At 42.9% G+C, this 57,671-nt stretch carries 50 protein-coding genes (2 of these 50 only partly in view); 45 read left to right on the forward strand and 5 right to left on the reverse strand.

Annotation, left to right across the window (positions count from 1 at the left end):
* From AC570I_RS16140 to AC570I_RS16280, 29 genes are all read left to right on the forward strand, one after another.
* A protein-coding gene (locus AC570I_RS16140; RefSeq protein ID WP_497406281.1) for a hydrolase crosses the window boundary here: on the forward strand, window positions 1-531 show its 3' portion. Its footprint begins 102 nt before the window's first position; only the last 531 of its 633 coding nucleotides appear in the window; its start codon lies off the left edge, out of view; its stop codon occupies window positions 529-531.
* A gap of 18 nt (window positions 532-549) precedes the next feature.
* The gene (locus tag AC570I_RS16145; RefSeq protein ID WP_497406282.1) at window positions 550-1,929 is read left to right on the forward strand and encodes an alginate export family protein; all 1,380 of its coding nucleotides are present in this window, start codon (window positions 550-552) and stop codon (window positions 1,927-1,929) included.
* Window positions 1,930-1,941: 12 nt separating this feature from the next.
* Complete coding sequence (locus AC570I_RS16150) at window positions 1,942-2,685, forward strand: M17 family peptidase N-terminal domain-containing protein (protein WP_497406283.1); 744 nt, start codon at window positions 1,942-1,944, stop codon at window positions 2,683-2,685.
* Window positions 2,686-2,705: 20 nt separating this feature from the next.
* A complete protein-coding gene (locus AC570I_RS16155) occupies window positions 2,706-4,595 on the forward strand; it encodes an amidohydrolase (protein WP_497406284.1) in 1,890 nt (629 codons plus the stop codon).
* Between the two features lie 3 nt (window positions 4,596-4,598).
* On the forward strand, window positions 4,599-5,033 hold the full coding sequence (locus AC570I_RS16160; RefSeq protein ID WP_497406285.1) for a DoxX family protein: 435 nt from the start codon (window positions 4,599-4,601) through the stop codon (window positions 5,031-5,033).
* A 26-nt stretch (window positions 5,034-5,059) separates the two neighbouring features.
* A complete protein-coding gene (locus AC570I_RS16165; protein WP_047800597.1) occupies window positions 5,060-5,533 on the forward strand; it encodes a Dps family protein in 474 nt (157 codons plus the stop codon).
* A 6-nt stretch (window positions 5,534-5,539) separates the two neighbouring features.
* Complete coding sequence (locus tag AC570I_RS16170) at window positions 5,540-6,232, forward strand: YoaK family protein (protein WP_497406286.1); 693 nt, start codon at window positions 5,540-5,542, stop codon at window positions 6,230-6,232.
* A gap of 1 nt (window position 6,233) precedes the next feature.
* The gene (locus AC570I_RS16175) at window positions 6,234-8,537 is read left to right on the forward strand and encodes a histidine kinase dimerization/phosphoacceptor domain -containing protein (protein WP_497406287.1); all 2,304 of its coding nucleotides are present in this window, start codon (window positions 6,234-6,236) and stop codon (window positions 8,535-8,537) included.
* Between the two features lie 32 nt (window positions 8,538-8,569).
* A complete protein-coding gene (locus AC570I_RS16180) occupies window positions 8,570-9,505 on the forward strand; it encodes a ring-cleaving dioxygenase (RefSeq protein ID WP_497406288.1) in 936 nt (311 codons plus the stop codon).
* A gap of 5 nt (window positions 9,506-9,510) precedes the next feature.
* On the forward strand, window positions 9,511-9,813 hold the full coding sequence (locus AC570I_RS16185; RefSeq protein WP_497406289.1) for a GNAT family N-acetyltransferase: 303 nt from the start codon (window positions 9,511-9,513) through the stop codon (window positions 9,811-9,813).
* A gap of 2 nt (window positions 9,814-9,815) precedes the next feature.
* Entirely contained in the window at window positions 9,816-10,430 is a 615-nt protein-coding gene (locus AC570I_RS16190; protein ID WP_497406290.1) for an alpha/beta hydrolase, read from the forward strand.
* Between the two features lie 7 nt (window positions 10,431-10,437).
* On the forward strand, window positions 10,438-11,067 hold the full coding sequence (locus tag AC570I_RS16195; RefSeq protein ID WP_497406291.1) for a TMEM175 family protein: 630 nt from the start codon (window positions 10,438-10,440) through the stop codon (window positions 11,065-11,067).
* Between the two features lie 183 nt (window positions 11,068-11,250).
* Window positions 11,251-12,933 carry a sigma-54 interaction domain-containing protein gene (locus AC570I_RS16200; RefSeq protein ID WP_497406292.1) on the forward strand — a complete coding sequence of 561 codons (1,683 nt, stop codon included), beginning with the start codon at window positions 11,251-11,253 and terminating at the stop codon, window positions 12,931-12,933.
* A 165-nt stretch (window positions 12,934-13,098) separates the two neighbouring features.
* Complete coding sequence (locus AC570I_RS16205; RefSeq protein WP_497406293.1) at window positions 13,099-13,815, forward strand: LytR/AlgR family response regulator transcription factor; 717 nt, start codon at window positions 13,099-13,101, stop codon at window positions 13,813-13,815.
* A gap of 4 nt (window positions 13,816-13,819) precedes the next feature.
* On the forward strand, window positions 13,820-16,015 hold the full coding sequence (locus AC570I_RS16210; protein ID WP_497406294.1) for a hybrid sensor histidine kinase/response regulator: 2,196 nt from the start codon (window positions 13,820-13,822) through the stop codon (window positions 16,013-16,015).
* A gap of 13 nt (window positions 16,016-16,028) precedes the next feature.
* Entirely contained in the window at window positions 16,029-17,273 is a 1,245-nt protein-coding gene (locus AC570I_RS16215) for an FAD-dependent oxidoreductase (protein ID WP_497406295.1), read from the forward strand.
* Window positions 17,274-17,275: 2 nt separating this feature from the next.
* Entirely contained in the window at window positions 17,276-17,548 is a 273-nt protein-coding gene (locus tag AC570I_RS16220) for a UBP-type zinc finger domain-containing protein (protein WP_082120718.1), read from the forward strand.
* A gap of 32 nt (window positions 17,549-17,580) precedes the next feature.
* Window positions 17,581-18,549, forward strand: coding sequence for an NAD(P)H-quinone oxidoreductase (locus tag AC570I_RS16225; RefSeq protein WP_497406296.1), 969 nt, complete (start codon window positions 17,581-17,583; stop codon window positions 18,547-18,549).
* A 60-nt stretch (window positions 18,550-18,609) separates the two neighbouring features.
* A complete protein-coding gene (locus AC570I_RS16230; RefSeq protein ID WP_047800587.1) occupies window positions 18,610-18,792 on the forward strand; it encodes a hypothetical protein in 183 nt (60 codons plus the stop codon).
* A 244-nt stretch (window positions 18,793-19,036) separates the two neighbouring features.
* Window positions 19,037-19,228 carry a cold-shock protein gene (locus AC570I_RS16235; RefSeq protein WP_047800586.1) on the forward strand — a complete coding sequence of 64 codons (192 nt, stop codon included), beginning with the start codon at window positions 19,037-19,039 and terminating at the stop codon, window positions 19,226-19,228.
* A 282-nt stretch (window positions 19,229-19,510) separates the two neighbouring features.
* Window positions 19,511-21,064, forward strand: coding sequence for an ArnT family glycosyltransferase (locus AC570I_RS16240; protein WP_497406297.1), 1,554 nt, complete (start codon window positions 19,511-19,513; stop codon window positions 21,062-21,064).
* A 52-nt stretch (window positions 21,065-21,116) separates the two neighbouring features.
* Complete coding sequence (locus tag AC570I_RS16245; protein ID WP_497406298.1) at window positions 21,117-22,250, forward strand: NAD(P)/FAD-dependent oxidoreductase; 1,134 nt, start codon at window positions 21,117-21,119, stop codon at window positions 22,248-22,250.
* A complete protein-coding gene (locus tag AC570I_RS16250; protein ID WP_497406299.1) occupies window positions 22,251-22,958 on the forward strand; it encodes a methyltransferase domain-containing protein in 708 nt (235 codons plus the stop codon).
* Window positions 22,955-24,007 carry a type III polyketide synthase gene (locus tag AC570I_RS16255; RefSeq protein ID WP_497406300.1) on the forward strand — a complete coding sequence of 351 codons (1,053 nt, stop codon included), beginning with the start codon at window positions 22,955-22,957 and terminating at the stop codon, window positions 24,005-24,007. The genes AC570I_RS16250 and AC570I_RS16255 overlap by 4 nt, the downstream gene beginning before the upstream one ends.
* 1 nt (window position 24,008) lies before the next feature.
* Window positions 24,009-24,455 (forward strand): 3-hydroxyacyl-ACP dehydratase FabZ family protein, encoded by a 447-nt coding sequence (locus tag AC570I_RS16260; RefSeq protein WP_497406301.1) that lies wholly within the window; start codon window positions 24,009-24,011, stop codon window positions 24,453-24,455.
* Window positions 24,448-25,728, forward strand: a complete 1,281-nt coding sequence (locus tag AC570I_RS16265; RefSeq protein ID WP_497406302.1) for a beta-ketoacyl-[acyl-carrier-protein] synthase family protein — start codon at window positions 24,448-24,450, stop codon at window positions 25,726-25,728. Before AC570I_RS16260 ends, AC570I_RS16265 begins: the two co-directional genes overlap by 8 nt.
* Window positions 25,721-25,984, forward strand: coding sequence for a phosphopantetheine-binding protein (locus tag AC570I_RS16270; RefSeq protein ID WP_497406303.1), 264 nt, complete (start codon window positions 25,721-25,723; stop codon window positions 25,982-25,984). The genes AC570I_RS16265 and AC570I_RS16270 overlap by 8 nt, the downstream gene beginning before the upstream one ends.
* Window positions 25,971-26,537 (forward strand): 4'-phosphopantetheinyl transferase family protein, encoded by a 567-nt coding sequence (locus tag AC570I_RS16275; RefSeq protein WP_497406304.1) that lies wholly within the window; start codon window positions 25,971-25,973, stop codon window positions 26,535-26,537. The genes AC570I_RS16270 and AC570I_RS16275 overlap by 14 nt, the downstream gene beginning before the upstream one ends.
* A 186-nt stretch (window positions 26,538-26,723) precedes the next feature.
* Window positions 26,724-27,629 (forward strand): PAS domain-containing protein, encoded by a 906-nt coding sequence (locus AC570I_RS16280; protein WP_497406305.1) that lies wholly within the window; start codon window positions 26,724-26,726, stop codon window positions 27,627-27,629.
* Between the two features lie 93 nt (window positions 27,630-27,722).
* Here AC570I_RS16280 and AC570I_RS16285 read toward each other — a convergent pair whose 3' ends face one another.
* Window positions 27,723-28,844 (reverse strand): alkene reductase, encoded by a 1,122-nt coding sequence (locus AC570I_RS16285; protein ID WP_497406306.1) that lies wholly within the window; start codon window positions 28,842-28,844, stop codon window positions 27,723-27,725.
* 133 nt (window positions 28,845-28,977) lie between these two features.
* Here AC570I_RS16285 and AC570I_RS16290 point away from each other — a divergent pair, with 133 nt between their 5' ends.
* From AC570I_RS16290 to AC570I_RS16300, 3 genes are all read left to right on the forward strand, one after another.
* Window positions 28,978-29,385 carry a winged helix-turn-helix transcriptional regulator gene (locus AC570I_RS16290; RefSeq protein ID WP_497406307.1) on the forward strand — a complete coding sequence of 136 codons (408 nt, stop codon included), beginning with the start codon at window positions 28,978-28,980 and terminating at the stop codon, window positions 29,383-29,385.
* A gap of 58 nt (window positions 29,386-29,443) precedes the next feature.
* Entirely contained in the window at window positions 29,444-30,013 is a 570-nt protein-coding gene (locus AC570I_RS16295; protein ID WP_497406308.1) for a Crp/Fnr family transcriptional regulator, read from the forward strand.
* Window positions 30,014-30,090: 77 nt separating this feature from the next.
* Complete coding sequence (locus AC570I_RS16300; protein ID WP_497406309.1) at window positions 30,091-30,954, forward strand: SDR family oxidoreductase; 864 nt, start codon at window positions 30,091-30,093, stop codon at window positions 30,952-30,954.
* A gap of 175 nt (window positions 30,955-31,129) precedes the next feature.
* On the opposite strand, the gene AC570I_RS16305 is transcribed toward AC570I_RS16300, so the two are convergent.
* The 4 genes from AC570I_RS16305 to AC570I_RS16320 form a co-directional block, all read right to left on the reverse strand.
* Window positions 31,130-31,315, reverse strand: a complete 186-nt coding sequence (locus tag AC570I_RS16305; protein ID WP_497406310.1) for a hypothetical protein — start codon at window positions 31,313-31,315, stop codon at window positions 31,130-31,132.
* A gap of 40 nt (window positions 31,316-31,355) precedes the next feature.
* Complete coding sequence (locus AC570I_RS16310) at window positions 31,356-31,604, reverse strand: hypothetical protein (protein WP_497406311.1); 249 nt, start codon at window positions 31,602-31,604, stop codon at window positions 31,356-31,358.
* A 225-nt stretch (window positions 31,605-31,829) separates the two neighbouring features.
* Window positions 31,830-32,480, reverse strand: coding sequence for a hypothetical protein (locus AC570I_RS16315; RefSeq protein ID WP_497406312.1), 651 nt, complete (start codon window positions 32,478-32,480; stop codon window positions 31,830-31,832).
* A gap of 690 nt (window positions 32,481-33,170) precedes the next feature.
* Complete coding sequence (locus AC570I_RS16320) at window positions 33,171-33,911, reverse strand: LytR/AlgR family response regulator transcription factor (RefSeq protein ID WP_497406313.1); 741 nt, start codon at window positions 33,909-33,911, stop codon at window positions 33,171-33,173.
* A 451-nt stretch (window positions 33,912-34,362) separates the two neighbouring features.
* Between AC570I_RS16320 and AC570I_RS16325 the strand changes: the two genes are divergently transcribed.
* From AC570I_RS16325 to AC570I_RS16385, 13 genes are all read left to right on the forward strand, one after another.
* Window positions 34,363-35,946, forward strand: coding sequence for a hypothetical protein (locus AC570I_RS16325; protein ID WP_497406314.1), 1,584 nt, complete (start codon window positions 34,363-34,365; stop codon window positions 35,944-35,946).
* Window positions 35,947-35,952: 6 nt separating this feature from the next.
* Entirely contained in the window at window positions 35,953-37,137 is a 1,185-nt protein-coding gene (locus AC570I_RS16330) for a hypothetical protein (protein WP_497406315.1), read from the forward strand.
* A 1-nt stretch (window position 37,138) separates the two neighbouring features.
* Window positions 37,139-38,431 carry a hypothetical protein gene (locus AC570I_RS16335; RefSeq protein ID WP_497406316.1) on the forward strand — a complete coding sequence of 431 codons (1,293 nt, stop codon included), beginning with the start codon at window positions 37,139-37,141 and terminating at the stop codon, window positions 38,429-38,431.
* Window positions 38,415-39,509, forward strand: coding sequence for a hypothetical protein (locus AC570I_RS16340; protein ID WP_497406317.1), 1,095 nt, complete (start codon window positions 38,415-38,417; stop codon window positions 39,507-39,509). The genes AC570I_RS16335 and AC570I_RS16340 overlap by 17 nt, the downstream gene beginning before the upstream one ends.
* A gap of 10 nt (window positions 39,510-39,519) precedes the next feature.
* Complete coding sequence (locus tag AC570I_RS16345; RefSeq protein ID WP_497406318.1) at window positions 39,520-40,398, forward strand: hypothetical protein; 879 nt, start codon at window positions 39,520-39,522, stop codon at window positions 40,396-40,398.
* Complete coding sequence (locus AC570I_RS16350; RefSeq protein WP_497406319.1) at window positions 40,388-41,227, forward strand: hypothetical protein; 840 nt, start codon at window positions 40,388-40,390, stop codon at window positions 41,225-41,227. Before AC570I_RS16345 ends, AC570I_RS16350 begins: the two co-directional genes overlap by 11 nt.
* A 233-nt stretch (window positions 41,228-41,460) precedes the next feature.
* Window positions 41,461-43,791, forward strand: a complete 2,331-nt coding sequence (locus AC570I_RS16355; protein WP_497406320.1) for a TonB-dependent receptor — start codon at window positions 41,461-41,463, stop codon at window positions 43,789-43,791.
* On the forward strand, window positions 43,788-44,885 hold the full coding sequence (locus AC570I_RS16360; RefSeq protein ID WP_497406321.1) for a DUF928 domain-containing protein: 1,098 nt from the start codon (window positions 43,788-43,790) through the stop codon (window positions 44,883-44,885). The genes AC570I_RS16355 and AC570I_RS16360 overlap by 4 nt, the downstream gene beginning before the upstream one ends.
* Complete coding sequence (locus AC570I_RS16365; protein WP_497406322.1) at window positions 44,885-45,277, forward strand: hypothetical protein; 393 nt, start codon at window positions 44,885-44,887, stop codon at window positions 45,275-45,277. Before AC570I_RS16360 ends, AC570I_RS16365 begins: the two co-directional genes overlap by 1 nt.
* A 1-nt stretch (window position 45,278) precedes the next feature.
* Window positions 45,279-51,839: a hypothetical protein gene (locus AC570I_RS16370; protein ID WP_497406323.1), complete on the forward strand. Its 6,561-nt coding sequence runs from the start codon at window positions 45,279-45,281 to the stop codon at window positions 51,837-51,839.
* 4 nt (window positions 51,840-51,843) lie between these two features.
* Window positions 51,844-52,638: a hypothetical protein gene (locus AC570I_RS16375; protein ID WP_497406324.1), complete on the forward strand. Its 795-nt coding sequence runs from the start codon at window positions 51,844-51,846 to the stop codon at window positions 52,636-52,638.
* Window positions 52,619-54,301: an autotransporter outer membrane beta-barrel domain-containing protein gene (locus AC570I_RS16380; RefSeq protein WP_497406325.1), complete on the forward strand. Its 1,683-nt coding sequence runs from the start codon at window positions 52,619-52,621 to the stop codon at window positions 54,299-54,301. The genes AC570I_RS16375 and AC570I_RS16380 overlap by 20 nt, the downstream gene beginning before the upstream one ends.
* A 39-nt stretch (window positions 54,302-54,340) precedes the next feature.
* On the forward strand, window positions 54,341-57,671 hold the beginning of the coding sequence (locus tag AC570I_RS16385; RefSeq protein ID WP_497406326.1) for an RHS repeat-associated core domain-containing protein. The gene runs 5,792 nt beyond the window's last position; 3,331 of the gene's 9,123 nt are visible here — the first part of the coding sequence; its start codon is at window positions 54,341-54,343; its stop codon lies off the right edge, out of view.

Consider the following 57,671-nt stretch of genomic DNA (forward strand, 5'->3'; position numbering starts at 1 on the left):
GAATTACGTACCAATGTGGCTATTATTTGTGGCGCATCTAAAATTTTCAATGTGCCAACTATTGTTACTACAGTAGCTGAAGAGTCGTTTGCGGGCCCTGTATTTCCTGAAATTGAAGAATTTTATCCTCAGGCTACTTCAGGTTACATCGATAGAACTTCTATGAATACCTGGGAAGATGAACCAGCTTATAAAGCCATTACAGGCACAGGAAAGAAAAAACTGGTTCTGGCGGGTTTGTGGACAGGCGTGTGTATCGTGGGTCCGGCTTTATCTGCAATGTCGGAAGGTTATGATGTATTTGTAATTACTGATGCCTGCGGTGATGTGAGTAATGAGGCCCACGAAAGAGCCATACAGCGAATGGTGCATGCGGGGGTAAAACCAGTTACTTCAGTTCAGTATATACTTGAGCTACAAAGAGACTGGGCAAGAACTGAAACTTATGTTCCTGTAACCAATCTGATGAAAAAATATGGTGCCGGTTATGGAATTGGAATCCAGTACGCACATCAAATGATCAAACACTAAATCTCAGACTGGATTAAGATGAGAATTACGTATCCCCATTTGGCAGTGACCATGGCTTTGTTTTGTTGCTTATTTACAGCAACGGCCTTTGGTCAGGGCATCAGGCTGATGCGCTATGATGAGGATTACAGCAATCTGAAAGATTCGGGCAGAAACTTATACAACACACTAAAGTTTCTGCCACTTTCAGCCAGTAAAAAAGTTTATTTCACGTTTGGGGGAGAAATACGGGAGGAGATTGGAGGCAGGATTAACGAAGACTGGATTAAGGATCAGGGTTTCAATTATTCTTTCTTACAACGCTACTCGTTTTATACGGATTTGAATATCGGAAAGAGGCTTCGGTTTTTCGCCCAGGTTAACAGTGCGCTGGAGAATGGGAGCAAGTATGGGCCATCGCCGGTAGATGAAGACCAGCTGGCGATACAAAACCTTTTTGGAGAGTTCAGAATAATCAGGGATTCTTTGAATAAGCTGGCAATCAGAATCGGCAGGCAGGAAATTAATTATGGTTCAGGCAGGTTAATCTCGGTTAGGGAAGGAACAACAGTAAGGCAATATTTTACCGGGGCAAAACTGATGTATGCCCGGCCGCGCTTTACACTAGATGCCTTTGTGCTGGAAGCTGATGAAGTTAGTTTTGGCGTATTTGATAACCGTCCCAGCCATCAGGCCAATCTCTGGGGTGCTTATTCAAACCTCAACATCCAGAAAGGCGGAAACTTCGACTTTTATTATCTGGGCATCCGGCGGGATGATGTGGAGTTTGAAGAAGGTATTGCAAAAGAGCTCAGGCATACCCTTGCCACGCGTTACTGGAAAAGCGGAGGTGGTTTCATTTATAATCTCGAAGCCGCTTATCAGTTTGGTAAATTCGGTAATGGCGCGATCAATGCCTGGACAATGGCCATTGAACTGGGCTACACTTTTGAGAAAAGCAGGTTTAAACCTACGCTTAATCTGAGGAACGATTATATTTCAGGTGACCGAAAAGCAGGGGATGGCATATTGCAGACTTTTAATCCATTGTATCCAAAAGGCGGTTATTTTGGCTTCAACCCCCTGATCGGGCCATCTAATCTGATCGATTTACATCCATATTTTACGCTCAATCCGACGGAACGGCTGACTGTTCAGGCTGACGTTGTTTTCAACTGGCGATATTCGTTAAACGATGGAATTTATCGTCCGGGAGGGAACTTTAATACTGGCGGGTCACTTTCTCCTCACCGCTTTATTGGAACCACCTATCTGCTCAGTGCAGATTATAAATATAACGATCACCTTTCCTTTAGTGTTGGAGGACAATATTTTAAGATTGGCGATTTTATCAAAGACATTGTTCCGGTTTGGGACAATTCAAAATTCTTTAACGCACAGGTATCATACAAATTTTAACCATTAAAAAATATGAAAAACAAGACCACTTTACCATCAAGCCCCCTTATCCAACAGCTCAGGATAGCGGTAGTTATATTTTTTGTTTCAGTTACAACAACACCGGCATTTGCACAGGCAACAACCGCCATTGGTACTGCCAAAGTTTGGGGAATGGTTGACGGGATTGCCATCGAAGGCGTAGTTCAGGGCCCATCGGCACAGGTAAGCGACTTACAGGTGGCCTGTGTTTTCGAGTATACTGAGGGAGATATTTTCAAATCTCCACCGGCACTTCCACCGGCATTAAATGGTCTGGTTCACCTGGATCAGGATATGAAAGGTTTGCTAACCGAAATCCGCAAGGGCGGCAAATTTCAGGGGCATGCCAATGAAACCTTATTGCTTACGCCGCCAAAAGGTACCATAGGCGGTAAACGACTGCTGTTAATTGGCCTGGGCGACAGAAATAAATTCACACCTGAGCTGATGACGGGCATCGGGAGTGTGGCCATGCGGGAAGCTTTGAAACTGGGCGTTACCAGTTTTTCTTTCGCAAGCGACCTTAAAGATGCGGGAATTGACTCGCCAACCGCCCTGGTTGCCGGAAACGTGGTAAAGGGGATTTTCGAGGCTTACCGTGCACAGCTTTGGCTGAAAGAAAAACAGATGGTACAGGTTAAACCCATATCAAAAGTAATCCTGCTGGCGGGACCTGCATTTTTCACCACAGCGGGCGAAGGCATACAGGAAGCTATTTCAGCTATCAAAAATTAATCAATAAAAACCGATATATAATGGGTGCAGATATGATTTTGTTCAATGGTAAAATACATACCATTGCCAGGCAAAAAGAAGAAATAACCGCCGTTGCCATAAAGGATGGAAAATTTGTTGCCATTGGTAATGATGCGGATGTAATGGCTTTTTCAGGCTCCAATACGAAACTTGTAGACCTGAAGAAAAAAAGGGTAGTTCCGGGAATTAATGATTCGCATATCCACCTGATTCGCGGGGGATTGAATTTTAACCTGGAGTTGCGCTGGGACGGCGTGCCTTCACTGGCTGATGCTTTGCGTATGTTAAAAGAGCAGGTTGATGTTACACCATCGCCCCAATGGGTACGTGTGGTAGGGGGCTGGTCGGAATTCCAGTTCGCTGAAAGACGAATGCCTACTCTGGAAGAAATTAATGCGATTGCACCAGATACACCGGTGTTCATCTTACACCTGTACGACCGGGCTTTTATGAACCGTGCTGCCCTGAAAGCGGTTGGTTATACCAAAGACACGCCGGCGCCTCCGGGCGGGGAGATCCAGCGAGACGCTAACGGAGAACCTACGGGGCTGATTATTGCGAGTCCGAATGCCATGATATTATATTCTACCCTGGCCAAAGGACCGAAGCTTTCCCACGAGCATCAGGTTAACTCTACCCGTCATTTCATGACTGAATTGAACCGTTTTGGTATTACAAGCGTAATCGATGCCGGTGGAGGATTTCAAAACTTTCCTGATGACTATAAAGTTGTTGATGAGTTAAATGCACAGCAGCAACTTACAGTTCGCATTGCGTACAATTTATTTACCCAAAGGCCAAAACAGGAATTTGAAGATTTTGATCACTGGACCGATACGGTGCAGCTTTATCAGGGTGATGATATGTACCGGCACAATGGGGCAGGAGAAATGCTGGTTTTTTCGGCGGCGGATTTCGAAGATTTCCTTCAGCCCCGGCCGGATCTTGCCGATAATATGGAACCGGAGCTGGAGCGCGTAGTGCGTTTGCTGGTTGAAAAAAGATGGCCCTTCAGGTTACATGCCACTTACAATGAAAGCATCGGCCGGTTTCTGAATGTTTTTGAGAAAATTAACCGCGATATCCCTTTTGCAGGCCTGCCCTGGATTTTCGATCATGCGGAAACCATTGACGAGCGCAACATTGAACGCGTAAAAGCACTGGGGGGCGGAATTGCCATTCAAAGCAGGATGGCCTATCAGGGTGAATATTTTACCGAGCGTTATGGAGCCAAAGCTGCACTGCAAACCCCACCCATTAAAAAAATGCTGGAAATGGAAGTGCCTGTGGGCGGCGGTTCTGATGCCACCAGGGTAAGCAGCTATAATCCATGGGTTTCCATGTTCTGGTTAACGGCAGGTAAAACTGTTGGCGGATTGAAAATCTACAATGAGGAAACCGTTTTGAGCAGAGCCACAGCTTTAGAACTTTACACCAGAGGCAGTGCCTGGTTTTCCAATGAACAACAAAAGAAGGGCGATATTGAGGTGGGGATGCTTGCTGACTTAGCGGTTTTAAGCCAGGATTATTTTGAGGTTTCTGATGAGCAGATTAAAAGCATTGAGTCAGATATGACAGTCGTTGATGGCAAAATTGTGTACGCGAAAGGCGACTTTTCTTCATTTTCGCCACCCAAAATTCCGATTCTTCCAGACTGGTCGCCTACAAACAGCTATAACGGTTATTATTCTCCGGCAACACACACAGGCAGTGCGCAAGGAAAAGCTGCAGGCGCGAACGGGGCATCGGTTTTAGCGATGGTACATTCGTGTGCGGGCAGCTGCAATGTTCATCAGCATCGGCACGATGCGGTGAGAACCAGTAACCTGCCTGTAAATAATTACACCGCATTCTGGGGTGCATTGGGGTGCTCATGCTTTGCTTTTTAACATATGGAAACTATCATCAAATACCTGCTTTATTCTGATTTAGGATCAGACCTGAATAACTGGGCGGTACTTTCATTCAGGGTATTGCTGATGCTTGAGCTCTTCAGGGTACACGGAATGAAAAAGTTCCGCGTTCAAAACGGAGAGAAAGAGCATGTTCCAAATCCTTTAGGTTTGCCTGATAAGCTGAACGGCCTGGTGGCAACCTTTTCTGATACGGTGGTGCCGTTTCTGGTTGCCTTTGGCCTGGGAACCCGGCTTTTTTTGCTCCCCTCGATTGGTGTAACCGCAATAGGTTATTTTGTGGTGCACCGGAAAGATTCAGTTGAGGTAAGGGATGTGCCCTATATGTACACCCTTGCTATGCTTTTTTTGTGGGCTACAGGTCCCGGTACCTACTCCTTAGATCATTATTTATTCAACACTTTTTTTAATTAACACATCAATATTAAATCACAAAAATTATGGAAGCTAAAATTGGCATCAGTGCAGATCACCTTGCTGAGGTTGCACATTCACTAAGCAAAATTCTTGCTGATGAATACGTTTTATACACTAAAACACGAAAGGCACACTGGAATGTGGAAGGACCAGACTTTTACAACAAACACAAATTTTTTGAAGCGCAATACACGCAACTGGAAGACATTGTGGATGAGGTAGCAGAACGTATCCGTAAGCTGGGTCATTATGCCCCGGCGTCGCTTAAGCAATTCCTTGAATTGACACATTTAACTGAAGATGACCGCGGTAAAAATGATTCCACAACCTACATCAAAATCTTGCTTGCCGATCACGAGAGTATTCTCATTCACCTGAGGGAAAACATCGATAACTATGCCGGCGCATTGAAAGACGCGGGGACAAGCGATTACATCACAGGCTTAATGGAAACACACGAAACGATGGCCTGGATGCTCAGGGCACATTTATCATAGATTGAAATGGAAGAAAAAGCGCAAAATATCTGGTTTGTAACCTTTATATTAACCATTATTGCAGGCTATTGTGATGCGATTACCTTTGTTGCAGCAGATAAAATCTTTTCGGCGCATGTTACCGGAAACTTTATTGTGTTCGCCTATCAGATGATCAAAAGTGTTGATGGTGACAGCTGGATTAAGCTGCTGACTTTTCCCATCTTTATGCTCGCGGTAATGACTGGTGGCTGGATCTCGGCGAGGTTTTCGAACAGGCATTTTTTGCTTTTATGTGAGGGGATTATTTTGCTGGTTGCCGGTGTGATGGCTTATTCACTTGGCTATATAGAGAACGGGGAAATCACCTGGCCGATGTATCTGGTTACGATCATTGTTGTTTTTGCCATGGGCCTGCAAAATGCATTCGGGAAGTTGTTTGCGAAAGAGACTTTTGGTCCGACCACCATGATGACCGGGAATGTAACACAGTTTGCGCTCGATATCAGATCGTTCTGGAATTCGGGTTTTAAAGATGCCGGCTTCTATTCCGGGATCAATAAATGCTTAATTACTCTGGGAGGGTTTTTACTGGGTTGTTTACTTGGGGCATGGATGGGGCAGCTTTTTGGCCTGGTTGGGATTGTGCTGCCTGGTGTAGCGATGATTATTTGCTACTACAGTACCAAAGCTTCTTCATCTCCAGAGATCAAATCCTAATATGCGAAACATCCATAACACGAAGCTTATTTTGATGGTCAACCTCAGGTTTCTGATCGTTATTTTTACACTAATCAGCCCTGTTCTTGCAAAAGGACAGGGCATTAGAACAAAAGCAGAAGCTGAGGCTGCAGGAATCAAATTCCGGCAACTGGGGCAGACTGAAAAAAAGGCTGATTTATCAATTGACCTTGGCGCTTATTATCTTAATCTTCCCGGGGAGATCAAAGCCGATTTACAAAAGGCTATGGGGTTGCAGCAACAGTCCATTCAGCTGGCCAGGAAAATTGAGTATCCAAAAGGGGTGGCGAAATCCATGATTCTGAAGGGCAATATTCTAAGGGAAATGGGGAGTAAAGCTTTAAGTAAAAAGGAGTTTGAACAAGCGATTGTTTTTGCTCAAACGGAAGGCCTGAAAGACCGACTGGCGGAAGCCTATGTGGCTATGGGTGATTTGTTTAGCAATGAGGGTATAGAACTGGAAACGAAAATCGGCTACAACGAAAAAGCCCGTTCGCTGTATCGCCAAACGGGTAACAGACTGGAGGAAGGAAACTCACTCAAAAACCTCGGCGATTATTATAATATTAAAGGGCAGCCCGATTATGCCATTAAGCTCATGGATTCGGCATTGGCGGTGTATAAATCTTTTGGCTATGCCGAATTGCAGGGCGTTTACAACAATATGTGCATCATTAACGTAGGTTTAGGGAATTACTCCAGCGCTTTGAAATACGGGCTGCTTGCAGACAAAACTGCTGAGCGACTTGCCGATACAAGTTTACAAAGAAGCTCGATCGCCAACCATCTGGGCTTAACTTACTACTATCTCCGCAATGATGAGAAAACGCTTGAATACTGGACTAAAGCCAGGGCAATTGCGGCGCGCTATCAGGATGCCGGATACCTGCAAACGGTGATTGCAAATCTGGCGAGCCTGCTGGTGAGGATGAAGCGGTTTGAAGAAGGGATCAGCGCATTGAAGGAAATGGAGCTGAAATATCCACCTACAGATATACAGATGAAGGTAAGAATTCCTTACCTCTTATTTAATAGTTACTATGATATTGAGAAATATCAGGAGGCCGCACCGTATTTCAATACCCTGCTTCAGTTTCATCATGATTTACCTAAAGATGATCCTAACCAGATTTATCTGTATCGCAGTATCATCCGAAAACTGATTCATGATCAGAATTTTACAGCCGCCGAAAATTATTTAAAAGCGCACGAACAGCAAAGCCTGCAACAGAAAAATTTACTTGCACTGGCGCAGTTACACCGGCTATGGTTCAATGTTGATTCTGCTTTAAACAAACCCTGGTCGGCTATTGCGCATTACAAAACCTACAAACGGCTTACAGATTCGATCTGGAACAATGAAAAGAACAAACAAATTTCAGGCCTGGAAATCGAATATGAGACTGAGCAAAAAAATAAAGACATTGCGTTGCTGCATCAGAAAAACCAATTGCAGCTGGTGAGAATAGGAAATGAAGAACGGGTGCGCTATATTTTTGTTGCCGGTATTTTAGTTGCATTTTTGTTTGCCGGTTTAATATACAACCGTTACCGCCTGAAGAAACGTAGCAATACAATTTTAGAACAAAAACAAACCGAAATCAATGCACAAAATGAGTTGCTCAGGAAAATTGTCGGAGAAAAAGAGTGGCTTCTCCGGGAAATTCATCACCGGGTAAAGAATAACCTGCAGATCGTGATTAGTCTGCTGAATACGCAGTCGGCCTATTTAGACAATGAAGATGCCTTAGTGGCAATCAGAAACAGCCAGAACCGCATGCATGCCATGTCGCTCATCCACCAGAAGCTGTACCAGTCTGATAACCTGGCGGAAATTGATATGAAATGGTATATCAAAGAATTGGTGGAATACATGATTGAATGTTTTGGAACAGAAAAGAAAATCAGGTTTGAACTGGTTACTGATGAACTGAAACTGGATGTTGCTCAGGCCGTTCCACTGGGTTTAATTTTAAATGAAGCCATTAGCAATGCCATTAAATATGCTTTTCCGGGTTTAAGAACGGGAATAGTAAAGATTCAGTTTGTGGCAATGGAAAACAATGGCTGCAGGCTCAGTATTGCGGACGACGGCATAGGTTTGCCCATTGATTTTGATCCGGATGATACAGAGTCGCTGGGGATGAGTTTGATGAACGGACTTACCGATCAGCTCAACGGGAAATTTGAAATGAAGCGTGATGACGGACTGACGCTGGAGATCTCTTTTACCAGGCAAAATGAAATGGCGGTAGAAGCCGTAAGTTACAATTCGGAAGCATAGTTAAATAATAATCAACAATAAATTTAGAAGAAATGAACAATAATATTTTAGGATTGCACCACATTACTGCGATAGCAGGAAATGCACAGCAGAATTTCGATTTTTACACTAAAACAATGGGCTTAAGGCTGGTTAAAAAAACTGTCAATTTTGATGATCCGGGAACTTATCACCTGTACTATGGCGACGAGACCGGCTCGGCAGGGACCATACTTACTTTTTTCCCCTGGGATGGTATTGGACCCGGAACAGAAGGTGTTGGTATGGCTACGGAGATTGGTTATTCGGTACCCGCAGGAAGCCATGAGTTCTGGTTAGGGCGCTTTGGAGCCGCGAAAATTAAAACCAAAGAAATTACAGAGCGGTTTGGCGAACAGGTCCTTGCATTTAAAGATCCGGACGGATTATCATTGAGTTTGATAGTACCAGCAAACGCAGACAGCAGATCTCCATGGGAAACCAATGATATCAAAAAAGATACAGCTACCAGAGGATTTCACAGTACCACCCTTACTTTACAAAGTATTGATGAAACGGCAAAAGTGCTGACAGACCTGTTTGGCTACAGGCTGCTTGCGCAGGAAGGGAACCGTTACCGTTTTATAACCGATACTGTGGAAAACGCTGCTGTTGTGGATTTACTGGAAGTTCCTTCAGGCATCCGCGGCAGAAATGCTGCGGGTACCAATCACCATGTTGCTTTCCGTGTTAAAAATGAGGATATTCAAATGGAACTGAGGGAGCAGATTTTGAGTAAGAACCTGCAGATTACACCGAAGATAGACCGTGATTATTTCTACTCACTATACTTTCGTGAGCCAGGAGGTGTATTATTTGAGATTGCCACCGAAAATCCTGGTTTTACTGTGGATGAACCTTTGAGTGAATTGGGTAGCCACCTGAAACTTCCGCATCAGCATGAGCATTTACGCGAAGATTTAGATAAATTACTTCCAAAATTAATCTAGAAGAAATGGCAGAGATCAAATTAAATATTCAGGCAGGTGAACCGAGTTCATTTGATGTTTACGATGAGGATGGAAAAGTTGGTGAGATGATTTTCGATATCAATGGAGCTAACTTAACGGTTTATCATACCGAGGTAGATCCTTCGAAAGAAGGAAAGGGCTATGCAAAATTGTTGCTTGATGCAATGGTTGCGTATGTGCGTGAAAATAAATTGATGGTAATCCCAATGTGTCCTTATGTGCATATTCAATTTAAGCGACATGAGGATTTATACCGGGATATCTGGAACAAAATAAATGAAGAATAATCATGAAAAATATCATAGAATCAGGAAAAAGCTTAGATCAGGCTGAAAAGGTATTGATTATGATCCATGGGCGTGGAGGAACGGCTGAAGATATCTTGTCGATGGCAGCACATTTGAATGTTTCGGGGTATGCACTAGTTGCGCCCCAGGCTGATGGGAACAGCTGGTATCCGTATTCATTTTTAGCGCCAAGGGAAGAGAATGAACCGGCACTCTCGAATGCATTAAGGACAATAAACGATACCGTGTTGTATCTTGAAAGTAAGGGTTTTGCTAAAGCGCAAATTTATTTCCTAGGCTTTTCACAAGGTGCCTGCTTAACCCTTGATTATGTTGCAGCGAACGCCGCCGGATACGGGGGCATTGTTGCATTTACGGGAGGTGTGATCGGTGCACAGCTGGATCATCGTAATTACCACGGCGAATTTGACGGGACACCGGTTTTTATCGGAAGCAGTGATCCTGATGTACATGTTCCTGTTTCACGGGTTAAGGAGTCGACCGTTTTACTTGAAGGTATGGGTGCAAATGTAACGGAGATCATCTACGAAAACATGGGCCATACGATTAGCCACGCAGAAATTGCGCAGGTAAATAAATTGATTTTCAAAGATTAATGTGGTGATGGAAAAGGAAACAGGAAGGATAGAAGCGTTTAGTGACGGTGTTTTTTCGATCGCCGTTACACTCCTGGTGCTGGATTTACATATTCCTGAATCGATGGACGGAGAACATCCCGTAAAACTGCTTGAAGCATTGAAACTTCAGTGGCCAGGCTATATCGCCTTCATCATTTCCTTTTTCAGTATCTTCATTATTTGGGTAAACCACCACAAAATTTTTAAACAAATTTACAAGCGAAATACAGGGCTTATGTTTGCCAACGGCCTTATATTGTTCCTGGTTTCGCTTGTATCTTATCCCAGTGCTTTGCTGGCCAAGTTTTATTTAACCGAATCCAGGCAGCTCTCGGTAACCATTTACACGGGTTTGTTTGTGGCTATTAATATTGCTTTTAACTTATTATGGCAGCAGGCCAGCAGCGACAGGAAACTTCTGCGTCCGGGTATCAGCAATGCTGCAATTGCCAGGCTCCGCAACAATTACCTTTATGGTTTTCCAACCTATCTGTCTGCTTTTATTATTTCATTCTTTTATCCTGATCTTGCTTTAGCCATCTGTGTTTTACTGTGGATCTTCTGGGCTGCGTCTTCAAAAAAAATCAACTTTACTGAATCAGCGGTTACAAAATGATAGCTTATCTCCAGCTTAAAACAGTTGAGCTTGTAGTTACATGATTATATTTCGTTTTAAAAATCGTTTTTTAGCGAAATATCGTGACTAGTTTTTAGGCGATTTTTGCTCGCTGATGCCTACAGCTATGATTATCGCGTCTGGCATGTTGTTTGAATTCCTGCGTTTGCACAAACAAACCAGATGAAAAATAAAGAAACAGATTTTAATTCCGCGCAGTTGAAGAAAAACGAGGTTGAGCATAGTTCTTCAGCCTGTTTTAAGGAGCTGGCAGGCGCGGTACCGGAGCAGGAAAAACATTTCAGTTTAAAGGATTTGTTTTTTGGTATCTTTTCAAAATTGCATCCTTTATTTTCCATTGATTGCGGAGCTCTCGTGCTGTACAATGATGATAAAAATCACATCACCCACGCATATCTTACAGAAGCGGTTGCAGGCAAAGTAACTTGTATAGAAACCATTACCGACCCAGTACGTCTTTCATTGATTAGCCAGGAAATTGCAGGTTTTGATTTTCCGGTACTTAAATCCCGTCAGGACTGGATAGATGATTTTGGAGAGAACCATTGTTTAATTAATCATCCTACAGAATATCACTTTCACTGTTACATTCCCTTGGAAAATGCAGGGAAAATACTCGGGACTTTCGAACTGCATAACCATAACTGTGAACTGAGCAGGGAAGGGTTGACATTTTGCTGCAATATTGCCGATTTCGTTGCGGGATTGCTTTCTGTAATTGCCAGGCCAGACCAGCAGGAGGGAGATAACGTTTCGGGATCTTCAAAGGGCCATGATGTAAGCGGCTTATTGCTGCAGTATGAAGAAAAAATCAGGAATTTAGAGCGGGAGACTGAAAGCCTGAGCGAAGCACTTGCCGAATTTATCCCATCAATGCCCAGTGAAGAAAATATAATTTATCAACACCCAAAAATTGTGGGTGTGAGTGCTGAAATGCAGGTGGTTTATCGGTTGCTCAACCGCATATCCGGATCAGAAACCACCGTTTTGATTTTAGGTGAAACAGGTACAGGCAAAGAACTGTTCGCCAAAGCGATACATGAGGAATCTGGCAGGAGCCAAAAACCTCTGATTAAGGTAAATTGTGCTGCCATTCCGCCAAATTTAATTGAATCGGAACTTTTCGGGCATGAAAAGGGCAGTTTTACCGGCGCTACGGAACGGCGTATCGGGAAATTTGAACAGGCAAATAAAGGCACTATTTTTTTGGATGAGGTGGGTGAGCTGCCACTCGATTTACAAGTGAAGCTGCTCCGTGTTTTACAGGAAAAAGAAATAGAGCGTGTTGGAGGCAAAAGCACCATCCCGGTTGATGTGCGGATCATTTCTGCTACCAACCGGAATCTGCTGGAGGAGGTAGAAGCGGGTAATTTCAGAAGGGATTTATATTACAGGCTAAATGTTTTTCCACTTTTACTGCCACCACTAAGAAGCAGAAAATCGGATATTCAATTGCTCGCGTGCTTCTTTCTGGAACGGTTTAGTCAAAAATCAAAAATGGCTTATCAGGGTTTCTCAAAAAAAGCCATCTCCACATTAACGGCTTACAGCTGGCCAGGCAATGTACGTGAACTGGAACACGTGATTGAAAGGGAAGCCGTGATGGCACAGGGTGCGATGATTCGGAAAGTGAATATCCCGGGTGTTACGGACAAATCTATGCCGGCAATTGCGGGAGTTAAAACAATCTTTGAAAATGAACGGGATCATATTTTCGCTGTTCTGGAGTTATGCGGTGGAAAAATATCGGGGCAGAATGGTGCTGCAAAGCTATTGGGCGTACCCGCCACAACACTTAATTCAAAAATGAAACGGTTGGGTTTGTTGAAGAAACATGTGCTGTAGTGGCAACGATATATGGCTTCCTCTAGACGTAAATTAACGAAATAACGTCACTAGTATTTGTGTAATCTTAATTTAAGTTCCTGATTGTTAGGTTTTTGTTTACGGGTATTGTTCTTGCTTTAATCTTTGTTCAGATCGTAACCAATCAAATTTACCGCAACCTCAATGATATCAAACGGCCAGAAAATTACATGCATTATTGTTGATGACAATCCAATTGCACGGGAAAACCTGATCATGCTCGCCAGTCAGGTGGACGATTTAGCAGTTCTCAACGACTGTGAAGATGCATTCCTGGCTTATAATTACCTGCAAAGCAATCCCGTCGACCTGATTCTGCTTGATATTGAGATGCCTGGAATGACTGGTATTGAACTTACCAGAAACCTCAGCAACAAAAAAAACCTGATTATTTTTACCACTTCAAATAAAGATTATGCCCTTGAGGCTTTTGATCTTAACGTTGCCGATTACCTGATTAAGCCATTTTCTTCCCTACGCTTTTTAAAGGCAATCGATAAAGTCAGGGACATACTAAACAGCAGATCAGAGCATGTTGAGCTGGCTAATGATGAATTTATATTTGTCCGCGACAGTAATATTGTGCGCCGCCTGGGCGTGGATGATATTTTATATGCAGAGGCCATGGGTGACTACGTTAAGTTTCATACCACCAATAAGCTCTATGCCATTCATACCCGTTTAAAGTCGGTTGAGGACAGGCTCTCCAAGAACAAGTTCATCCGCATTCACCGTTCGTATATCGTGTCGCTACAGCACATTGATACCTTACAGGAAGGAGGAATGGTTGTCAAGGGGAACTTTTTGCCTATTGCCGAGCGCTATAGAAAAGACCTGAACCGAATGATGAATATTATTTAGCACTATGGAAAAGAATAAGTCACTGATGCCCGACAGCAGTTTCAACTATCTGATTATTTCTGCTTTTCTGGTTGCAATGGGTTTACTGATTCTGGTGCAGTACAGTTCATCGCGAAATATGAATACGCTGATTGAGGGGAACAAAGAACTTTTAGATGAGTTGCGGACTAGTAATCACTTGCGGGAGATTGACAGGGATATTTTAGGTGTGGAAAGCAGGATCAGGGCGGCAATTGCCACCGATGATACGACGCACCTTGAAGGCGTTGAAAGTAAAATCCAGGCTGTAAGCATGTACCTGGATTCTCTGGATGATGGAAGTGAGGAACCTGCGATTAAAAGGTACCTGGAGCGTTTGGCTTTTCTCGCCCAGGAGAAGGTGAATACCAAACATCATTTAATGGAGCTTTACCACAAAACCGGCAGGATGAATGATACGACCTCCATCGGGAACCCGCAGGCACGCATTACTTCCGACGAAATTACGGGAACCACACACAAGATTTACAACAGCAGGCAGCAGCGGATGCAGGCGCTGACGAGGAAAATAAATGAAAGCGGACAAAAGGCAAAGGCCTACGGTATTGCTTTAATTGCATTGCTGCTGCTTAGTGGAGCAGCCTTATGCTGGTTTATTACCCGCCAGTTCAGAAACAGAACGCTCCTCATCAATCAACTTAACGATTCGGAAAGAACATCCCGGCAGGCATTAGGCATTAAAGAAAACTTTCTGGCCAACATGAGCCATGAAATCAGAACGCCTCTCAATTCCATACTTGGTTTTACTACACTCCTGCAAAGGCAAGATGTGACGTCCCAGTCGCAGCATTATATTACTTCGATACAACAGGCGGGAGAAAACCTGCTGGCCATCATTAACGATATCCTTGATATTTCGAAGATTGAAGCCGGAATGATGCGAATTGTAAACAAGCCCTTCAGCATTCGTGGTTTGCTGCATTCCGTTGAAGTACTTTTTTCTGAGCGGATAAAATCCAAAGGCCTCGGCTACCTGACTCAAATAGATGACAATGTACCGGATACATTAACCGGAGATGCCACCCGGTTAACGCAGATTATGGTTAATTTGTTAGGGAATGCATTAAAATTCAGTGAAAAAGGTCTGTTAAAAACGGCTGTTTCGATTTCATCGGCGGGTAATAATTCCATCACCCTGAAATTCCGTGTCTCAGATGAGGGCATTGGAATCAAAGCGGAGAAACTTGAGCGGATATTTGAACGTTTCAATCAGGCCGATGATTCTATTACGCGTAATTACGGCGGAACAGGCTTGGGCTTATCTATTGTGAAAGATTTACTGGAAATTCAAAAGGGTACAATTGAAGTGGAAAGCAGCCCCGGAAAAGGAACAACTTTTACTTTTGAAATTCCATATCTCATTTCTGATAATACCAATGAAGGTGAAGTGGTTCGCTACAAAGTGCTTGAACCCGAATGGATTGGACGGTCTATCCATATTCTGATCGTTGACGATAACATGATGAATCAGGATTTAATGGCCAACATCCTGGGTTACCGGGGCTTTTCTTTTGCCATTGCTTCAAACGGTTTAGAAGCGATAGAGCAGGTAAAGGACGGTCATTTCGACCTGATACTGATGGACATTCAAATGCCTGAAATGGATGGATATTCGGCCACCATTTACCTGCGTACGGAACTCAAATCCGATATACCTATTATTGCCATGACCGCACATGCCATGTCGGGGGAGCGCGAAAAGTGCATCACTTTAGGGATGAATGACTACATTTCCAAACCCGTTAATGAGCAGGAACTTCTGGCGCTTATTGAAAAAGTAACGTTGCCACATACCGGGGATGAATTGTTTAATGAACAGTTCATTTACCTGGATTTAACGTACATGAAAGACATGGGTAAAGGGAACGTATCTTATGAAAGGAAAGTTACCGGGCATTTCGTGAACAGGGTTCCGCAAGACATGATCAGTTTGCAGCAGGCGCTCAGGGCAGAAGATTATGGAAAAATCAAACAAATTGCCCATAGTTTGCGTACTACACTTGCGATCATGGGACTTTTGGAACGAACCGTTCAGGTTTTAGATCAGCTGGAATTTCCGGAAAATGATAAAAGGCATTTTGAACAATTGATTTCAGCACTTGAAATGATTTGCAGGGGGGCGGTTAAAGAGGCAGAAGGATATCTTAAAAGTTTAAAATAAGTAATTAACTGGTATGAATAAATTAAAGCTTTACGGTACACCAGAGTCTCCTGAAATCTATCCGATCAGGGATTTTTTGAAAAGGAGCGTTGTTGATTTCGAATGGATTGACATTAGCCACGATGATTTGGGATGGGGGCAGGGCATTACCTCTTTTAATAATTCCGATAAACATCCGGTTATAGAATTTCCGGATGGTAAAGTCATTGTAAACCCCAGCCTTGAAGAAATTGCCTGTAATCTGGGCTGGATCACCGAACCTAAATATACAGAATACGATTTGTCGATTTATGGTGCTGGTCCGGCGGGGTTAAGCGCTGCGGTTTACGCTGCATCCGAAGGATTAAAAACCATACTTATTGAGCGTGAGGCCATAGGCGGACAGGCGGGTACCAGTTCCCTGATCGAAAATTATTTAGGTTTTCCTGAAGGCATTTCTGGCGCTAACTTAGCCGAAAGGGCAAGGCAGCAGGCCCTCAAGTTTGGCGTTGAAATTTTGCTTTTGAAGGAAGGTATCAAAGGTACTTTCTACAACAATAGGATACACGTTGATTTTGCGACGGGTGAGCAGCTGGTGGCCAAAGCCAATATTTGTGCAACCGGAGTAGAGTATGCGCGATTGAACCTTCCGGATGAGGAAAGGTTTTTCCATAAGGGTGTTTATTACGGGGCTGGTGCCAGCGAAGCTTTTTTTTGTCAGGATAAAGACTTGTATATCGTTGGCGGCGGAAACTCTGCCGGTCAGGCCGCTACTTATTTTTCGGGCTTTGCGAAACGTGTTTTTATGGTGATCAGAAAGGGGAATCTGGCAGAAACCCTTTCCGAATATTTAATTCAACGGATTGCAGCCATCAGTAATATCTTTGTGTTGTACCATGCAGAAGTAGCTGAACTGGAAGGGGATGATTATTTACAGCGTATTAAAATTGTAAACAAGAAGGAGGGAACAGAAACCTGGCACGACACTTCAAAGCTCTTTATTTGCATCGGTGGAAAGCCGAATACAGAATGGGCTTCGGAAACGGCAATTTGCAGGGATAAGAATGGCTATCTTTATACCGGAAATGATCTGGTTAATCTGGATCAGTATAAAATGTGCTGGGCCGCAGACCGGCCTCCTTATCATCTGGAGACCAGCGTACCGGGCTCGTTCGCTGCAGGAGATGTACGGTTCAATTCTGTAAAAAGGGTCGCCTCTGCTGTTGGAGAAGGTGCGATGGCGGTTACCCAGGTTCACCAATATTTATCAAAATTATAAAGATGGAACATCACCAGGTATGCAGCCACATTGTGGCTATCAAAGAATTAAAAACTGCAAAGGAAACGGTTTGTGAGCAATGTGTGAAAGATGGAAGCGATTGGGTGCATCTGCGAACCTGCCAAACCTGTGGCATTACGTTATGTTGTGACTCGTCGCCCATGCAACACATGTCGCACCATTGTAGCAATACCAAACATCCTGTGGTTATTTCATCTGAACCCGGGGAAAGGTGGTTGTATTGCTATATCGACGATGAAATGGCAGAATATTAAGGTGTTGAAACACTTCAATTAAATAAACAGCAATGAAAGCAATAGTGATTACAGCATATGGCGGGCCTGAAGTGCTGCAGGAACGTGAGGAGCCCACACCATCAATTGAGGGAGATCAGGTATTAATTGCAGTTAAAGCTGCCGGTTTAAACCGTTCCGATGTGGCTCAGCGCGAGGGGAATTATCCCCCTCCATCAGGAGTTTCTGCTGAAATTCCTGGTCTGGAAGTTTCGGGTATTGTAACAGCATGCGGGCCTGACGTGAAAGGCTTTCAGGTAGGCGATGAGGTATGTGCGCTTCTGGCCGGTGGCGGATATGCAGAATATGTAGCCGTAGGTGAGGGACAATGTTTGCCAATACCGGCAGGTCTGAGCTTTGCAGAAGCTGCAAGTTTGCCGGAAACTATATACACAGTATGGTCGAACGTATTTCAAAGAGCTGCACTTCAACCTGGTGAACGTTTGTTGGTTCATGGCGGGAGTAGTGGCATTGGCATTACAGCTATTCAGCTGGCTAAAGCACTTGGTTCGCCGGTGGTGGTTACGGTGGGATCGGATGAAAAAGGTGTGAACTGTGTTGAGCTTGGCGCTGATTCATATATCAACTACAAAACACAGGATTTTGAAACTGAACTTAAAGACACGGGTGTTGACGTAGTCCTGGACATGGTTGGCGGAGATTATCTGAGTAAAAACATCAATATCCTGAAACCGGAAGGCAGGTTGGTGCACATCAACGCTGTGAATGGCCGGCACGTTGAACTCGATATCTGGAAAGTAATGATGAAGCGTTTAACCATTACGGGAAGTACACTCAGGAGCAGGGAATATGCATTCAAACAAAAACTTACCGCACAGATTAAACGAAATATCTGGCCACTAATTGAAGCCGGGAAGTTTAAGCCTGTCATCTTTGAGACCTTTTTGTTTAACGATGCTGCTGAAGCACATCGGGCGCTTGAACGCAGCATGCATACCGGGAAGATCGTGCTGGTGCGTTAAAAATATACAATTACTAAAACATTCGCGGATAAGAGGGGTTACATTAGAAAACATAAAGCTATGGGATTTATTAGAAACGCCATTATCGGCATCGCAATATTTGAAGGTATTAAGTACCTGACCAAAAAGGATGTATTAGGAACTTCAAATTTTGAGAAAATCAAGGAGCAGGTTCCGGAATATATTGAGAAAGCCAAGGCAGTAACCGAAGATCTCCGCGCCGGGAAATTACCGCAGGTATAGTCGCTGCGAAATGCGTCTAGAATTTCACAAAGCACATGCATGCCTTATTGGTGTATGCATGTGCCTTGTTATGAACTTTAATAACGCAACCTGTAAGTCACTCTATCCATATACCCTAAGTCGGTTTAAGGAATAGCCTTTTTCGAAGACGTTGATGTATGGATAATTATTTCTAACTACTTTCTGTTTTCGCCGCAATTAACTACGCTAATTTCTGTATCTTAGGCCTTTATAATTAAATGAAATGAAAACAGGAACAGTAAAATTTTTTAATGAAACCAAAGGATTTGGTTTTATAATCGATGATAGTACCGGTGAGCAAATTTTTGTGCACGTGAGCGGATTAAAAGATCAGATCAGGGAAAATGATAAGGTAACTTTTGATACTCAGGATGGCAAAAAAGGCATCAATGCAGTGAACGTAAAAGTAGCCTAACATTCTCTACCCAAACTATTACTTATTGGTTTGAAGCCGCATCAGGATTAGTTCCTGCTGAAAAAGAAATGGGGACCATCAAAGATGTTCCCCATTTAAACCAACCAAACTAATGAATGCCCGGAAACCACCCCGGGATCAGATTATAAACGCAGCGCGATTCATTTTGTTTGGTAAAATTTAAATTTAGCAATGAAAATAAGATATTGTGCCCCAGGCAACTTTAATCGCTCATTTAAAAATACCCAAATCTATTTCGCTTTAAGCCTGTTACCATAGTTAATGTTATTAATTAGCAAGCAAATAAAAGCAGACAATATTTTTTTTCTCATTCTATTTTTTGGTCTTCTAAAATTATTTATCCATTCTATAGGTCTCGGTGAATATGGATTCCATGCTGATGAATTATACTACATCGAATTAGGTAAACATTTTGAGTGGGGTTACCTTGATATCTCCCCATTTGTTGTGTGGGTAGCGCGACTCTCTGAATTTTGTTTTGGATCATGCACGATTGGCTTTCGTATTTTGCCTTGTTTGATTTCGGCGCTTACCGTTATGTTGACGGGCTACATTACCCGATATTTAGGTGGTGGTAAGTTAGCCATTGTTATTGCCTGTTCGGCTATGATCTGTTCACCGGCCTATCTGGCTACGTCATATTTACTTCAACCCGCAGTCTTTGATGTTTTCTTCTGGACCCTGTTAACCTTTAGCATTGTCGCCTACGAAAAAACAAAGCTTCAAAAATATCTGTACCTGGCCGGGGTTGCACTTGGTTTGGGTGTACTCAATAAATACAGTATTCTGCTGTATTTTGGTTTGCTCACTTTTACTTTTTTAATCATTTCCTTCAAACAATTTGGAAGAATGTTTCCAAAACTGATCCGGCCATCGCTCTTGTTTATTCTGCTCATTACGCCAAACCTTATCTGGCAGCTGATCCACGGTTTTCCAGCTTTCCACTATGTTTATTCCGTGGGTTCATCCATGCTTTCATTTGATATACCAGATTATCTGTTTCAGCTTTTCTTTTTCCATGGGGCAGGCGTTGCGGTGTGGTCGGCGGGTTTCCTCTTATTGATGATTAACAAAAGAACCGATGAGCGGCGAAGGATATGGTGCATGACCTTTTTACTGCTCATTTTTATACTGGCCTTGCTTAAAGGCAAGCTATACTATGGATTGGGCATATTTCCAATTTTCTTTGCAGCGGGAGGGCAGTGCTGGGAGATTCTGCTCAATCGTTTAAAGTTACCTTCACGTATTGTTTTTGTTGGAATGCTATACCTTTTTGCACTTTTAAGTTTGCCTGTTGTTATTCCGGTGCTTCCGGTTACCGTTTGCAAAATCTACATCCGGCACATGGTTCGATATACCAGTTTTTCGCGACCTCTGCGCTATGAAGATGGAAGAGCTGGCGATATCCCCCAGTTTTTTGCAGACATGACTGGCTGGAAGCAATTCGCCGGAGAGGTGCTGAAGATATCCAACAGCTTTCCGTATCCAAAGGGCGGACTAAGCATCCTTACCGAAGACTACGCCATCGCTGGTGCACTGAAATATTATGGTAATGCAGCTATGCCCCCGGTGATTTCTGCACACAATAGCTTTTTGCTTTATTCGCCCGAGAACCTCAGAGCGGAAACGGTGCTTTACCTGAGCAGGATCGGGCTGGAAAAAGTTAAAGATTTTGGCAACCAGGTCGTTTGTATTGACCGGATGAAGACGGAAAATTCGCATCTTGATGGGCTTTACATTTACAGAATCACCAGCCCTAACCTAACCTTTCGAAATAAATATTTGGGTGATATACAAAAGTTTTATCCGCATTGATTTTAAGTTTATATATTGAACAATACGCCGGGGAAATTGTTAACTTCAGCATATGCAGATTGAAACAGAAATCCTTATCATCGGTGGCGGGCTGGCGGGCTTAACCGCTGCGCTTCATCTGCAAAAAAACGGGTTTCAAGTTACCCTGATTGAAAAGAATAGCTATCCGCATCATAAAGTATGCGGAGAATATGTTTCCAATGAGGTACTGCCATACTTAGCCTCGCTGGGTATTTCATTAGAAAGTCTGCAGCCAACTTCAATCACTAATTTGCAGGTGAGTTCGGTTGCAGGCAACTGTATTAACACAACGCTGCCACTGGGTGGATTCGGTTTAAGCCGTTATGTAATGGACGATTTTTTCTGCCAGAAACTCATAGAGCGAGGTGTTTCGGTACTGGCAGATACGGTAACCCGGGTCGTTTTTCATGAAACCCATTTTGATGTGGAAACCAGCCAGGGGAAGCATATTACCGCAAAACAAGTTCTTGGCGCTTTTGGCAAACGATCTTCGCTTGACAAAACATTAGGCAGGGATTTTATTCGTGATAAGTCCCCTTATCTGGCCGTAAAGGCACATTATGAAGGGGCATTTCCATCCAGTCTGGTCGCTCTGCACAATTTCAAAGGGGGCTACTGTGGCGTGTCAAAGGTGGAGGAGCATAAACTGAATATTTGTTATCTGGCCAGCTATCAAACTTTTAAGCGATTTAAGCATATCGATCACTACCAGGAGGAGGTGCTGTATCAGAATAAGCTGCTGAAAAACATCCTGGAAAATTCAAAGATGATTTTTGATGCACCACTTACCATCAGTCAGATTTGCTTTGATGAAAAGGAGCCTGTGTTCGACCACGTGATCATGATTGGCGATAGCGCGGCATTAATCCATCCTTTATGCGGTAACGGCATGGCAATGGCCATGCATGGTGCAAAAATTGCAGCTGAGCTAATCACGACATTTTTAAAAGATAAAACCATGTCCCGCGCGGGTTTTGAAAAAGAATATACGCAGCAATGGACAAAACTTTTTCGCGGGAGACTCCTGACGGGTAAAATTTTGTCTGCTGTTTTTAACAACACCACGATGCAAAGGCTGGCAATAGGCGCTTTGACTAAAATGCCTGCTTTGCTCCCCGGCACCATCAGAATGACCCATGGAAAACCAATATCAATAGCGAACTAAATGCCAATAGATACAAAATACAGGAGTACTGCACCAGAGATTATGGATGATTTTGCCATGGAAGGTGAAATCCTGACGGATGCACTTGATAAAATCGCCGCCATCAACAAATTACTTGGTGGCAATAAAGTGACTTTGGAGGGCATCAGGATGTTAATGAAAAAAAATAAATCAGGCACACTACGCATTACGGATGTGGGCTGCGGCAATGGGGCGATGCTTAGGATGCTGGCTGATTATGCAACTAAACATCGCCTTAACTTCGAATTAAAAGGCATTGATGCAAACAGATGTACCATTGAACATGCCATCAGCTGTTCAGTGAATTATCCGGATATCCGCTACCAGTGCAGTGATATTTTTGATGAAACGGCAGCGGGCGAAGATTGCGATATCCTGCTTTTCACACTTACCCTGCATCATTTTTCTGATCGCGAGATTATATCGCTGTTGAAAAACCTGAGCAAGGGCGTATCCGTAGGTATTGTTGTAAATGACCTGGAGCGGAGTGGTATTGCCTACCGGCTTTTTACCGCACTGAGCTTTGTATTCAGGCTTAACCACATGTCGAGGGAAGATGGACTGGTTTCCATTCTCCGCGGGTTTAAACGGAAAGATTTACAGCGTTATACAGCGGCTTTGAACCTCAGTTCAAGTATTGTCTGGCGATGGGCATTCAGGTATTTATGGGTTATACAAACACGATGAGCGTAAAAATAAAAACAGTAAGCAAAGCCTTACCTGAATTTTCGAGAACAACCGCCGAAATCCTTCCTTTTCTGGATGTATGGTTAGCGGGACAAGATGAGCGTTTCGTGAGAAAGGTCAAAAAGATATTTGAAGGAGCTGCCGTTGATAAACGCTACTCCATCATGGCACCCGAAGAAGTGTTCTCTGATTTAAGTTTTGAGAAGCGAAATGATATTTACATCAGGGAATCCATCAAGCTTGGCAAAAAATGTCTTTCCGATGCACTGGAGGCGGCAAGGTGGAAACCTAGCGATCTGGATTATATCATTACTGTAAGCTGTACCGGAATCATGATCCCGTCGCTGGATGCTTATCTGATTAACGCCCTTGGTTTAAAACAGGATATTGTTCGTCTTCCGGTAACCGAAATGGGCTGCGCCGCAGGTGTTTCGGGAATGATTTATGCTAAAAACTTTTTAAAGGCCAACCCCGGAAAAAGAGCGGCTGTAGTTGCCGTAGAATCACCAACGGCGACATTTCAGCTCAATGATTTCTCTATGGCGAATATTGTGAGTGCCGCAATTTTTGGAGATGGGGCGGCATGCGTGTTATTAAGTTCAGATGAATCAGACCAGGGGCCAGAGCTGGTGGCAGAGGAAATGTATCATTTTTACGAGTCTGAAGATATGATGGGCTTTAAGCTTACGGATACCGGACTTCAAATGGTGCTCAATGTGGAAGTGCCGGAGACCATTGCCAGCCATTTTCCTGAGATTATTCATCCCTTTCTGGCGAAAAACGGATTAGATATTTCGGATATTGATCACCTGATTTTTCACCCGGGGGGAAAGAAGATTATTCAGGTGGTAGAAGAACTTTTTGGCCAGCTGGGTAAAAATATCGACCAGACCAAAGCCGTATTGAGGCAATACGGCAACATGAGCAGTGCCACTGTGCTTTACGTACTGCAGCAATATATGGAAAGCAATCCTGCTCGGGGCGACAGGGGCTTAATGTTGAGTTTCGGCCCGGGTTTTTCGGCACAGAGAATTCTATTAAAATGGTAATATGACCAGATCCGAAATTGTAAGTAAACTCCCTTATGGCCGCGACTTTTTATTTGTTGGCGAGCTTTTGCACGTTGATGAAAACGGCGCTAAAGGAACCTATACTTTTGATCGGGCGCTTCCGTTTTACCCCTCTCATTTTAAGGATTTTCCAGTAACCCCTGCTGTGATACTGACTGAGACCATGGCCCAGATCGGATTAGTTTGTCTGGGGATATTTCTGGTTGGGGAAACACCTCCCGGTAAAGGCCCGGGACTGGCGATGACCTCGAGCAGCATTGATTTTATAAAACCTGTTTACCCCGGAGAGCAGGTTACAGTAATGAGCGAGAAAGTTTATTTCAGGTTCAACAAATTATCCTGTAAAGTGACAATGGCAAATTCGGCAGGAGACACGGTGTGTAAAGGAATAATATCAGGCATGTTAACGACAAATCCAAATGAATGAAAACAGGGTAGTGATTACGGGCCTTGGCGTTTGCGCACCCAATGGTACCACGGTCGGCGAATTTCAATACGCCATAGAAAATGGCATATCCGGTATCAGGCATCAGCCCGAACTGGAGAGGCTTGGCTTTTCCTGTCAGATTGCTGGTCAGCCTCAGCTAACTCCGGAGCGTATTGCACAATATTTCAGTCCACTGGAAATCAGGAACATGGACAGCACAGGCATCGTTTACGGCGTAATTGCCGGGCTGGATGCCTGGCAGGATGCAGGCCTTGAAAGTGCAGATTCTAATGAACCGGATTGGGACAGCGGCACTTTTTTTGGTGCCGGAACTTCCGGAATAGATAAGTTCAGGTGGGCCATAAACAAAATTGATGTATTTGAAATCAGAAAGCTTGGCAGCAGCGTAGTGGCACAAACCATGGCCAGCGGCGTTAGTGCTTTTATTAGTGGTAAGCTGGGTTTGGGTAACCGTGTGAGCAGCAATTCGGCGGCCTGCGCTACCGGCACGGAAAGTATCCTGATGGCCTATGAGCACATTAAGTATGGAAAAGCAAAAAGGATGCTTGCAGGAAGCACCAGCGATAGTGGCCCCTATATCTGGGGCGGTTTTGATGCCATGAAAGTTTGTACATTTAAACATAATGATGCTCCGGAATCCGGGAGCCGGCCCATGAGTGCAACGGCGAGCGGCTTTGTTCCGGGGAGCGGGGCAGGTGCACTGGTACTGGAATCCCTTGAAAGTGCCCTGGCGCGGAATGCCCGGATTTATGGAGAAATTATTGGTGGTCATGTTAATTCAGGGGGGCAGCGTGGGGGTGGTACCATGACGGCGCCAAACGCCGGGGCTGTGCAGCGTTGTATTGGAAAAGCAATTGAGGATGCCAATATTAACGCCGGGGATATCGATGTAATCAATGGTCACCTGACCGCTACCAGCAAAGATGCTTTTGAAATTGAAAACTGGAAAGCTGCGCTGGAGTGCACTCATGCTGATTTTCCTTACATCAATTCGCTTAAAGGGATGATTGGTCACTGCATCAGCGCTTCAGGAAGTATAGAATGTGTGGCCGCTGTTCTCCAGTTGAATCAGGGTTTTATTTTTCCTAATGTAAATTGCGATGATTTGCATCCAGAAATTGCCTTATTAGTTGATGAAGATAGGATTCCCCGTAAACGGTTGGAAAAAAGCTTTAATATTTTAGCGAAGGCGAGTTTTGGCTTTGGCGATGTAAATGCCTGTTTAATTTTTAAAAAATACCAAAATGGATAAACAAGAAATACTTAGCGGTTTGAGGGATATTGTTTCGCTTTACAGTGAAGAACAGGGTGCGTTGGAAAGCATTAGCGAACAGACAGATTTTATTGCCGATTTAAAAATCAATTCAGCAAATCTTGTCGACATCGTTTTAGATATTGAGGAGAAGTTTAAGATTACCATTGATAATGATTCAATGGCTAAAATGCTGAATGTGAAAGCCACTGTCGATGTGATTGAAAACAAACTCGCTGAAAATGCTGGGAAATGATGTGGTTGATTTGCAGCTCGCCGGAATGGAGAATTGCTGGAGAAGACCAAACTATCTGTCGAAGATATTTACGCCGGATGAGCAGCAGCTGGTTCAGGGTTCGGATTGCCCCGACCTGATGGTTTGGCTGATCTGGAGCATGAAAGAAGCAGCCTATAAAATTGTAAACCGGAATACCGGAATCCGGTTTTACGATCCAAAGGGTTTCCACTGCACTTTTCAGATACAGGATTCAAAGTGTACAGGTTCGGTTGATTACCGGAGTGAAAAATTCATCACTCATAGCGAAATCACTAAGCATTATGTGCATACGCTAAGTTTTAAAACCAATTCTGATATGGAGCAGTGCTGCGTGTTGCAGCGCCAGAATTCCAGTGATTATATATCACGTTTTAACGGGAGGCATAAGGGCTTACAATTGCAAAGAAATAACAAAGGACTCCCTGAAATATTTATCGGGCATACCCACAGTCATCACCTCGCCTCTGTTAGCCATCATGGTCAGTTTCTGTTTATTGCTTATCTCAAAAATTCTCTTCAGCACCCGTGGTAAATACGTGATTTTGCTGTTTTAACCCACGTAGTCCTTCCCATTTTTTGATTTTATAGAAATAGCTGGGTATTTTTAGGTACTTTCAAAGCGTGTAATGTTTTGATGATCAGTCAACTGGTCATGAATGTTGTCGTCGGAAACAGTGGTTCAAGCGTCTATCTTTTAAGTATTAAATACAGTACCTATATGTCATTATCCAGCGAAACCTTAGATGTTAAACGTTTCCGCATCAGACTTACTCAGGCCAGGGAAGCCATTCTCGAAGAGGCCAGCCTGTTAATCAAGAAGCTATTTTCGACTGACGAGGTGGAAATCAGGCTTGGCACCATGTATGATGGTATTTCAGATCAAAAAGCAAGGAGTATTTATAGTGAAATCCCCGGGGATCAGCAGGATGTTCTTGGTGTGATTATTATTCAGTATGGCGGCCACAGTGTAAACCAGGATCAGCTTATGCTTGATGGCATTGCCAGAATGCTTGGTGTTCAGTTAAATGCAATGGCGCTTTCTTCCTCAATGGCTGATGATTATGATCTGATTAAAGGGGAGTTTGACCTTTTTCAGGCAGAGCTCGATGTGGCTTATGATGATCTGAATGTTGCGCAGCAAGAGCTTAGTGAGTCGTATAATCTTGGTATGCTTCTCAACCGAAATCTTTCCCGGTTACGGGTTGAAGTTAAAGCATTCCTGGATCAGGCTCCGATTGCCTTTGGGATTGTCCGCCACCGGCAGCTCAAAATTGAAACGGCTAACAAACTGATTCTTAGCCTTTGGGGAAAAGACAAATCCATCGTCGGCAAACCCATGTCGATCGCATTGCCCGAGTTAATCGGTCAGCCTTACCTTGACATACTGGATCAGGTTTATACATCAGGTACCCGATATGTAGGGAAGGAGGCCAGTGTAATGCTTGAGCTTAAAAACGGAATGGAAGAAGTGTTTTTCAATTTTATTTATGAACCGCTGATCAATGCGCGTGGCAATACTTCGGCCATTATGATCATTGCTACAGATGTTACCCAGCAAACAAAGAACCGGATGAAAATGAAACTGGAGCTGGATAATTATTCTAACAAAAGTGATCAGGCCTAAAATAGTTTAAACGAACGAAGGTTAACGAAAACACATTTCCGTTAACCTTGATTTAGAATGCTTAAATCACCCATGCATGAAGCAGCTGAATGATTAAAGTGCCGGTGGGTAATCTGCATAGCCGCTTTCGCCTCCGCTGTAATACGTGCCGGTATCGGCTGTTGCAAGTGGCAGGTTGTATCTGAAGCGTTCAACCAGATCAGGGTTGGCAATAAAAGGTGCACCATAAGATATCAGGTCTGCTTTTCCTTGTTCCAATATTGCGTTACCACTTTCCCTGGTAAAACCGAGATTCGCCATTAACCTGCCGCTGTAATTGTTGCGGAAATGACTGAAATAATCGTCTTGTAATTCGGCTACAGGGGTTCCCGTTAAATCCTCAGCCGGTGCTACAATGTGCAGATAAGCCAGATCGTAGTCGCTCAATTTGTTTACTATATATTTATACGTTGGGATGGTTTCCTCATCAGGGACCATAATCCCTACATTGCTGATGGCAACAGGGGTAAATTTGATCGCCACACGTGTGCTGTCCCAGATCTCTATTACGGCGTCGAGAATATCAAATACCAAACGCGCACGGTTTTCGATACTGCCACCGTATTCGTCGGTTCGCTGATTAGTAGCCTTGCTGAGAAATTGTGGAATCAGCATACCGGCTTGTGCATGAATTTCGACCCCATCAAAGCCTGCTTCTTTTGCATTTTTTGCTGCCTGCCTGTAATCCCTGATGGTTTGTTTTATCTCAGCAAGCGTAAATGCTCTTGGTGTGAGCGAATCTTTAAAGCCCTGGGGGGTGAAAGACCTGGTTTGCGGATTGATGGCTGATGGTCCTGCAGGCAATTCGCCGTTGAAAAAATCCGGGTGGGAAGCAGCACCGATATGGCCCAGCTGGGAGAAAATCAGTCCGCCTTTTTCATGTACCGCCTGGGTCACCAGCTTCCAGCCATCAATCTGTTCGCGGGTATAAATGCCTGGTACATTGATGAAACCAATTGACCTGGAGTTAACCCAGGTGCCCTCACTGAGGATCAGGCCTGCCGAGGCGCGCTGCGCATAATAATCGGCCATCAGGGGTGTAGGTACCATCCCTTCGTTGGTGGCGCGGCCCCGGGTAAGGGAAGCCATTACAACTCTGTTTTTTAATGTTAAACCGCCTATCTGGTAGGTTCCCAGTAATGGTTGTGTATGCTGTGCCAGTTGGGTATTTTTCATTGCTTTTTTTTGATGTCAAAGTTCGTGCACTGGTGTCAGCAGTGCAATATGGGTCAAACTAATGTTATAGGGATAATTTTATCCCTATAACCAGTTCCGTTACAATGTGTATTTTTGTAGCATACGAAACGGTATGTACGAAAGAAAGATTCCCCTCACAATCGACTGCGGTCTGCACCTCACCAGGGAAGTGCTGAACGGCAAATGGAAGCCTGCGTTGCTTCATGCAATTTCTATGGATGTGAAGCGTCCGAGCGAGATGTTGAGGCTCTTGCCAGGTGCAACACGCCGGGTGCTGAATGTTCAGCTTAAAGAGCTGGAAACCCATGGTATGGTGGAGAAGAAAATTTACCCGCAGTTACCACCCAAAGTTGAGTATTCATTAACCCCGGTTGGCTGGTCGCTAATGCCTGTTATAGATGCTTTAAATGAATGGGGGGATGCCAACAGGGACTTTTTAGAAAATGTTATTGCACAGGATCCAAAAATTGTGAAAACATCGAAATCTGCCTGCCAGGTTTTTCGTTTAAAGGAAGGCTAAGCCTGAATTTTTACCATTTGGTAAATGAAATCAAGATGGTTAATCCTATATTTCGGCCATGAAAGTACTTACTGACTTCATTCTTCAATTTGGCGATCTCAATCAACAACAGCTCGACCTTATTTTAAGCAAAGGCAAAATTATTGAGCTTAAAAAGGATGAATATTTTTCTGAAGCAGGAAAAGTGCCCCGGCATGTAGGATTTGTTCTGGAAGGGGTATTCCGCTTTTGTTATTATAACAATAAGGGCGAAGAAATCACCAATTATTTTGTTGATGAAGGGAACTTTGTAGTAGATAATCAGAAATTTGAACTGCAGGTAGAGGCTTCCGAATACGTTCAGGCCGTTACCGATGCCAGGCTGTTTGCGTTTACAAAGAAAGCCTGGGATGATTTATCTAATACCATCATTGGTTTTGAAATGATCAAAGCCAATGTGGTTAAAAAATGCTTAATGGTGGCTATGGAACGGAGAAGTCCGCTGGTTTCTGAAGATGCTAAAACCCGCTATTTATCTTTCATTGAGGCGTTTCCTGCACTGCTAAACCGAATCCCGTTATCACATGTGGCTTCATATCTGGGAATCACGCAGCAATCGTTGAGCAGAATCCGGAGAAACATTCGCTAGTATACTTTTTACCAAATGGTAAATTTTTTTCGCCCGCTGTTCACAACATTTGTTTCATTCATTTAAACAAAAAAAAGATGAGCAGAAAAACAGTATTGATTACAGGAACAAATAGCGGTTTTGGCTGGCTGAGTGCAAAAAGCATTGCCGCTTTGGGGCATCAGGTTTATGCTACCATGCGAGATACCACCGGAAGAAATGCTGAGAAAGCACAATTGCTTTCGTCAGTGGAGAATATTACCGTAATAGATGTTAATATTGGCGATGATGCGGATGTTAAACGAGCCATTGATCAGATTATTGATCAGGAAGGATCGATTGATGTACTGGTGAATAATGCCGGTTATTCAATGAACGGAGTAGCGGAAAGTTTTACCTCAGATGATGTACAAGGGCTGTTCGATATCAACGTCTTTTCGCCCTGGAGGTTAATTAAACAGGTACTGCCTGCCATGCGCCAGAAAGGCGAAGGCCTTATTATCAATGTTACCAGCGGATTTGGGCGGGTTTCCTTTCCTTTTGCCACGATGTACAGCGCTTCGAAGTTTGCGCTTGAAGGACTAAGTGAAGGCCTTCATTACGAATTAAGGCCTTTAGGTGTTGATGTTGCGATTGTTCAGCCGGGTGCTTTCCCTACGGAGATGTCGCAAAAGTATCACCCTGGGTCAGATGATTCGGTTACAGCAGGGTATAGTGCCATTGCAGATGTGCCGGGCAAAATGATGGCAGCCATAGGCGGACTGTTTCAGGCGCGCAATCCCAATCCCCAGGATGTGGCTGATGCCATTGTGAAGCTGATCAATCAGGAAAAAGGCAACAGGCCGTTAAGAACTGTTGTTGATCCCATCACCGGTGAATTTATTGAAGCCGCCAATCAGGCTGTTGCAAGCGAATATGGGAAAGGTTTAACGTTATTCGGGATGGGAGAGTTGTTAACCTGATATGCCTGTATTAGCAAAGTTTTGTATGCATTTTCTTGAAAATGCCTAGTTACATTAATGATATATCGCTGGCGCACAAGGCAGGGGTGCGCCGGCTGATTTAAAATCTTTAGGCCATTTGCAGTAAATGAGATTTGGCTGGCTCAGTACAAAATGTGCAGACACCAAACCCGGTTTACAAGCCAGTAATTATTGCTGATAATCCGGAAATGGTAAATGCAATTTCAAATATAACGTTGTCATTCAGTTTAAGGTTATGGCCTTTAGGATTAGCATGAAATGGAATTTCCTGTTCATTCTCGTCTATAATTATTCCCGTTTGGTCTATGTTGTCAATGGAAATTATTCTTCCTTTTCTCATTATTAATTGTTTTTAAATGTCATTGTCATTTTTGGAAAAACTATTTCTCCAGTGTTGAAGTGTGTAGTTCTGACGGTATCACAATACTATTATTAATTACCCTCACTACATCCCAACTGAGATTGTTAGCTTCATCCGGCCTTCCACATATCCGCACCTGAATTTGGGCGCCATTGTGGTGAGTCGAAATCTCCAGGAAATCACTGTTGACATCGAGTGTACTCAAGAGTTTGTTAAAACGTTTTAACAGATTCTTGTATAAATCTTTATTTTCAGTTAATATTTTCATAGGGATAGTTATATCTAGTATGCAAAACGTATGCCTAATCATACAAATATCGGTTTTATTGTTAAATTTTAACAATAAAATGTTAAAAACGCAGGAATATCAGCCTTTGCAGCATTTGGAGGCAGATTGCATTTGACATTCGTCAACAGATAATTGGTAGCTAACTAACTTTTCATTATAAGAAAATGGTCCAGTTTTATCAGGTTTTTAGAATACCTGGTGTTTTCAAACTTTTGGGCAACTCACATAAGGCTTTAGCTGCTTCACTAGATCCTTTACTTTTTGTTGTTCTTCGAGAAAACTTTCCATGGCTTCCAATACCATCACCACATCCTGGTTATCTAAATTAAGGTATTTGAAACTGCCGGTGAAAGAATAATCCAACCGTGTTCGCATAAAATTCGGAATTTTATAACTGCCTACCGATAGTGCGCAGGCATAGTAATAAAGGCTTAGTAAAACAGAATCGTAAAAGTTGATGTAATAAAAAAGTACCCTTGCATAACTTTTGGTAATCAGGTCGTCGTGCATGATGGGCTGATAGCGGGTGGCTTCGCGCTGAACTTCCCGGTCGGCATAGCAATCCATAACTGTTAATCCGTGCCTTAGTTCTATATCATCTGCTATCGGAAAGGAAATGCCCATGGTTTCATAGGAGCGTACCACGAAGGGGTCATCAACAGTTTCGAAAAAATCTGCATCTCCAATCAGGTTATCTTCATCCAGGTTGGTTAAGTCGTAGCCGTAATTTTTTAAGCTTTTCTTAAAAGTGAGGTATAGACAGAAATTGTAAAACTGTGTTTGTATATCATTGGCCGTGACCAGGAGTGCCGCAATGCAAAGCTTGTAATCGAAAGGAGCGTTCTTATTCATCATTCATTTTCTCTGTACACGGCATGGTGCGCAAGGTAAAAAAGATAATTTCGGAAAACAAAGGGTATAACTATGTCCTGAACACTTTTTTAAATTTGTAAAGTCGGTGTTAATAGGTAATTTTCCGAAAATTATTTCATAAGCGGCACCATGTTCTGTGTTAATTATTCGCGCCGGATGAATTGTGTTTTATAGCACAATACAAAATATCTTTGTGGAATGGAACAGCATTTCAAAATGTGCCATCCGTAAATAAGTCTCGACATCAAACAGGTGAATTGTTTACCATTAAAGGCACATCACCGTAATACAGGTAGTGGTATGCTAGTGGTCTGATAGTGGTTTGCTAGTGGTTTGGTAGCCATAAATGCATAGAAAACCGCTTGCACATAGCTATTAAGGTCCTTTTTGGGTGGTAAATGCCTGCAGCATAACCAAAAAGGCAAGAATTTGACCATCGCCTTACAAATTTGGATTAACCATTTTTGTTTCAAGCTCGTTCAAATAGCTCATTATTTTTTGTGATTTGGAAAAAGCTAATCAAAGGGGGTGCGATTATGCTAGGGTTGGCGGTGTAGTGAAAAATTTTGTTTATTGGGCGGTGATAAACCGCCCGATATTTTGGTTTCAATAGCCTTCGCTTATGTTTAGGGTATTATTTTTATTATCGCTATACGCTATTATTATGAAAGCTTAACTTCTCCCGGTTTTTACAGTCTTTTCCTTAACAAAATCTGTCAGTTCATCACGATAGCTGTCACCCACCGAAATCCGAAGATCGTTGGCCATTTTAATAATGTTGTTTTCTATCTCTTCCAGATAGTTCTTGGAAATAACAAATGAACGGTGGATCTGTATAAAATAATTTTTCTGCGCTAAAATCTCTTTTATTTTAATTAACGTGATGTGGGCTACAATCGTTTTATTTGTGGTGTAGATAGAAACATAATTTTGTATACTTTCAATAGCTACAATATCTGCGAAGCGAATTCGCACCAATCTCGACTTATCATTCTTACTTTTAATAAAGAAAAATGCGTCATCTTCAGCCTTTGCCGGCGATTCTACAGGGGCTGAAGTGCTGGCTAGTTTATTTAGAACGCCAGCAAACTTGCCTAATGAAAAGGGTTTCAGGAGAAAATCATCAGCATCAACCTCAAACGCATCTAATGCATATTTAGGGTGTGCAGTAGTAAGGATCAAGTGTTTTGTTTTCGATCTGATGATTCTTGAAAGCTCTATGCCTGACATTTTTGGCATTTCAATATCCATAAATACGATATCCAGATTATCCATTTTTTTGATGTAATGCATTGCTGAAATGGGGTCTGTAAAGCTTTCAAGCAGGGTGTAATTACCTAATGTCTCGATGTAATCAGATAATATTTCGAGGTTCGCTGCATCATCATCGACAGCAATACAATTTAACTTCATTTTTAGAGAGGGTTAACAACTATGTTACAAAGATATATTTTGTAACAATATTGTCAAAAAAAATAGCACTTAAAAAGTGACTTGGGGCTAAAAGTGCGGACTTTTGTGGAAAAGTTTTTTCCATCTGCGCAAATTACCTGTTTCGTCAAGCAATTTTTAGGTTTCGTCAACCTGGAAGGATGTTCTGTGGATTTCAGATTTTGCAGGGCCCTGAACCAGATTTATTTTAATGAACTTCGGACTGAAGTTCTTTTCTACTAAACAAGCTGAACCTCGTGTTTTATAATTTTATTAAATCTGGTCGCAACCGCGTGCATGTGGCGTGCTAAGCAAAATCCGTTTTGTATAAAACGGGTTGTTTTTATGATTTTAAACTACGGCGATGATGGAAGGTATTGATTAGGTTATAAGTAAAAAGAATCATCAAACAAACTGATTAACATTCTTTAATATGGCAACATACAAGACATCTGGCTTCACCTCAACCCGGCTCAAGTGGCTTTCCGCAGTTGTATTTTTATTTAGTGTTTTGCAAGCGCAAGCGCAGGTAGAAACATTGCAAACGGTTACTGAACGAGGAAACAGCACGAACATAGGGCTTCGAAGTACATCTATCGATGTAGGGGATTCGTATGATGGAAATCGCTATGGTTATCTCCAGGTAGTCCGGCCTCCGCAGCAAGGTAATCAGTTTCACTTGTCGTTCATTCGAAGCGGACAAATGGTGTATGGTTTAGGTTTTCTAAACAATTCGAGCACTTTCGGTTTACAGCCAGGTGGGAGTAATGATACCGCTGAAGGATTATTTATGTCGCCGTCCGGATCGGTTGGTATTGGAAATCCGAATCCAGTCTTCAAACTTGACCTGAATGGCGGGATGCGGGCAACAGGAAATTTGTACGTCTCAATGAGTAATGCAACCGGAGGTGGTATTACATTATCTGATGATGGCGATATTATAGACATGAACGACGGCTGGGCGACCCACAGATTCAGTTATGGCCTTCATTTGACCAATGGCAATGCAAGTGGTTCTACTACCATTCAGCTATCCAATGGCGGCCATCACCCCACTTTTTTTGGTTCCAATGGCTTTGGTGTTGGTACCCAAACACCACAGGGTAATTTTGAAGTTTTAGGGACGGCACTATTTGGTGGCGCTAATCTTGATCCGGCAGGAGGCCCGGGTCAACTCGGCTATATGGCAAATACAGGTAAATTGCTGATTGGCCTCAACCGCTCGGCGGGAAAAGGGGAGACGAGTTTTATTACCAATCAGGGCGCAGGGGTTATTGGAGGTTTTGGTTTCCATAATTTTAGTAATGCAGGAACTGATACGCAGCTGATGTTTATGCGTGGAGACGGAAACATTGGCATCGGTACAGATAATCCGACCACGCGGCTGGATGTACGGGGCACCATCAGCGTACCAGAAATTGCTTTCAGAAATGCCGATGGCGGAGATGACAGTGATCCATACCGGTTGCGGAAGGTACAATCCAGCTCCAACGAAAACTGGCTTGAACTTCAGTTGAACGATGATGCAAATGAGTCTTTCCGGATTTATGGAAATTCCTGTCAGGGAGGTTATGGTTGCGGCACCTACAGTGGCAACTTATATCATTCTTTTGATGCATCAGGCAATGTGTACCATGCAGGTATGGTAGGCATCGGAACCAATAACCCCAGCGAAAAACTCACCGTTAATGGTAAAATTAAGGCACTGGAAATAAGAGTGAACGGATCCGGATTAGGTGATTACGTTTTTGACAACGGCTACAAAAATATGCCTTTGAAAGATCTTGAGAAGTTTATACAAGACAACAAGCACCTTCCGGAAATACCAAGCGCTGCAGAAGCTGAAAAGAACGGCCTTGAGCTGGGTGAAATGAATAAGTTGCTCTTGAAGAAAATTGAAGAGCTAACCTTACACCTGATCAGCGAGCATAAACGCAACGACGATCGTGATAAGGTAATACAGGAGCAGACTCAAAAAATTGAAGCACTTGCGAGAAAATTAGCAAACAAAGGTTAAAAAAATATGAACATGGTATTTAACAGCTTCATAGGCCTTTTAGTAGTTAGCCTCTTAGGTTCGCTATCATCAAAGGCGCAGCAGGTAATTGGTACATTCAATAGTAATGATCAGATGGAGTGGCCAAACGTAGTTTGGTACCGCAACACTAGCTTGGGATGGGATGAAGGTTTGATCAAAACAGGATCTGGCACTAATGGTATTGCACGCCCGGGTTTTGGAATACACATGAATGAAGATAAGCAATTTTCATTCTGGTCGTCAGGCTTTGTTCCGCTTCTTTCGGTGGATGGAGGTACAGGAAATAGCTTTATTAAAGGCAAGTTGGGATTGGGCATACTCAATCCAAAAACGCAATTGCAGCTTCCGGAGGCGAGTTTTATTACGATAGGAAATTATGAGGCAAACGGCGCGCCGAAAGGAATTCAGTTCACTGGCTTCCGTGATATTATTCCTAATTATTTTGGAGCGTCTATCGAATCTTATCCCGATTGGTATTGTTGTAACGGTTATCCTGATGCCGGATACCCAGGTATTATGCAAATGGGCATGCGTTTTATGCTTCACGGACCTAACGGCGACCTGGCCAATGATAAAAAGACAGCCATGATTATCCGCTCCAACGGCCACGTGGGAGTAGGTACCGAGAACCCTGCCTACGATCTGGATGTGACCAATTATATCTCAGTCGGTGCACAGGGAGGGGTAGACCGTACGGTGCTTACCGGAGGCACAGGACTCGGATCAAGTGTAAAGCTGTTTTATGCCAATGGTGCTACCAATTCGAACCTTACAGGAAGCAGTGATAGTTACCTGAATGCAGTTGTTGGGAATGTAGGTATCGGCCTTACTAATCCAACCGAACGGCTCACGGTGAACGGTAAAGTTAAAGCGCGCGAAATCCGAGTTGATATACAGGGTATGCCAGATTACGTTTTTAAACCTGGTTATCAGAATATGTCGCTCTCAGAGACTGAAGCCTATATCAAAAAGCATCAACATCTTCCTGAAGTCCCGAGTGCTAAAGATGCCGAACAAAATGGCCTTGAGCTCGGAGAAATGAATAAGCTACTCCTGAAAAAGATTGAGGAGCTAACGTTGCATTTGATTGAACAGTCCAAAAAATTGGATGTGCAATCCGATCGCCTGGATCAGCAAGCTAGAGAAATACAAAAACTAAAAAAGAATTAATATGGACGTAAGCGATATGCGATTTATTCAAACAACATTTCTACTTCGGTTAGCGGTTATTTTTAGTTCCTGTAAGCATCCTTTTAAATTCACAAAAGTAACAGGTCTACTTTTAAACGCACTGTTATTATTGTTCTTGATTCTTTCCATTACCAATTTGGCAAGTGCTCAGCATTTTAACAAGACGCCTTTCATTGAGGCGAGTGGCGTTATGGAAGTAGGAAGATTCTTTGACTTTCATGATACGAATGATGGTACCTCAGATTATTCATTAAGAATGGAGGTTTTTGATGGCAAATTATATAGCTCCGGTTTAGGTGTATTTCCAGGTTTAGGAATAAATACGACTTCCGTCAACGGTAACCAAATGCACATTTTTGGTGGTTATCCATCCTCTACTAATCTAATATTATCTGCAAACTATGAGAATGCTTACCGTTGGAAGTTCAGAACCACGGATCGGGGTAATGCCATTGATCTTGACATCATAGGCACTGATAATGCTGATCGGGAAGAACAAGTGTTGAAATTATCTCCCTCGTTTTCCGGCAGACCAGAAATATCGGTGATGAATGACTGGCTTACAGTAAACAATGCTAATATTGGCATCGGTACATCTTCCCCGGATGTGAAGCTGCATTTAAAAGGCGGATCGATGATGGTTGGAACAAACAGCGTCAATAATGGCAATAGCGACGGTTATATGAGTATCGGTAACATATTAGAAAATTCATCACCTCATGCTCAGAATTGGCATTCATCCAGTACACTTTTATTGAATGCTCAAGACTTTTCGACCATCGGATTCCACGATTCGGGTTTACGCGTCGATTTTATCCGTGTTGGCAATGGCATTATGGAGCTTGGCTACGATGGCGGCTGGGGAAGGCCTCACATTAAACTTCCAAATGGTATCTGGGATGCTTCAGGGAACGTGGGCATTGGTTTAGAAAATCCAACCGAACGGCTCACGGTGAACGGTAAAATTAAAGCACGCGAAATCAGAGTTGATATACATGGCATGCCAGATTATGTTTTTAAGGCTGGTTATCAAAATATGTCGCTTCCAGAGACTGAAGCCTATATCAAAAAACATCAACATCTTCCTGAAGTCCCGAGTGCTAAAGACGCCGAACAAAATGGCCTGGAGCTTGGAGAAATGAATAAGCTACTCCTGAAAAAAATTGAGGAGCTCACTTTACACCTTATTGAAAAAGATAAGCAGTTGAACCGATTCGAAGAAAGGCTGAATGAATTAGAGGGATACCAAAAGAAAAATGATATCAAGAATTAGACTTACGTTACTATTAATGCCTTTTAGCATCACGCTATTAGCACAAACACATCTTACCAGCGCCAATGCTGCTGCAGTTGCGATTAATCCAGCTGACCACTTTGTATATAGCGGAAAAGATGTTGCCTATTATGGGTTAGGTTGGTATAACGAAGATATTAATTGGCCACCTTACGCATATTTATCTTCATTTTCTGGTATAAATTTTTTTACTCAAGGTTCATCACGGGTATTTATTGGGGGACAAGGCAACCTTGGAATTAATACAATAAATCCCCGTAACAAATTGGACCTATGGGGAGGGAAATTATCTGTGACAGGCGACGATTATAATGGAACAGCTGTTTTAGGCGCATCAGGAGGTATAAGTTATTTCGGCAGCGAGTACCTGAATAATGGCATAGCTATTTCCCCAGCAGGAAATGTTGGAGTTGCGACCAGCAATCCCCGTGCTCCATTTGATAACGCTAAGTTTGTCAGCGCCGGCGGTTTAGCAACCGTTATGTCTCGTTTACAGGAAGGTGATTATGCAGGTGAAGGAACCTTTCTGGGTGTAAGGGGGTTCGAAACACAAAACCAGGCTTTTCAGAATAAGAGTTTTGCATTGGAACATAACTTTTATGGAGTAACCAATAGTGCGATTAATTTCTATCGTGGTGGGAGTGTAACGGGTGGATATTTGACATTCAGTACTTACCACAACATCGAACGAATGCGTATTGATCCGGATGGTAATGTTGGGATTGGCCTTACCAACCCAAGCGAACGCCTTACAGTGAACGGCAAAGTTAAAGCCCGTGAAATCAGGGTGGATGCCAGCAATATGCCGGATTATGTTTTCGAACAAAAATATCAGAACATGCCACTTCCCAAACTTGAAAAATACCTGCAAGTTAATAAACACCTTCCCGGAATACCATCTGCTCAGGAGTTTCAGCAAAATGGACTAGAATTGGGCGAGATGAGTAAACTGCTCCTTAAGAAGATTGAGGAACTAACCCTACACGTTATCGAACAAGACAAACAGATCAGGCTGCAGGGAAAGGAAATTAATCGGTTGAAGAAGAACAAACGCTAAATATATTTTTATGAAGAAACTTTGGATTGGCTTATTTCTATGCATCGTTGGTTTTACGGTTACTGCCCAGCAGGAATATTTACCAATGTATGCGAGTAGAAGCATATCTGTCCGAACCCGGGACACCGTGATCAAGGGCCTTACGAAAAACCTTCATCATATAAATAAGTCAGTAGCCAGGGTGAATGGTAACGGAATAGTGTATGATGTGGATGTGCAAAGTCCGCGAACGTTTTTAGGAATTCAAGATCAGGGTGAAACGCTCGCCAGCGTCACTAATAGGGATAACCACACCCATGCCAATATTTCCCTTAGCAATGTCAGCACGCCTAATCCCAATAACAGTGGTGCAGATGCAGACTACGGTCGTCTGGGTTTTTTCAATTCAGATTTTGGGATCGAGAATGTGAGGCTGGAGGGTTTTTATGGTAGCGGGCAGTTTGTAGATCGTGGAGGCCTAAAAATTTATACGCGCGATCATGATGGCTTACAGCCACGAATGGTGGTCGGATCTGGCGGACATGTTGGAATCGGAACATTCAGTTCGGAGAACAGGCTCACTGTAGCTGGTAGGATTGGTGCACAGGAAATTAAAGTAAGCGGACAGAATATGCCTGATTATGTATTCAAAGCAGGATATAAAAATTTGTCGCTGCGGGAAATTGAGCAATACATCAACCTCAACAAGCATTTGCCTGAAGTACCAAGTGCAGTAGAGGCTGATCAGAACGGTATCGAACTTGGTGAAATGAACAGGTTGCTTTTAAAAAAGATTGAAGAACTGACGTTACATCTGATCAATCATGAGCATCAGCTGGAATTGCAGCAAATACAACTGACCAAGGCGCTCAATGAGCTTAAAGATTTAAAGAAAGAAAATGAAAAATAAATTGCTATTCCTGATTTTGCTACTACCTGTTGTCAAAGTCGCTGCCCAGGACTTTAGTTTGCCGGCAGACGGAAAATGGTATCTGGTGGCCAGAATTGGTGGCCGGCACAGCGAGATAGACTACACCTATTTCCATACTACTGCACATACGCCCTCCTTGATTTCAGGGAAGATACAGTTTATCAATGCACAAAATTTTGCCATTCAGGAGCATCATAGCATGGGGTATGCCCAATGGCTCCAACCAACTTTTGCTCTTCTGAATTTTGGAGCCGAATCTCAAATCTGGGTAAAAGCTGCTACGGGTGCAGATTTCGGTACGTTCAGGGTGAATAAAATATTGACCGGAACCCTGGAGCTGGGCTCGCAAAATGATAGCAACTTGGCCGATAATGGTGCCCTTGTGACGACCTATAACCAAATCAGAGATAATGGTCACACTTATGTTGGTAACCTCCATGTGCTGGATGGGAATGTTGGCATTGGTACTGAGGCTACTGCCGAGAGATTGACGGTAGATGGGAAGATCCATGCCAAAGAAATCAAAGTGGATGGGAGTGGACTGCCGGATTATGTTTTTGAGCCGGATTATCCGCTTCGTTCACTTCATGATACAGAACACTATATTAAAATACACAAACATTTACCTGAGGTGCCTTCTGCAAAAACGGCAAGTGAAAAGGGAATTGAACTTGGGGAAATGAACCGAATACTGCTCAGAAAGATCGAAGAGCTCACCTTGCAACTTATTGAAATGGGAAAGAAAGTGGATAAGTTGGAGCATAAAGGACAGAATAAAAAAAAACTTATGCAGTTTCGTCGCCAATAGCCCTTGCAAAATTTTGGGTTTCATCAAGCATTTCCCGCCATTCGTCTGCATCCACGAGTGTTCCGTCCAAACAACCCCTTCAGCCCTTTTACGCCACTACTTTTTTAATGATCTTCGAAGTGGAGTTAACTGCTTCGGAAAACCAAACAAACACTATTAACTACCCCTTTTCACGTCCATTACCGACCGCTTGAAGAGTTGAGCAATAGTGTGCTATGCTAAAAATGAATTGTATGAACAATGTCTTAAAAATAGTGATTGTACTATTTTTCTGCTGTCTGTGCCCGGCCAGGCTTTTTGCACAGCTACCTGTAAGTAAGCAGGCTGTTACAGATAGTCTCCATTCCGCCAAAAAGAAATTTGCCGGGGTCGATTCGATAGCCGCCCACAAATTTCAGTCAGCTAAAAAAAATATTGCCACTCAGGTAAATGAGCGTGTGAAACAGTCAGACATTGCTAAGCTGTTCAAAAAAGATTCTGTTAAAAAAGGCGCTAAGATTCAGCTTAGTGATTTTTCGGTAGAAAACGCTACGCAATACATTCCGGTAAAGACACCGAATAATAGCAAGAACCTGTTTAATAGCCTGAGTTTTAATGGGGAGCTTAAGGTGAAACAAATCCCGGTTGATTTAACCCTTGTAAACAATTTTACGGGTATACGGGATTTCAGGCTGGATCAAGGCAATTTATTCAAGTTCGATATTCCGCGACCAAGCTTTGGAGATTTCTTCAGTGCCGATATCAATAAGTATAAGCAGTTAAAGAAAAATGTACTTAGCGGACAGGCTGTTGAATCTGTATTGCGAAAAAAAATTCAGGACCGCCTGGCGAGGAGTATTGACCTGAGCAAGGTACCAAAATTACAAACCTACCTCAATAGCCCTGAGCGCATGCGCAGTTTGTTACAGATGAATGAACTGGAGCTTAAAACCAAAATTAACGAATTTACAGATGAGGCCAAACAACAGGTTTTAAGCCAGGGCAAAGCGCTAAGTGAAAAGGAAAAAGATTCGTTGACTAACCTCTACATGGAAAAGAAAGATGTTTTATATAAAGAAATCCGTGAACTACAAACTGCTGTGAATGAAAGTGGACTTGATGCCGAAAAACTGGCATTGATGGAGAAAGTGGCTAATGGTAAAATTTCCCAAAAAGAACTGGAAGATTTTTTTGTGGCAGAACTTTCCAAGTCTAAACAAGGTAGTTTTCTACAGAAGAGCTATTCGCAACTGCGGGAAATGCAGGCCGGTAACTTTGGTGCACAGCTTCCGGGTAGTTTCCTGAACCGGGATCTTTTTCTGAATGGATTTAACCTCTCGCTACGCACCGCCAGGGGACCAGTTAAAGTGGGTATTAGTACCACCAAAGACCTAAACAGTGCAAAAGATGCGGGCTTTGATGCTTCCAGCTTTTCTATCCCAAAGCTTTACAGCTACCTGAGTGTACCCACAACTAATTTTTCCTTCGGATCGGGAAAACTCTCGTGGGTGGGCACTTATGACAGGCAGTTTTCTGGTGGCTTTGCTCCTGTACAAAACACTCTTCCCAGAAATAACATGGTATTTACCCTGAGCCAGGCTTTTAAATTTAAATCTGCAGGGACCGTTACGCTTGATGTGTCTAAATCTTCTACTCAATATAAAGAACTGGCCAGTTTTGGCCCTGATCAGCTCATGCTTGACCGTTACACCAATGGTAACTACTTCCGTGACGATCTGTTACAAACCATGTCTTTGGGTGCTAACCATGCAATTGATGCGAAAAAAATCGGACTCAAAAGTTCGGTATTTGTAAGCTATTCAGGATCAGGTTTCCAAAATCCCGGTCAGCAGGGAATCGGTAACCTCAATCTTCGTTTTGGAGGTAACATCCGTAAAACGCTTTTCCACAATAAACTTACCCTCGCCTTGCGAAGCGACTTCAAAAATATGCCAATCAGTGCATCCGACAATGCCCATTGGAGTAACCGGAATATTCAATTCGATTCGAGAATGAAAATTTCCAGGAGTTCTACACTTGGTGTAAAATATATCAGTAATGGTGTGGATAAGGTAACACAGGGCAACACACCAGTATATGGCGCCCGGAAACTGCAGTTCGACCTCAACAGCAGCTATAAATTGTTGGGGCAGCGCAGCTTCACCCATCTAAGTTTCGGTCAGCAGGAAATTGCAAATCCTTTATCACTGGGTAATTCCAGCCTTATGCAGGTTAATATGGTACAAAGTGTAAACTTCAACAACTTTTCGCTTTCAGGCAACCTCTTTTACAACCGTGAACTGAATACCAATACCATCCTGGGCAATATGCTTAATTCAGATGCATCTGTACAGTATCAGCTATTCCGCTCGGTATCGATGTCTACCGGTCTAAGTTATCTGGATAACCAGAATCTTGCCCGCCAGGCCGGGGTTAAGCAAAGCATCCAGCTGATGTTGCTCAAACATTTCGACGTGTCTGCTTACGTGGATTTGAGAAAGAATCTAATTAGTCCGACCTACCCAGACCTTTTTGCTACCAACAGGGGCGAGTTATCTATTCACTATTACCTGGACAGAAAATGATCAAGCTTAAACACATATTTTTAACGTGCCTTTCTTTCTACGCAAATTTTGCATGGGGACAGGCCACAATTGTTTTCGTACCAGAAGTACAGGGCACTACTTTAAACGGGTTGTTCAGGGCAGCCATTTATAATTCCACGGGGATAAAATCGGTGAGGATGAATATTGTAGTAAGTGAAAGCCGCGCAGGCCGGATTGCTACAATCCAGACAGTACCGTTTCAAATCGTACCAGGGAGCAATATAATTCCATCTGGTGTAGCCCGTTTGGCCAGTATTGCAATCGCACAGAACGCCACGGCCAATTTCATCAGGAGGAATCAATATTTTCCGCAGGGTGATTATGAGTATGCTTTCAACATCATCTCGGCTTCCTCCAGTGAGGAAGTTATCGTCGATCAGACCTTTAACCATGAAGTAACCCCACCAGCGCCGCTTGATTTGATTGAACCGTATGATCAGGATGAGATTTGTGAGAAACGTCCGCTGCTTACCTGGCAGCCCTCATTGCCGAGTGTAGACGGGCAGCTTTATCAACTTATGCTGGTGGAAATCAAAGATAAACAGAATGCGGTAGAGGCCCTCAACTATAACCTGCCAATTGTGAATCAGAAGGGGATTCCGGCAAACCTGCTGGTTTACCCACCTAATGCAAAAGAGCTGATTGCCGGAAAAAAATATGCCTGGCAGGTAAGTGCCTATAAAGATCAAACGATTATTAACCGATCGGATGTGTGGTCGTTTGAGGTGAACTGCCCGGATACGACGGTAACCAAAGCGCCAGTTGATCTGGGATATCGGGACATTGCCGATCTAACAAAAGGTAACTTTTATGTATCGAATGGTTTAATCAACTTTTCTATAATAAATTCCTATGCCGAACAGAAGCTACGCTACACAATTATTTGCGTGAATGATCCAGGTAAAAAGGTCAGAAGACTACCAACAATAACTTTGAAGCGGGGGGAGAACAAAATCAGTATAGATGTTTCCAGGAACAATGCTTTTGTTAATTACAACTCGTATGTGATGCGGGTTGAACTTCCAGATGGAACCCATAAAAGTTTAAGATTTACATATAACACCGTAGAGTAATGAAAAGATACCTTATTGCCCTTTTGATGCTTATTGCTTGTAATCAAAAACGAACCGGCTATGCCTCCGATGCAGATTTAGAGGTTGTCGTCCAGCGTAAGCAAGCTGCAGGAAACACATTTATGTTACGCCTTTTTCCTAAAAACGGAGTTAACTCTATGCTGAACGATAAGACAAAAGAATCAGTAATTTATCGTTCTGACAGCTGTTTCAGAATACTGGATCGGGGTAAGGAATACTTCCCACTGTATGTAGAACCAGTGGCAAATGGGGTTAAAGATTGCTATGAATTCATCGTAGCCTTCAATGATCTTCCTGAATTAAAGGTCCAAACCATGATCTATCAGGATATTTATATTAACAAGAAAAAATACGTGATCACTATTCAATAATATGAAGTTTTTATACAGCAAACGCATTAGGTTTATTGCAAAATTTCTAATTCTTCTGTGGATTTTTCAGATCTTCCAGCCGCTCAGTTCCTATGCATTAACATCAGGCCCTTCACAACCGGAAGCGCAGTCGTTTCAGCCGGCAGGGGTATCTGATATGGTCGATATTTTTAGTGGTGATTTTAAATATAATATTCCTCTAATGGATATTGATGGTTTCCCTGTTAACCTTAATTATCAATCGGGTACTGGAATTGAAGATGAAGCCAGTTGGGTAGGCCTTGGATGGAATCTTAATGTTGGTGCTGTTAACCGGCAGCTCCGGGGTATTCCAGATGATTTCATGGGTGATACACTTTCTACTCAACATTATACAAAAGATAAGGTAACCGTGGGTGGAAGATTGACGGCCCGCGGAGAGACTTTAGGTGATGCTAAAATAAGTGGTTCGTTCAGCTTCGGAATTTTTAGCGACAATTATACTGGAATAGGGGCTGAAATTGGTGCCAATGCGGGAATGTCTTTCGGGTTAGTTAACGAAGGTATGCTCACTGCAGGAATGGGGCTGGGCGTACTATCCAGCACAGCGTCTGGTGTAGATATCACACCAAGTGTATCACTATCCATTTTCGATAATAAGCGCGAAAAGGGTGTGCTTTCATCTTCTTTCAGCTCATCGTTGGGCTATAATTCCAGATCAGGAATGAAATCTTTGAGTTTTGGTCACAACCTGCTCATGACTAATAATTCCAACAATTTTTCTTTTAACACCGAACCTATTTTGCCGAAAATTCAATATCCTTACGAATCAACCTATAGTTCATATAGCATTGATGTTGGAGGGGCTTTGTTTGGGGGTTATTTAGGTGTAGGAGGAACAGGTTACCGAAATATTCGCAAAACCATTAATTCAGGTAAAATGGAAAGCCGCGAATACGGCTTCCTTTATGCAGAAAAGGGGAAGAATCTCAAAAACGCACTTCACGATTTCATCAGGGAGAAAGAAAATCCTATTATTCCCGAATTGCCTAATCTTGCTTTACCCATTGCAACACCTGATATATTCAGTTATAACAGTCAGTCAGGTTCAGGACAGTTCAGGCTGTATAGAGGTGGAACAGGTGCTTATTTTGATAACGAAGTAACTGATAAAAGTAAAACAACGAGTGCCGGTGGCGATATTGGAATTGGAGGATATGCCCATGCAGGAGTTTCCCTCTTTCAACAAAATACCACCAATACATCAAGAAAATGGACCGGAAACAATAACTATTTGAAATACGGCGATTTTCAGGACGAATCCACAACAATTCCAACACGGCAACACGTATTTTTTAAAGATATGGGACAACACCATATTGAAGATGCTGTTGTGTCGGAGAAGCTTTTGCAGGAACAGCCACTGGCAGTTTATACTTCAGGAAAAACTGCTGGTAGCGCCTTCAGGACAACTAATAGTTTTACCAGTAACATCAACCCGGTTTCGGCAGAAATTGCCAAAACAAAAAGGCAACCTCAGGGTACAGTAGTGAGTTACCTCACTGCTGAAGAAGCAAAAAATGGGGGATTGGATCAAAATATATTTACCTATCCGTTCATGTCCACACAGGGTTTTGATCCCACGCAATCTATGCCTACGTTGGCACATGCAACAGCAGTTTCGAGGGTTGGAAATTACAGGAAGAAACACCATATATCCGAGTTGACAGTAACTGATGGCTCGGGGAGTAGAACTGTTTACGGGGTGCCTGCTTACAATATCAAGCAGGAAGAAACCTCCTTTGCTGTAAATGGTACAGTTACAAACCGCACCGGGCGCAAAGATATCGACATGCAGGCTAATGAAATTGCGTATAAAGGAAAAGGAGTAGACGATTATTATCACCATGATCTGCAACCAGCCTATGCCTACAGCTATCTCATATCTGGAATATTGTCGCCCGATTATGTGGATAAGGAAAATAATGGAATTACATCTGATGATGATGGCACAGCCATAAAATTCAATTATAGCCGTATCGATAACTATAAATGGCGGACGCCTTATGGTAATAAATACAATAATGGAGTGTACATGCCGGAGAGTAATCTCAACCGTGGTCAGCTAGCCGATCCGGATGATGACAAGGGATCAATCGTTTATGGTGAGAAGGAAATTTATTACGTGCATTCAATTGAATCAAAAACGAAGATTGCTTTTTTTATTACAGCAGACCGGGATGATGCGCTTGGTGTGGTGGATTGGAAAGGTTCCAGAAACACCGGAGTGAAGCAAAAAAAACTGGTGGAAATCCGTTTGTATTCTAAGGAAAATCTTGATCCATCGCAGCCGATAAAGGTGGTTAAGTTCAAATATGATTACCTTTTATGCAAGGATACACCCAACTCCGAAGCACAAAATGGCAGAAAGCTCACCCTTACCGACGTGTGGTTTGAATATGCCGATAGCCATAAAGGTGCCAACCATCCTTATCATTTCAGCTATAATACCACACTAAATAACAACGAGGTTAGTTACGGATCGATGAGCACCGATCGCTGGGGTACCTATAAGCTCGATGCTGCTAACCCCGGCGGGCTCAATAACGAAGAATATCCTTATTCAGATCAGCAGAGAAGTTCGAATAGCAATAAGTCAAATGCCGATCAGGCTGCAGGCTTATGGAGTATCAGCCAGGTTCAGTTGCCATCTGGTGGCCGGATTAATGTAGATTATGAAGCCGACGATTACGCCTATGTACAAAATAAAAAGGCAGCTGTAATGGTTCCGCTTACAGTGGTTAGCGGAGCGGCCGATGTGGTGAGTGTTCCGGTCGATCTCGATCCGCCATCAGGTAATAAACTTCAGTGGTTCCGTGATAACTATCTCGATGGTGGCGAATACATCTACATCAAGTCAATGATTAAGCTGGGCAATAGTAACGCTCCTGCGGCAAACGGAGGTTACGATTTTGTATCCGCATATTGCCGGATAACCACTGTTAATTTTAGTGGAAAGAATGCCATCCTCACACTCGAGCAGATTGATCAGGGCAGTCCTGCCAGTGCCCTTCGTTTTGCAGCCTGGCAGAAACTTAAGAATGAGTATCCCCGCTTTGCTTATCCGGGTTATCAGAATAAAGTTGGCGATAATCACAGCAATGGCATGGAAGCAGCAATTTCAGCTGTATTTAATGCAGCCTCTAACCTGAAAGAGCTAAGGGAAAATTTCTACCAGAAAGCTAACCGTAAAGGGTATGGAACAGAGATCGATCAGCCCAAATCATTCGCAAGGGTTAGCGTGAACATAAAAGGTAAAATTGGCGGAGGCGCAAGGGTTAAGAAGATTGCTATTCATGATGAATGGAGTAATCTCAGCGGAAGTGCTGCCAGAAGTAGCAATTATGGACAAAGCTACACTTACACAACCACCAATGATCAGGGCAGAACCATCAGTAGCGGCGTGGCCAGCTATGAGCCCTCAATTGGCAGTGATGAAAATCCCCTCCGAACTCCTGTGCCCTATGTACAGAAAATTAAAGGTACCATTAATAACTACTTCGAGCTGGAAACTCCGTTCGGCGAATCATTATACCCTTCGCCGGGTGTAGGCTACAGCAAGGTAACTATACGCGATCTTGACGCAGATGGAAATGAATATCCGTTAAATGAGCGGCCAAAAACCGGAAGTATTGTAAATGAATTTTATACGGCTAAAGATTTTCCTGTGAAGGTTAAGATGCTCGATATACAGCGCTATAATCCAAGGCCTAGCCAAAGCTATAACATTGTTAGTACAAATAGTGTACAGGAGATGGTGCTTTCTCAAGGGTATGTGATTGAATTGAATGATATGCATGGAAAGGCTAAAACCAACAGGGTATTTAATCAAGCAGGAGCAGAAATATCTTCTACCAGTTACGAATACCAGGTAGATAATCCTTTTGCGGTTGAAAAAACTCTTAACAATACAGTAAGTGTGGTGAACGACAATGGAATTGTAGTGCCCGGCATCATTGGGCGCGACATTGAATTTTTTACCGACTTCAGAGAGCAGGAAACCAGTAACTCCGGTCGCTCTATCAATATTGGAATGGATGTGATTCCATTGCCATTCTTTGGCATTCCATTATGGTTGCCTCATTTACCTATAGGAAATAACAACGAATATAAGCTTTTCCGTTCGGCCTGTGGTGTTAAAGTGATCCAGCGTAGCGGACTCATCAAAAGGGTAGTTAAGATGGAAAACGGTTCAAGCATTGCCGTTGAGAATGTAGTATACGATGGCGTGACTGGTGAGGCACTCGTGACCAAAACACAAAATGAGTTTAAACAGGATTACTATACTGTTAATCTTCCGGCTTATTGGGTATATAAAGGAATGGGAGGAGCATATCAGAACATGGGCTGTGTGATGAGTAACCTGAGCACAGGATCAGATGGAACAATATTAAATGGAACTTACGCAAGCCTTTTAGCTGCGGGTGATGAAATTTTATCAAATACTTACATCCACACTACGGTGAGTGCAAGGGCATCGGTAGGTACTGGCGAGATGATCAATAATAGGTTTTGGGTAATAGAAGTTAATGGGGTGAAAAAGTTAATTGCATCTAATGGAAGAGTTATACAGGTGGATCTGCCAATTGCTAAAGTAGTTCGGTCTGGAGCTAGGAACATACTGTCAGCTAGTACTACCAATGTAGTTTGCATGGAAAACCCAATTATCGGTAATCAGTTTGTTTTTATCACCGAATCAGATCTTGGTAAACTGAAAGTAATATCTTCAAGCGTAACAATCTACGATGAAAAATGGTCAGCGGGTAAGGAGGATCTTGGGGGATACGTAGAGAACCCATGGTTTGTGTATGGCAGTTATAGCTATCCACAGAATACTACCTTTGCTACCTATTTGGTCTCTGATCCAAACCCATACGCGACAGCCGAATATGTTGCCTCTGCATATTGGAATACCAGATCTTTCGCTGAATATGTAAGCATATGCGCTTATAATCAGCCGGGCTTTGATTATTATTATAATCAAACTGGATTTGATTACTGCCTGGATATTTCTGAAAGTGGTTATTATACTCTGGGGAGATATTCTGGGTCAACTGTTTATATCGACGGGCAAATCTGGGGTAATGGCAGTACGAATGGAACAGGAGGTGTATCCTGGAATATTTCAAATACGCAAAAATACCTTACTGCTGGTATTCATAGATTAAGTGTAGAATTTTGGTCAGGGCCTATTCACTATGAAGGGGTTAATGGTGTAGAGATTTACAAGAATTCTCCTCAAGAGCTAAAAAATATCGACCAGTATGGGTCGGGGATTCAGCGCGTCTTTACCACCGCTAACATCAAGGGAGTACAAAATCTATATAGTATGGTTTGGTTAGATATTGGTGACTGGGGCTATCTCTATCATTATTCAGATGGATATGGACAGATGCTAAACCCATGCGCTCCCTTCTCAGGTAAGGATTTAATTAAGAATCCTTACATCAGTGGTTATCTTGGTAAATGGAGGCCTTATCAAAGTAAGGTCTATCAACAAACGAGGAAGATCAATGATAGTTTTACACCAGGTAAACGCGGGATGCGTTTGAATCAGTCCGGATATTTAAATGCTTTCACTCCTTATTGGACCCGGACAGGGGCTGACTGGTCAGAAAGTAACTCAAAAGATTGGGTGACCGCCAATAGAATAACACTTTATGATCGCTATGGTAATGAGTTAGAAAATCAGGATGCACTCAATCGTTATAGTTCTGCCAGCTTTGATTTTAATGGTCAACTACCGTCTTCGGTAGCCTCGAATGCGATGAGCAGGGAAGTTTATGTAAACTCATTTGAAGACTTAAGGTTTAGGAATAGTGATGATCCACAAGGATTTTCAACTAAAAATATTTTTGGAGAGCTATTCAATCCTGTTAACGGACAGGACTTGAACTTTCTGCTTCGTAATACAGAATCTCATTCCGGGAACTATAGCATATATGTCAATGGGGACGGAATATTGCTGAATACACATCTGCATAACACATTACAAAAGCAAGGGGATTACCTGCAGTTTACAGGTAACGGATATTCTCTGGTCCGCTGGCCGGGAACTTATCCGGGTGGTTTTGAACCTATGCCTTACAAAGATTATATGATTAGCGCATGGGTAAAAGATAACGATAAGTTACATAAAACGATCAATGTGGATTTTGCTATTGTGAATGCTTCTGGTTCTGCATCAAACGTTACGTTAAGATGTAAGGCCATTGTGGAGGGTTGGAAATTATTGGAAGGCAGCTTCAATAGCTCAACAATGGGTGGGCAGCAGTTAGGTATCACCATCAAATCCAATCAGGGTGTATTTCTGGATGATATACGTTTATTTCCAAAAACAGCCCACTTAAAGTCTTATGTGTATAATGATAAAACCTTCAAACTCATGGCCGAACTTGATGAAAATGCTTTTGCCACCTTCTATGAGTACGATGACGAAGGTTCGCTGGTAAGGGTGAAGAAAGAAACCGAGCGGGGCATCGCCACAATTAAAGAAACCAGGTCATCTTACCATAAAAACTAAAGCTATGAAAATCCAATATCGAAAATGGACAGCCGGATTGATCGGTTTATCACTCACTTTTGCCGTTGCCTATGGCGCCATAAAATGGAGTACTCCCAAAGCAGAATATAAGGAAAGAGCAGCAGAAAAAGCTTCTGAAAATATATATATTCCTGATACAACTCAGCTGAAAAAGCTAGCAAAATTGGCTGAAGTATTAAAGTTCGAATCACCGGAGATGAACCTGTCGGCAAAGCTAACCATCATGGATGGAAGTGATAGCAGTGCAAATGTAAAAGACTTGCCTTATCAATTGATCAGAAAGGGTAATAATTTCTACAGTAAACTTGGAACTTCTGAAACGTTGAATGCAGATGGCTTGTACATTTATACTGATCAGCAACAAAAGAGCATACTTATCGGGCCTGCAAAAACGATAACCAGTTCACCTGCATTGCCGGCAATTGAAACACTGATCAAAAGTATGGGAGCGGAGCATTATCAGCTTGAAGAGCAGAGCCTGAATGAAGATATGGCCGAAATAGCGCTGATAAACCCAAATCATATTACCTGCAAGGAATATAAGATTACTTATCTGAAGGCGTCTTTAAGACCTGTAGCGGTATTGGTCAGACTAAGCAATTTTGACGATCCTTTGAATAAGGAAAAAGACCGGGTAGTTGATTTTCGTTTCAAGAGTTCAGACTTTCCTGATCATATGGAGTTACTGAGTATTTCGAGAATAGTAAAAAAAGCAGCAGATGGAAAATGGCTCCCTTCAACAACCTACTCAACCTATCATGTACTTTCGATTTTATAATATGCGGACATTTTTATTTTTGACAGGTTTTGTATTTAGCACAACGATTTCCGTAAAAGCCCAGAATAGTTTTCCGGGTACAGGCCCTGCAGGCATAAACACCCTTACGCCTGTAGCCCATTTGCAGGTAAAGGGCGATTCGCATTTTGACGGAGCTACAAAACTTTTCCTCACGAACAATGCCGGCGATTACGGGCGCACCACCCTAATGCTAACCGGTCGTTTTCAAGATAATAATGATGGCTGGCAATTTGGTACCTATGCACGGAACTCCATAGTTTTTGCACAAAATGAAACGACATCAGGTAATAATATTGGTTACACAGGCGACGAAAAGTTTTCGATTCAATTGGAAGGCAATTCTCGTTCGCTGGGATTTCTTTCCAAGCAGATGGGCCACATTCCCAATATGGTACTTACCCAAAACGGAAATATTGGAATAGGTGGAACTCAGCCGCGACAGAAATTAGATATTTGGGGTGGAAATTTGAATGTTACAGGTGATGACATTAACGGAACAGCCTTTGTGACTTCGCACTGGGGTAAGGCTTTCTTTGGAAATAACCAGTTTGATAATGGTATGGCCATTGATTCTGAAGGAAGGGTAGGTTTTGGCACCAGTGCACCAGAGGCGCGGGTGCACATCAAAAATGGAGGGTTGATGATTGGATCAAATACTGTTTCACATAACACTGATGGGTTTTTGAGTCTTGGCAATATGAATACCAATTCGACGCCAAATACGGAAAATTGGGGTGGACAAACATCACTTTTACTTAATGCTCAGGATTATTCCACAATAGGCTTTCATGATTCCGGAAACAGGGTAGATTTTATCCGGGTAGGAGGAGGTGTGATGGAATTGGGGTATGATGGGGGATGGGGAAGACCATCTGTCGCTTTGCCAGGGGGGTTATGGACGTCATCAGGTAATGTTGGTATTGGTACCCAAAGTCCGAAAAGCAAGCTTCACATTATTGATGGAGGAATTTCTAAAGACGGGGGGAACAGCGGTCAGTTATCTGAAAGTGGCATTATAGTTCAGGCTAATACCGGTGGACGCTCTCAAACCACTGGCGCCCAGATTGAATTTGCCATTCCAGCAAATACTGATGGGGGCAACATTTACAGTCAGGGACGAATCATTACGGTTGCTGCAAATGCCGCCAGTTATAATGCAACTGGTAGAATGATACTGGGTACCCGCAGAATGTTCGACAAAAACGGGACCGGTGCGGCATGGTATTATGGGGATGATATTACAATAGATGGCTCCGGGTATGTTGGTGTGGGAACGAATAACCCATCTGATAAACTTACCGTAAATGGTAAGATTAAAGCCAATGAAGTTAAAGTAAACGGGGAGCAGTTACCTGATTATGTATTTGAGCCCGGATACCTGAATCTTCCACTTGATGAACTGGAAAGTTACCTTAAGATCAATAAACACCTCCCCGAAGTTCCATCGGCTGAAGAAGCCGAACGCAACGGGCTGGCATTGGGAGAAATGAATAAACTGCTCCTTAAAAAGATTGAAGAACTCACCCTTCACCTCATCAGCCAGCACAAGGAAATGCTGCATCTAAAAGTAACTTTAGCAGAAACTGAAGCCATAAAAAAGCGAATGACTGAAATCGAATTGCTTTTAAAAACCCGAAAATAAAACAGGCTCCGGCCCGGTAAAAATATAAATATCAAGGATATGTTAAGAACGCTCCGTGTACTCTTATTCATTTTAACTCTATCAATTGGATTTCAGCAGTCTGCTAATGCAGCTGTGGAACCTTATGAAAACTTCGTGAAAGGCAGAATAAAAGTGGGGGATTCCCTCTTGGTAAAAGACGAGAAGTTTAAAAATCCAGCGTTTAACTGGAATGAAATTTCAAATATTTCTGTAAAAAATGCCGTCAGTCTGCAAGTGATCGATGAACAGGTAATCAGTCAATCGTTTAGCTGTAAGGTCACTTTCAAGGTTGCATATTTTACCAGCCCCGGGCAAATAGAGCCTACGCTCATTGATTCAGCCTCACTTCAGGTAAATTATGATAAAACCTCGGGAGCTACCTACAAGGGAAGGGATATTTTCAGCTTTTCCAACGGCTATTATGTAAAGGTATATATTACTGCAATTTCAAGTCCGGAGTACGGAAGTAATCTTCCACCGGTACTACAGCTCACCAGTCATATCGATATCGACCGGACCTACATCTTTAAACCTTATCTTTTTCTCGGATTAAATGGCGAGACCAATTTAGCAGGAAATAGTGGTGTACGTCGTGTAACCGGTGGTACCCGCATCAATAACAATCAGCAGCTGGCACTCAGCTGGTCGGCAGTTTTAGGTGCCCAGGAATATGACATTGAATGGGTAAGTGCCGATAACGGAACCAAAAATGGCTTGATAGCTAAAGCTTTGGCAGAAGGTACAGGGGGTTACAACGATGCTGCTATAGCAGCGATGTTCAGGAACAACGCCACCAGGATTACTACCCACAAACAAACCGATACCATTTCATTGATATATAATGCCGCCTACATAGTGGTACGCATCAGGCAGGTGAGTTATACTCCTGATGGTTTGAGAGATGAGGGGAGCTGGTCCTATCTGAAAGAAGATGGCGCAACTTACGCAGCATGGGAGCTCTCGTGGCACGAACCCAACCTTAACTGGGAATATTCAGCAAGTTATGCTGAGGAGGGAAAAAAGAAAGAAGTGATTAGTTACTTTGACGGCTCACTCCGTGCCCGCCAATCGGTTACCCGCAACAGCAGTGATGATGTGGCAATAGTACAGGAAAACGTGTACGACCAGTTTGGACGAGCCACTGCCAGCATTCTGCCCGCGCCGGTACGCGAAAGTAACGGAAGCAGCTATCTTCATTATTTTCCGGCCTTTAACAAAGATCCACAGGGTAATCCCTACAGTCTGAATAATATTAATCTTACCGGTTGCGAGGCTTTGCCTGCTGCATTGGGAACCAGTTCGGGTGCGTCCCGGTACTACTCATCCGCTTTTTTGCAGGATGCTTTGGGTCAGTCGAGGGCATTTAACCAATATATACCCAATGCCAATGGGTTTCCCCTTTCGGTAACAGAATACACCAGCGACAATACCGGGAGAATTAAATTACAGGGTGGGGTGGGCCAGATATTCCAGCCCGGACAGCCAGAACAACATACGACCCGTTATTATTATGGTAAGCCCCAGCAGGAAGAACTCGATAAGCTGTTCGGAAACGATGTCGGCTACGCAGAACATTACTTGAAAAATATGGTGGTTGATCCTAACGGGCAGATCAGTATTAGTTATCTGAATGCAGGTGGAAAAACGATAGCCACAGCCTTAACAGGAAGTACACCTCAAAACCTAAGTACGTTAGCCAATAAGCCTGAGGAGAAAAAAGTCAGGTTGAATATATTAAAACCTGAACAGTTTACCTTCGATGCCAGTACACTCAGTTTAACTGCCACCACTACTTATATGGCTTCGGTTACTGATAATGCTACGCTGAGTTTCGATCTGCAAAAAATTATCCATACTTATTCGGGCGGGCCATTCCATCCCTGCAGCAGCTGTTATTATGAAATAACCATTACTGTGCATAATGATTGCGATACTACAGCCCTGTACCGGTCGCCCGTTCCTGTAAAAATTGGTATTGAAGGGGAAGAATGTGATTACACCAGTCAGTTGCCCGACAGTCTGAACATTGCTTTCAGCAGAATAGGAGAGTACTATATCAAATTTAATTTTGCCCTGAGTAAAAGGGTTATCGATCAGTTTACGGATCGTTTTGTTAACAACGGGCAAAATGCCTCTGTTATTAAAAGAAAAGCCGATTTTGTAATTGAACAGCTTTTGAAAAACAGGCTTTCAGATTGTTTTTCAGATTGCGCAACTGCAAAAACCCGCCTGGGTACCGAGGAAGCTTTTACTGCCATGTTTAAAGCCGAATTGTTAAAGCTCAACGATCAGGTTGATATCGGCACAACTTATAATCAGACCATACACAGTACCTATGAAAAATTAAAAGATAGCGTTCAATATGTAATGGATCACTGTACCCAGCTATCGCCCTGCGCCACTATCCGGAATGCGATGCTGGCCGATGTATCGCCTGGCGGCCAGTATGCTATGACCGATAGCATCGGAAACCTGATCGAACCGGGCATCAATGTCATCAGTCTTAATTATCATATCAATGCCTTTTTACAGCGCAATACCGCTGACCCTATATATCAAAATTCGCTGATAACCCGTGCAGATGGTACTGTGGGCTCTCCTTATGATGCAGATTTCAGTATTACCGATCTGTTATTGTACTGGAAACCGGAATGGGCCGAAGAATTCCTCCAATCCCATCCGGAGAAATGTAAACTCGATTTCTGCGAGTCCCAGTCGGTAAGTAAAGCATGGGATATAAAAATGAAGGAGACGGCCACGTGGGAAAGCGTAGGTTACAATGAAAACAATGCAGCAAACTGGCTCACGGCAAATGATCCGTTTTTTACCGGTTCGGGAAGTGAATACGCACCTGCCATGAATAGCCAACTCGGAAATTATAGCGGTAACGTTTTGCAGCATTCGGAGCTCAATGCTAAATCGCTGATCAGTTATATTGACTACCAGCTATATTGTTCAGATTCGGACGCCACAACAAATCTTTACACCCCTCAACCGAACGGATGGGATTATTGTTTTCCATCTCCTTCCTGCAGGGTTCGCAATCGGGAATGGGCATCTTATATTTCAAAATATCTGGATCTAAAAAACAAATACTACCAGGAACTTTACTCGAAGACTGCTTGTGCCGGCAACACTTGTCCGATAGGCCAATCCGTAAATGCGACACCTGGTGTAACAGGTAATGCAAATAATTGTGTGACACAATCACTGGATGCACAGTTTTCACAAGTCGCCTATGGCCAATACAGGAAGGTGGATTATGTTTCTAATACACGTATTAGCTACTATTATGCTTCCGGAGCAATTGGTAATCCACCAAATGCAAATTCTTATTGTGCCGCAAATA

This window comes from Pedobacter sp. A2324 (assembly GCF_059693705.1).

Excerpts from the sequence above, each read along its gene's own strand:
- AC570I_RS16145 (WP_497406282.1), top strand. The coding sequence starts at position 550 with ATGAGAATTACGTATCCCCATTTGGCAGTGACCATGGCTTTGTTTTGT.
- AC570I_RS16150 (WP_497406283.1), top strand. The coding sequence starts at position 1,942 with ATGAAAAACAAGACCACTTTACCATCAAGCCCCCTTATCCAACAGCTC.
- AC570I_RS16155 (WP_497406284.1), top strand. The coding sequence starts at position 2,706 with ATGGGTGCAGATATGATTTTGTTCAATGGTAAAATACATACCATTGCC.
- AC570I_RS16160 (WP_497406285.1), top strand. The coding sequence starts at position 4,599 with ATGGAAACTATCATCAAATACCTGCTTTATTCTGATTTAGGATCAGAC.
- AC570I_RS16165 (WP_047800597.1), top strand. The coding sequence starts at position 5,060 with ATGGAAGCTAAAATTGGCATCAGTGCAGATCACCTTGCTGAGGTTGCA.
- AC570I_RS16170 (WP_497406286.1), top strand. The coding sequence starts at position 5,540 with ATGGAAGAAAAAGCGCAAAATATCTGGTTTGTAACCTTTATATTAACC.
- AC570I_RS16175 (WP_497406287.1), top strand. The coding sequence starts at position 6,234 with ATGCGAAACATCCATAACACGAAGCTTATTTTGATGGTCAACCTCAGG.
- AC570I_RS16180 (WP_497406288.1), top strand. The coding sequence starts at position 8,570 with ATGAACAATAATATTTTAGGATTGCACCACATTACTGCGATAGCAGGA.
- AC570I_RS16185 (WP_497406289.1), top strand. The coding sequence starts at position 9,511 with ATGGCAGAGATCAAATTAAATATTCAGGCAGGTGAACCGAGTTCATTT.
- AC570I_RS16190 (WP_497406290.1), top strand. The coding sequence starts at position 9,816 with ATGAAAAATATCATAGAATCAGGAAAAAGCTTAGATCAGGCTGAAAAG.
- AC570I_RS16195 (WP_497406291.1), top strand. The coding sequence starts at position 10,438 with ATGGAAAAGGAAACAGGAAGGATAGAAGCGTTTAGTGACGGTGTTTTT.
- AC570I_RS16200 (WP_497406292.1), top strand. The coding sequence starts at position 11,251 with ATGAAAAATAAAGAAACAGATTTTAATTCCGCGCAGTTGAAGAAAAAC.
- AC570I_RS16205 (WP_497406293.1), top strand. The coding sequence starts at position 13,099 with ATGATATCAAACGGCCAGAAAATTACATGCATTATTGTTGATGACAAT.
- AC570I_RS16210 (WP_497406294.1), top strand. The coding sequence starts at position 13,820 with ATGGAAAAGAATAAGTCACTGATGCCCGACAGCAGTTTCAACTATCTG.
- AC570I_RS16215 (WP_497406295.1), top strand. The coding sequence starts at position 16,029 with ATGAATAAATTAAAGCTTTACGGTACACCAGAGTCTCCTGAAATCTAT.
- AC570I_RS16220 (WP_082120718.1), top strand. The coding sequence starts at position 17,276 with ATGGAACATCACCAGGTATGCAGCCACATTGTGGCTATCAAAGAATTA.
- AC570I_RS16225 (WP_497406296.1), top strand. The coding sequence starts at position 17,581 with ATGAAAGCAATAGTGATTACAGCATATGGCGGGCCTGAAGTGCTGCAG.
- AC570I_RS16230 (WP_047800587.1), top strand. The coding sequence starts at position 18,610 with ATGGGATTTATTAGAAACGCCATTATCGGCATCGCAATATTTGAAGGT.
- AC570I_RS16235 (WP_047800586.1), top strand. The coding sequence starts at position 19,037 with ATGAAAACAGGAACAGTAAAATTTTTTAATGAAACCAAAGGATTTGGT.
- AC570I_RS16240 (WP_497406297.1), top strand. The coding sequence starts at position 19,511 with ATGTTATTAATTAGCAAGCAAATAAAAGCAGACAATATTTTTTTTCTC.
- AC570I_RS16245 (WP_497406298.1), top strand. The coding sequence starts at position 21,117 with ATGCAGATTGAAACAGAAATCCTTATCATCGGTGGCGGGCTGGCGGGC.
- AC570I_RS16250 (WP_497406299.1), top strand. The coding sequence starts at position 22,251 with ATGCCAATAGATACAAAATACAGGAGTACTGCACCAGAGATTATGGAT.
- AC570I_RS16255 (WP_497406300.1), top strand. The coding sequence starts at position 22,955 with ATGAGCGTAAAAATAAAAACAGTAAGCAAAGCCTTACCTGAATTTTCG.
- AC570I_RS16260 (WP_497406301.1), top strand. The coding sequence starts at position 24,009 with ATGACCAGATCCGAAATTGTAAGTAAACTCCCTTATGGCCGCGACTTT.
- AC570I_RS16265 (WP_497406302.1), top strand. The coding sequence starts at position 24,448 with ATGAATGAAAACAGGGTAGTGATTACGGGCCTTGGCGTTTGCGCACCC.
- AC570I_RS16270 (WP_497406303.1), top strand. The coding sequence starts at position 25,721 with ATGGATAAACAAGAAATACTTAGCGGTTTGAGGGATATTGTTTCGCTT.
- AC570I_RS16275 (WP_497406304.1), top strand. The coding sequence starts at position 25,971 with ATGCTGGGAAATGATGTGGTTGATTTGCAGCTCGCCGGAATGGAGAAT.
- AC570I_RS16280 (WP_497406305.1), top strand. The coding sequence starts at position 26,724 with ATGTCATTATCCAGCGAAACCTTAGATGTTAAACGTTTCCGCATCAGA.
- AC570I_RS16285 (WP_497406306.1), bottom strand. The coding sequence starts at position 28,844 with ATGAAAAATACCCAACTGGCACAGCATACACAACCATTACTGGGAACC.
- AC570I_RS16290 (WP_497406307.1), top strand. The coding sequence starts at position 28,978 with ATGTACGAAAGAAAGATTCCCCTCACAATCGACTGCGGTCTGCACCTC.
- AC570I_RS16295 (WP_497406308.1), top strand. The coding sequence starts at position 29,444 with ATGAAAGTACTTACTGACTTCATTCTTCAATTTGGCGATCTCAATCAA.
- AC570I_RS16300 (WP_497406309.1), top strand. The coding sequence starts at position 30,091 with ATGAGCAGAAAAACAGTATTGATTACAGGAACAAATAGCGGTTTTGGC.
- AC570I_RS16305 (WP_497406310.1), bottom strand. The coding sequence starts at position 31,315 with ATGAGAAAAGGAAGAATAATTTCCATTGACAACATAGACCAAACGGGA.
- AC570I_RS16310 (WP_497406311.1), bottom strand. The coding sequence starts at position 31,604 with ATGAAAATATTAACTGAAAATAAAGATTTATACAAGAATCTGTTAAAA.
- AC570I_RS16315 (WP_497406312.1), bottom strand. The coding sequence starts at position 32,480 with ATGATGAATAAGAACGCTCCTTTCGATTACAAGCTTTGCATTGCGGCA.
- AC570I_RS16320 (WP_497406313.1), bottom strand. The coding sequence starts at position 33,911 with ATGAAGTTAAATTGTATTGCTGTCGATGATGATGCAGCGAACCTCGAA.
- AC570I_RS16325 (WP_497406314.1), top strand. The coding sequence starts at position 34,363 with ATGGCAACATACAAGACATCTGGCTTCACCTCAACCCGGCTCAAGTGG.
- AC570I_RS16330 (WP_497406315.1), top strand. The coding sequence starts at position 35,953 with ATGAACATGGTATTTAACAGCTTCATAGGCCTTTTAGTAGTTAGCCTC.
- AC570I_RS16335 (WP_497406316.1), top strand. The coding sequence starts at position 37,139 with ATGGACGTAAGCGATATGCGATTTATTCAAACAACATTTCTACTTCGG.
- AC570I_RS16340 (WP_497406317.1), top strand. The coding sequence starts at position 38,415 with ATGATATCAAGAATTAGACTTACGTTACTATTAATGCCTTTTAGCATC.
- AC570I_RS16345 (WP_497406318.1), top strand. The coding sequence starts at position 39,520 with ATGAAGAAACTTTGGATTGGCTTATTTCTATGCATCGTTGGTTTTACG.
- AC570I_RS16350 (WP_497406319.1), top strand. The coding sequence starts at position 40,388 with ATGAAAAATAAATTGCTATTCCTGATTTTGCTACTACCTGTTGTCAAA.
- AC570I_RS16355 (WP_497406320.1), top strand. The coding sequence starts at position 41,461 with ATGAACAATGTCTTAAAAATAGTGATTGTACTATTTTTCTGCTGTCTG.
- AC570I_RS16360 (WP_497406321.1), top strand. The coding sequence starts at position 43,788 with ATGATCAAGCTTAAACACATATTTTTAACGTGCCTTTCTTTCTACGCA.
- AC570I_RS16365 (WP_497406322.1), top strand. The coding sequence starts at position 44,885 with ATGAAAAGATACCTTATTGCCCTTTTGATGCTTATTGCTTGTAATCAA.
- AC570I_RS16370 (WP_497406323.1), top strand. The coding sequence starts at position 45,279 with ATGAAGTTTTTATACAGCAAACGCATTAGGTTTATTGCAAAATTTCTA.
- AC570I_RS16375 (WP_497406324.1), top strand. The coding sequence starts at position 51,844 with ATGAAAATCCAATATCGAAAATGGACAGCCGGATTGATCGGTTTATCA.
- AC570I_RS16380 (WP_497406325.1), top strand. The coding sequence starts at position 52,619 with ATGTACTTTCGATTTTATAATATGCGGACATTTTTATTTTTGACAGGT.